This window comes from Elstera cyanobacteriorum (assembly GCF_002251735.1).
GTDB classification, from domain to species: Bacteria; Pseudomonadota; Alphaproteobacteria; order Elsterales; family Elsteraceae; genus Elstera; species Elstera cyanobacteriorum.
Genome location: NZ_NOXS01000014.1, coordinates 1 through 44,894, shown reverse-complemented (window position 1 = coordinate 44,894; position 44,894 = coordinate 1). Strand labels below are relative to the sequence as shown.

At 60.3% G+C, this 44,894-nt stretch carries 42 protein-coding genes; 12 read left to right on the top strand and 30 right to left on the bottom strand.

From position 1 onward, the window contains the following. Positions 1-293: 293 nt before the first annotated feature. Together CHR90_RS00615 and CHR90_RS00610 are read left to right on the top strand one after the other, a co-directional pair. Positions 294-545 carry an antitoxin gene (locus CHR90_RS00615; protein WP_094406676.1) on the top strand — a complete coding sequence of 84 codons (252 nt, stop codon included), beginning with the start codon at positions 294-296 and terminating at the stop codon, positions 543-545. Next, positions 542-853: a type II toxin-antitoxin system RelE/ParE family toxin gene (locus tag CHR90_RS00610; RefSeq protein WP_094406674.1), complete on the top strand. Its 312-nt coding sequence runs from the start codon at positions 542-544 to the stop codon at positions 851-853. The genes CHR90_RS00615 and CHR90_RS00610 overlap by 4 nt, the downstream gene beginning before the upstream one ends. 54 nt (positions 854-907) lie before the next feature. Here CHR90_RS00610 and CHR90_RS00605 read toward each other — a convergent pair whose 3' ends face one another. The 8 genes from CHR90_RS00605 to CHR90_RS00570 form a co-directional block, all read right to left on the bottom strand. After that, the gene (locus CHR90_RS00605) at positions 908-2,371 is read right to left on the bottom strand and encodes a GumC family protein (protein WP_094406672.1); all 1,464 of its coding nucleotides are present in this window, start codon (positions 2,369-2,371) and stop codon (positions 908-910) included. Further along, complete coding sequence (locus tag CHR90_RS00600) at positions 2,368-2,811, bottom strand: hypothetical protein (protein WP_094406670.1); 444 nt, start codon at positions 2,809-2,811, stop codon at positions 2,368-2,370. The genes CHR90_RS00605 and CHR90_RS00600 overlap by 4 nt, the downstream gene beginning before the upstream one ends. Positions 2,812-2,996: 185 nt before the next feature. After that, the gene (locus tag CHR90_RS00595) at positions 2,997-5,282 is read right to left on the bottom strand and encodes a hypothetical protein (protein ID WP_094406668.1); all 2,286 of its coding nucleotides are present in this window, start codon (positions 5,280-5,282) and stop codon (positions 2,997-2,999) included. Further along, the gene (locus CHR90_RS00590; RefSeq protein ID WP_094406666.1) at positions 5,279-6,433 is read right to left on the bottom strand and encodes a glycosyltransferase; all 1,155 of its coding nucleotides are present in this window, start codon (positions 6,431-6,433) and stop codon (positions 5,279-5,281) included. Before CHR90_RS00590 ends, CHR90_RS00595 begins: the two co-directional genes overlap by 4 nt. Beyond that, entirely contained in the window at positions 6,430-7,182 is a 753-nt protein-coding gene (locus CHR90_RS00585) for an acyltransferase (RefSeq protein ID WP_094406664.1), read from the bottom strand. The genes CHR90_RS00590 and CHR90_RS00585 overlap by 4 nt, the downstream gene beginning before the upstream one ends. A gap of 63 nt (positions 7,183-7,245) precedes the next feature. After that, positions 7,246-8,061: an O-antigen ligase family protein gene (locus tag CHR90_RS19885; RefSeq protein ID WP_420866589.1), complete on the bottom strand. Its 816-nt coding sequence runs from the start codon at positions 8,059-8,061 to the stop codon at positions 7,246-7,248. Positions 8,062-8,639: 578 nt separating this feature from the next. Continuing rightward, positions 8,640-10,067 (bottom strand): lipopolysaccharide biosynthesis protein, encoded by a 1,428-nt coding sequence (locus tag CHR90_RS00575; protein ID WP_094406660.1) that lies wholly within the window; start codon positions 10,065-10,067, stop codon positions 8,640-8,642. Continuing rightward, positions 10,064-11,278 carry a glycosyltransferase gene (locus CHR90_RS00570; protein WP_170941235.1) on the bottom strand — a complete coding sequence of 405 codons (1,215 nt, stop codon included), beginning with the start codon at positions 11,276-11,278 and terminating at the stop codon, positions 10,064-10,066. The genes CHR90_RS00575 and CHR90_RS00570 overlap by 4 nt, the downstream gene beginning before the upstream one ends. A gap of 196 nt (positions 11,279-11,474) precedes the next feature. Here CHR90_RS00570 and CHR90_RS00565 point away from each other — a divergent pair, with 196 nt between their 5' ends. Together CHR90_RS00565 and CHR90_RS00560 are read left to right on the top strand one after the other, a co-directional pair. Next, positions 11,475-12,374, top strand: a complete 900-nt coding sequence (locus CHR90_RS00565; RefSeq protein WP_170941234.1) for a glycosyltransferase family A protein — start codon at positions 11,475-11,477, stop codon at positions 12,372-12,374. Continuing rightward, the gene (locus CHR90_RS00560) at positions 12,374-13,897 is read left to right on the top strand and encodes a SpoIIE family protein phosphatase (protein ID WP_094406654.1); all 1,524 of its coding nucleotides are present in this window, start codon (positions 12,374-12,376) and stop codon (positions 13,895-13,897) included. The genes CHR90_RS00565 and CHR90_RS00560 overlap by 1 nt, the downstream gene beginning before the upstream one ends. A gap of 54 nt (positions 13,898-13,951) precedes the next feature. Here CHR90_RS00560 and CHR90_RS00555 read toward each other — a convergent pair whose 3' ends face one another. Beyond that, positions 13,952-14,959 (bottom strand): glycosyltransferase family 4 protein, encoded by a 1,008-nt coding sequence (locus tag CHR90_RS00555; protein WP_094406652.1) that lies wholly within the window; start codon positions 14,957-14,959, stop codon positions 13,952-13,954. 227 nt (positions 14,960-15,186) lie between these two features. Here CHR90_RS00555 and CHR90_RS00550 point away from each other — a divergent pair, with 227 nt between their 5' ends. Then, positions 15,187-16,125: an NAD-dependent epimerase/dehydratase family protein gene (locus CHR90_RS00550; RefSeq protein ID WP_094406650.1), complete on the top strand. Its 939-nt coding sequence runs from the start codon at positions 15,187-15,189 to the stop codon at positions 16,123-16,125. Between the two features lie 80 nt (positions 16,126-16,205). On the opposite strand, the gene CHR90_RS00545 is transcribed toward CHR90_RS00550, so the two are convergent. Further along, positions 16,206-17,462 (bottom strand): GGDEF domain-containing protein, encoded by a 1,257-nt coding sequence (locus tag CHR90_RS00545; protein ID WP_170941233.1) that lies wholly within the window; start codon positions 17,460-17,462, stop codon positions 16,206-16,208. A gap of 240 nt (positions 17,463-17,702) precedes the next feature. Between CHR90_RS00545 and CHR90_RS00540 the strand changes: the two genes are divergently transcribed. Then, a complete protein-coding gene (locus CHR90_RS00540; protein WP_094406646.1) occupies positions 17,703-18,056 on the top strand; it encodes a PilZ domain-containing protein in 354 nt (117 codons plus the stop codon). 18 nt (positions 18,057-18,074) lie between these two features. Here CHR90_RS00540 and CHR90_RS00535 read toward each other — a convergent pair whose 3' ends face one another. From CHR90_RS00535 to CHR90_RS00520, 4 genes are all read right to left on the bottom strand, one after another. Further along, positions 18,075-19,499, bottom strand: a complete 1,425-nt coding sequence (locus CHR90_RS00535; protein ID WP_094406644.1) for a sigma-54-dependent transcriptional regulator — start codon at positions 19,497-19,499, stop codon at positions 18,075-18,077. A gap of 67 nt (positions 19,500-19,566) precedes the next feature. After that, positions 19,567-20,265: a sugar transferase gene (locus tag CHR90_RS00530; RefSeq protein ID WP_094406642.1), complete on the bottom strand. Its 699-nt coding sequence runs from the start codon at positions 20,263-20,265 to the stop codon at positions 19,567-19,569. 7 nt (positions 20,266-20,272) lie between these two features. Further along, positions 20,273-21,466 carry a glycosyltransferase family 2 protein gene (locus CHR90_RS00525; RefSeq protein WP_094406640.1) on the bottom strand — a complete coding sequence of 398 codons (1,194 nt, stop codon included), beginning with the start codon at positions 21,464-21,466 and terminating at the stop codon, positions 20,273-20,275. Beyond that, the gene (locus tag CHR90_RS00520) at positions 21,466-22,581 is read right to left on the bottom strand and encodes a glycosyltransferase (protein ID WP_094406638.1); all 1,116 of its coding nucleotides are present in this window, start codon (positions 22,579-22,581) and stop codon (positions 21,466-21,468) included. Before CHR90_RS00520 ends, CHR90_RS00525 begins: the two co-directional genes overlap by 1 nt. Before the next feature lie 253 nt (positions 22,582-22,834). On the opposite strand from CHR90_RS00520, the gene CHR90_RS00515 reads away from it, so the two are divergent. Genes CHR90_RS00515 through CHR90_RS00500 form a run of 4 tightly spaced genes read left to right on the top strand, consistent with a single transcriptional unit; the run spans position 22,835 to position 26,316 of the window. After that, positions 22,835-23,125: an STAS domain-containing protein gene (locus CHR90_RS00515; RefSeq protein WP_094406636.1), complete on the top strand. Its 291-nt coding sequence runs from the start codon at positions 22,835-22,837 to the stop codon at positions 23,123-23,125. A gap of 7 nt (positions 23,126-23,132) precedes the next feature. Further along, positions 23,133-23,489 carry a hypothetical protein gene (locus CHR90_RS00510; protein ID WP_094406634.1) on the top strand — a complete coding sequence of 119 codons (357 nt, stop codon included), beginning with the start codon at positions 23,133-23,135 and terminating at the stop codon, positions 23,487-23,489. 11 nt (positions 23,490-23,500) lie between these two features. Then, a complete protein-coding gene (locus CHR90_RS00505; protein ID WP_094406632.1) occupies positions 23,501-25,609 on the top strand; it encodes an SLBB domain-containing protein in 2,109 nt (702 codons plus the stop codon). After that, positions 25,606-26,316 carry a P-loop NTPase family protein gene (locus CHR90_RS00500; RefSeq protein ID WP_094406630.1) on the top strand — a complete coding sequence of 237 codons (711 nt, stop codon included), beginning with the start codon at positions 25,606-25,608 and terminating at the stop codon, positions 26,314-26,316. Before CHR90_RS00505 ends, CHR90_RS00500 begins: the two co-directional genes overlap by 4 nt. Positions 26,317-26,628: 312 nt before the next feature. Here the strand turns inward: CHR90_RS00500 and CHR90_RS00495 are convergent, their stop codons facing one another. Continuing rightward, positions 26,629-27,417 carry an ABC transporter substrate-binding protein gene (locus CHR90_RS00495; RefSeq protein WP_229671614.1) on the bottom strand — a complete coding sequence of 263 codons (789 nt, stop codon included), beginning with the start codon at positions 27,415-27,417 and terminating at the stop codon, positions 26,629-26,631. Between the two features lie 84 nt (positions 27,418-27,501). Here CHR90_RS00495 and CHR90_RS00490 point away from each other — a divergent pair, with 84 nt between their 5' ends. Continuing rightward, a complete protein-coding gene (locus tag CHR90_RS00490) occupies positions 27,502-30,060 on the top strand; it encodes a hybrid sensor histidine kinase/response regulator (protein WP_170941232.1) in 2,559 nt (852 codons plus the stop codon). Positions 30,061-30,140: 80 nt separating this feature from the next. On the opposite strand, the gene CHR90_RS00485 is transcribed toward CHR90_RS00490, so the two are convergent. From CHR90_RS00485 to CHR90_RS00420, 15 genes are all read right to left on the bottom strand, one after another. Next, positions 30,141-30,953: a phosphodiesterase gene (locus tag CHR90_RS00485; protein ID WP_094406626.1), complete on the bottom strand. Its 813-nt coding sequence runs from the start codon at positions 30,951-30,953 to the stop codon at positions 30,141-30,143. Further along, positions 30,953-32,002, bottom strand: a complete 1,050-nt coding sequence (locus CHR90_RS00480; RefSeq protein ID WP_094406624.1) for an ABC transporter ATP-binding protein — start codon at positions 32,000-32,002, stop codon at positions 30,953-30,955. The genes CHR90_RS00485 and CHR90_RS00480 overlap by 1 nt, the downstream gene beginning before the upstream one ends. Beyond that, on the bottom strand, positions 31,999-32,787 hold the full coding sequence (locus CHR90_RS00475) for an ABC transporter permease (protein WP_094406622.1): 789 nt from the start codon (positions 32,785-32,787) through the stop codon (positions 31,999-32,001). The genes CHR90_RS00480 and CHR90_RS00475 overlap by 4 nt, the downstream gene beginning before the upstream one ends. Positions 32,788-32,791: 4 nt before the next feature. Next, positions 32,792-33,628: an ABC transporter permease gene (locus CHR90_RS00470; protein WP_094406620.1), complete on the bottom strand. Its 837-nt coding sequence runs from the start codon at positions 33,626-33,628 to the stop codon at positions 32,792-32,794. Between the two features lie 60 nt (positions 33,629-33,688). Beyond that, a complete protein-coding gene (locus CHR90_RS00465; protein WP_094406618.1) occupies positions 33,689-34,702 on the bottom strand; it encodes an extracellular solute-binding protein in 1,014 nt (337 codons plus the stop codon). Between the two features lie 14 nt (positions 34,703-34,716). Further along, positions 34,717-35,484, bottom strand: coding sequence for a DeoR/GlpR family DNA-binding transcription regulator (locus CHR90_RS00460; protein ID WP_094406616.1), 768 nt, complete (start codon positions 35,482-35,484; stop codon positions 34,717-34,719). Positions 35,485-35,988: 504 nt separating this feature from the next. Beyond that, complete coding sequence (locus CHR90_RS19060; protein WP_141210832.1) at positions 35,989-36,330, bottom strand: hypothetical protein; 342 nt, start codon at positions 36,328-36,330, stop codon at positions 35,989-35,991. Between the two features lie 111 nt (positions 36,331-36,441). Then, positions 36,442-37,533 (bottom strand): methanobactin export MATE transporter MbnM, encoded by a 1,092-nt coding sequence (locus CHR90_RS00450; protein WP_094406612.1) that lies wholly within the window; start codon positions 37,531-37,533, stop codon positions 36,442-36,444. A gap of 1 nt (position 37,534) precedes the next feature. After that, complete coding sequence (locus CHR90_RS00445; protein WP_094406610.1) at positions 37,535-38,437, bottom strand: MbnP family copper-binding protein; 903 nt, start codon at positions 38,435-38,437, stop codon at positions 37,535-37,537. Continuing rightward, positions 38,428-39,201, bottom strand: a complete 774-nt coding sequence (locus CHR90_RS00440) for an ABC transporter ATP-binding protein (protein ID WP_094406608.1) — start codon at positions 39,199-39,201, stop codon at positions 38,428-38,430. The genes CHR90_RS00445 and CHR90_RS00440 overlap by 10 nt, the downstream gene beginning before the upstream one ends. Continuing rightward, complete coding sequence (locus CHR90_RS00435) at positions 39,198-40,241, bottom strand: FecCD family ABC transporter permease (RefSeq protein WP_094406606.1); 1,044 nt, start codon at positions 40,239-40,241, stop codon at positions 39,198-39,200. Before CHR90_RS00435 ends, CHR90_RS00440 begins: the two co-directional genes overlap by 4 nt. A gap of 55 nt (positions 40,242-40,296) precedes the next feature. Next, the gene (locus CHR90_RS00430; protein WP_094406604.1) at positions 40,297-41,406 is read right to left on the bottom strand and encodes an ABC transporter substrate-binding protein; all 1,110 of its coding nucleotides are present in this window, start codon (positions 41,404-41,406) and stop codon (positions 40,297-40,299) included. A gap of 71 nt (positions 41,407-41,477) precedes the next feature. Next, positions 41,478-41,846, bottom strand: coding sequence for a hypothetical protein (locus tag CHR90_RS19055; RefSeq protein WP_141210831.1), 369 nt, complete (start codon positions 41,844-41,846; stop codon positions 41,478-41,480). Positions 41,847-42,118: 272 nt separating this feature from the next. Further along, a complete protein-coding gene (locus tag CHR90_RS00425) occupies positions 42,119-43,573 on the bottom strand; it encodes a TRAP transporter large permease (RefSeq protein WP_094406602.1) in 1,455 nt (484 codons plus the stop codon). A 36-nt stretch (positions 43,574-43,609) separates the two neighbouring features. After that, complete coding sequence (locus tag CHR90_RS00420; protein ID WP_229671615.1) at positions 43,610-44,065, bottom strand: TRAP transporter small permease subunit; 456 nt, start codon at positions 44,063-44,065, stop codon at positions 43,610-43,612. A 509-nt stretch (positions 44,066-44,574) separates the two neighbouring features. Here CHR90_RS00420 and CHR90_RS00415 point away from each other — a divergent pair. After that, entirely contained in the window at positions 44,575-44,874 is a 300-nt protein-coding gene (locus CHR90_RS00415) for a hypothetical protein (protein ID WP_229671617.1), read from the top strand. Positions 44,875-44,894 lie beyond the last annotated feature (20 nt).

The following is a 44,894-nucleotide window of genomic DNA, read 5'->3' as shown; positions in this document are numbered from 1 at the left end:
GCCGCTTTTCGTAGGCATCCCGCCGGTTTCCCATGTGAAAGGGGAGGAGATAACGCCTTGATTCTGCGTCACAGCGAGGAGCAGCGAACCCTAACAAAACGCCTCCAGTTTGTCCCGTTATGCTTTGATTTAAATAAATTTTTTCTCTCCACTTAACGTGGAATATGATGTTCACGTCCACCGCAAAACTGAACTGGGGCATTTGTCGTAGGATAGTCGGCTAGTCGCGGGCAATAGTCCAAAACCCGCATATGTGCTAATGTGGGGGTACGTGAATTGAGGGGAGGTATCCCGTGAGCCGTTTGACCATCGACATAACGGAACATCAACATAAAAGCCTGAAAGCTCTGGCGGCCTTACAGGGTAAAACAATCAAGCAATACGCTTTGGAACGCCTATTTCCCGGCGATACCGACGCCGATCAAGCCTGGCAGGACCTTAAAACCGTGCTCGAACGCCGTATCAACGCGGGCCTCACCGGAAGCCTGTCGGCCAAAAGTATCGGCGAAATTCTGGATGAAGAGCTGACCGAGCGCGGCGCGTGAGCGCCTACGTCCTTACAGCGGCGGCAGAAGCCGATCTCCGCGCGATTGTCCGCTATACGCGCTCTCACTGGGGTGCAGTTCAAGCACGCCGCTATATCGCAACCTTGGAACTGGGTATCGGGCGCCTCGCTGCCGGGCAGGGCGCTTTCAAGGACATGAGCGCGCTCTTTCCGGCCCTGCGGATGGCCCACTGCGAACATCATTACGTATTTTGCCTGCCGCGCGAGACTGGGCCTGCGCTGATCGTGGCCATCTTTCACGAGCGGATGGACGTCATGATGAGACTGGCAGGCAGGTTAGGCCCTTAATGTCCGCCGTTACCAGTCAACCAATTATCTAACGCGCCGCCTATTCTATAGTGGCTATTGGGGGGAAGTGAGGCGCGGTAAGCGGCTGAGGAGTGGCACCCCTAACCCAATTTCCACCTGTTCGCGCCGCCTTAGGCTGCTATCGGCCAGTTCTGCTAAGAAGGCCAGGGCCGCCCCGAGGCCGATCCCGCCAGCGATCCCAGCCAAAATGAATAGAATGGCGGGCGGGGTTGTTGGCGCCGAGGGCTCGGTCGGCGGATCGATCATTTTCACGCGCTCCGGCCCCTCAAAGCGGCCTAGGGCGCCGGTGATGCGGGCCATATCATAGCGCTTGGCGAGACTGTCATAGGTTTCGCGAGCGGCAAAGACAGCACGCTCTAACCGCTTTTGTTGAAGCTCGATGGCGCCATAATCCGCTACCGATTGCTTGGCGTCAGCAACCGACTGTTTTAGCCCTTCTACTTCGCGGGTAAGACTATCCCGCCGGGTTCGGGCGTCTTCAAGCCGCTGCATCTGGGATACCAGCAGCGGGGCAGCGGCCCGTCCCGATGCGGTCGCGTTTGACGCGACCTGATCAATCGCCCGCTCCACATCTTCTGGGCTGAGTTGTTGTGCGGCGGCGATGAGCGCCCGGCGCTCATCCTCTAACCGCCGAAGTTTGCGAAGTGCCGCCTGAACATCCGAATGATCGTCAGTGTAGCGTGCCCGCAAAAGCGCGACTTCGCCAGAGACTTGTACGATCTGTTCTTCCATCTTGGTGATAACCGGATTGGTACTGGCCAAGCGGGACCGAAGATCGTCAAACGCCGCCTGCGCTGCGCTTAGGTCAAACTGCTTTTCTTCGAGCGTGCGTTGGAGGCCCGTTAATCGTTGAACATTGGCGGTATAGAGTTCAGGGAGTTTGTCGGCGTTTTTTTGTTTGAAGGTCGCCAGCTCATCTTCGGCGCTGGACAGAAGCCGCCGCTTTTCGGCGATTTCCCGGTCGAGGAAGGTGACAGAGCCTTCAATGGACGAGCGTTCGGGGGCCAACAGCCTATCCACAAAACGGTCTGCAATGCTCGCCAGGATCCGGTCCAGCCCCTTGGGCGACTGTCCCTTCAATTTAAGTTCAATCAGGTCGCCACCGACAGTGCGGGCCGTAAGATTGCCCGAGAGCGTCCGAATAGCATCGTCCCGCACCCTTGGCGATGAATCTGGGGAGACAAGCTTCTGATCATCGACAACGGCGCCCAAGATATGCTCGCTATGCAGCAACGAGATCAGCCCCTCCTTGCGGTCCTTGAGGTTGGGGCCAATGGCAAGATCGTTCAAAAACGGATTTAGCTTCGCCGGCTCCTGCACCAGCATCACCATGCGCGCGTCATAGCTTTTCGGCAGCAACAGGCTGACGCCGCCCGCCAGCAGCGGCATCACCACGACCGGCACACATAAAAGATACCGGCGGTACCAGGCCGCCGAAACGATCAAGTGCAGAATATCCCCCACCGAGCGGCGGGGAAGGGCAAGGGGGGCCGTCATTCGTTGCTTCCCGTGCCCGCACTGATAACGGCACTATCCGGCGGGAGGGCCGGGCTATAGCGAAACTCTGTTCGGGCAATCAGATCGGCGGGCATTCGGCCCCGAAGATTGTTTTGACGTTGGACAATCAAGGCCATCGCACCGGGCGTTTTCGCGCCGCCAACCGGACCTAAAGCGATTGTCATCGGGCTAGGTTGCATCCGCAAGACCAGCAGCGCGCCTGCAAGCCGTTGGGCTTCTTCCTCGCGCAATGCAGGGGCGTTTTGTTCGAAACGCAGCGTGATTTTGCGGGGCGCTTGGGCTGGCGGGGCGCTTGGGGCCGCCGACGACGGCGCTTCCCCACGGGCCTTGGCGAGCATGGTTTCGACGCTGACAGGGCCACTCGGTTGATTAGTGCGATCCTCGTGCTGCAGCGTCGCCCGTACGCCGGGGGGGATCATCTCCACCGGACTCCGGCTTGCGCAGCCTGAAATGCAGATTGCAACGATCAGCAACGCCGCGCGCCCCAAAGGGGGCATGGGTATGTGCATTCTGCAATTCATCATGGCGCATCTCCCACAGCAGCCGAGCTTTCGCCACTCTCTCATCAAGCGGCGTGCCATTTAAGATTAGTGCGCCTGTCGTCTTAGGGCTTCAAGCTCTGCCGGGCTTGGTCGCGGAAACTCTCGAAAAATTGCGGCGTCGCGGTGGTGCGGGCAGCCCCCCAGCGGTCGCCCAAGTGATCGCGGACATCCGCCAGAATGCGCTGCGCGGTGGGCGTATCCGTCGCGGCCAAGGTAGCGATCCACCGGCTGTCCTGCACAGCTTCGGCAAGGTCGAGAAGCCGGGCATCGATGCCCGGTAGAGCCGGGCAGGCTGTTTGCCGGGGCAAGAGAAGCGTGAAATCGGCCTCCCGCCCGTCGGTGGGGTCGAAGGGATCGGCGGTCGGCATTTGGCCGTGCCACTGCAGATAGCCATCCGCCCCGGTCAGCCAGCGCCAAACGCCCGCCGCTAAGCGCGGATGGTCGGCGTTATAGATCCAAAGATGGGCATTCGGCCGGGTCAGCGCCGCGCGTGTCATGCGCAGGGTGGTACGGTCAAGGCCAAAACCCTGATTAACCAGCGCCATATCGAGTTTCGGTAAAAATGCCCGGTCGGCGGGTGCATTCAGATGTGCGGCCAGCCGAAGATCGGGGTAGGCCCCGCGCAGCGTTTCTGCTGCCGCAAGATCATCCACCCCATGCTGGGGGTTCGACGGTTCGTCGGCGACGCTCCAGAAAATCTCGTGCTGTAAGCCCTCGGCAATATACTCATCGAGCGCTTTGACGCGGCTTAGGCTCCCCTCGATCCCTTCTGCCGCCAGGGTCCGCTTCAACCCGGCATAGGCAAGCCAGGGGGGGGAACTAGCCGCCAGCAGGCGGGCGATCCGCTCGGGGCGCCGCAGATCGAGGGGCGGGGCGAGGGTAATCAGGCCTAAACGGCGCAGAAACTCTGCATCGCATTGGTACTGGGCGTCACTGGGATCCTCCCCCACCTCGGCCCGCCAGACCTGCAACGGTGCATCGTCAAGATATAGCCCAACCCGGGGTTCTGCTGCCCCAAGCTGGCCGGGCAGAATATGGAACGGCAGGACTTGGGTCGTTTGATCGACAAAACGCAGCCGAAGCGAATAGCGGCCCGGCGCAGCATCGGCTTTCGCCGTTAGCCACAAGGTAATCTCACGCGGGGGCCCGTCTATCCGGCCCTCTAGCGTACCGAGTGGCACCAGATTCCGGGCTGTAGGGATCAGCAGTTGGCTGGCCGCTTGCACCCGGTCCAAGGTCCAACGGGTTTCCCAAGCTTGAACCTCGGCGGCGGCGGGCGGTTCCACGGCAAGGGGAATACGGCCAGGCGGCAAGGTTAACCGCAGGCGCCGAGATTCGCCGCGCGCAAGCTGCGGGTCGGCCCAGGCGATAGCGGGAGCGGTTTGTGACCAGACGGGCCAGTCCGCATCAAAGGCCGCTGCCCGCTGCCGATCAAGCTGCGCACGGGCGGCCTGCCCCTCGGTGGTTGCGGGAACCAGGGTAAGCCCCGCAAGATAGACAGGGGTGGGCGCTTCGAAACTCACCGTCACCGGCTCTCCAGCCGTGGTGACGAACGCCTCAACAGGATCACCCCGCCGCGCCAGAAAAGCCTCCGAGGCCGAGGTAAGGGCGGGACTATCGCGCGCCCCAGGGGCGAGATAACGGCGTGAAATCCAATCCTCCAAACGCGCATTGCGCTGATCGGCGATTTCACCATTTACCGAGATGGTTCGGACCAAAACCCGGGGTAGGGTTTCCCACTCGCCCGGATCTTCCAGCCAGAGTTTTAGATGCCAGCGCCCCGGCGGCACGGGGAGGGTTAGGCGATCAATACCAACGATCCCATCGGCCAACAGGCGTTCGCTCCCTGCCCGCCGAACGGCAACCAAACGCGTTCCGGCAAGGCGGGTGTCGTCGGGGGCAAGACGCTCAAAACCCAAGGCTGGCGCCTGATCCGCCGGGCCAGCGTCAAGCGCTATTCCCCCGGCAAAGCGCGGTGGGGCAGGCACGAGCGCGATATCGGCATCGACGGCACCGGCTGGCTCTGTAAACAAAAACAGCCTTTGGGTTTGCCGGAGATCAAAGGGTTGGCCGTTGGAGCGCTTTATCGACCCCGCCGGAAGGCGCAGTGAAAAGGGCCCCGGGGGCAGCAGCCGTTCTTCATTGACCCGGCTACGGTAATTAACCGAGTCGGCGGCATCGAGCCTTAGAATAAGCGTGACCGGCTGGGGCGCGTGATTAACGCCGGTGATCAGCATATCCTGTGCGGCAGCGTCCACGGGGAAAGGCTGATCCCGATAGAGCGGCAACGGCGCCGCCACACTCGCGCCCGCCCAGGCCGCCAGCAGAAGTGACACGAGCGGTCTCATTGCAGGGCATCCAGGTAGGTGCGGATCATTGCGGCCCGGGCCGCCCAGCTTTCCCCTGCTACCCGGTGTTGCCGCGCCTGCGCCGCCCGCACCGCCTGATCCGCCGGAAGGTTTTGAAGGCCCCGCAGATAGGCCGCCGCGTCCGTCACGCTTCGGGCAATGTGCGCTTCCGGGGAATAGGCCCGGGCGGCAGGAAAGTCGGTGGCAATGCAGGGTGTCCCGGCCGAGAGGTACTCCCGCAGTTTTAAGGGATTGCAGGCTTGGATTTGCGCAGTGTCGCGGAAGGGCAAGAGGGCGGCGGTCCAGGCCTGGACATAGGCGGGTAGGGCCGCGTGGGGGCGCGGGCCGAGCAGACGCACATTCGGAAGCTTGGCGAGACGCGCCAGCGCCTGAGCGCTTTCGGGCTTCGCCGGGCCGATCAACTGCACCTCCCAGTCCGGCAAAAGGCGGGCAAGCGCACCCAGCCAATCCCAGTCGATCCAACCGGCGAGACTGCCGTAAAAACCGACCGTGGCCCGGTCGGTCGGAACATCGACCGGGCAGGGCTGTGGCGTTCCGAACATCTCGGTATCCGCCCCGTGCAAGACCACGCGGGTTTTCGCGTTGGGGAACTTCGCGGCAAGGTCGGGGCTGCTGACGAGAATAAGGTCGGCCCGATGGGCTAATTCTTCCTCATATGCCGTGACGGCGGCATGATCGACCCCCTCGAGCGCGCTAAAATCATCGCAGCAGTAGTAAACGGTGGCTGAAACCGAGAGATGATCGAGAACCGGGGTCGCGGTCGGGAGCGACGTCCAAAAAATCGGGCGGGCCGCCAGATTGCTCTCCAGCAAGGCGCGGCGGATTTGGCGGGCCAGCCAGCGGCCCGCGACAGCCCTCTCGAACCCGGGGCGCGGCACGGGCGGCGCGACCGGGGCCAGAATCCGGTGGGGGCGTGGCCCGGTCGAAACGGGCGCAGGCGCGCGGGCACGCGTTGCGGCGGCCAGTTTCGTCAGCAGGCGCCGCCCATCGCTCAGGCGGGGGCGGCGTAGCCCGAGGGAATTGACCCATAGGATACGGTCCCCACCCGCAAGAAGGGCCTTGGCAAGATGCTGGGTGCTGGACGGCAGCCCCCCCCAATCTTCGCCAAACATCAGCAGATCCCGGCTCATGATGCGGGCCGGTCGGCGGTAAGCGGACGGATGACCCGGGCCGGGACGCCCGCCGCCAGAACCCCAGGCGGCAGATCATGGGTTACAACGCTGCCCGCCGCAACGACGGTGCCGCGTCCGATCCGAACCCCCGCGCTGACCGTGACGCCGGTCGCAAGCCAGACCCCTCGTTCCAAGATGATATCGCCAACCTGATCTTCGGTATCGGGCAACCCCCGAGCCCGCGCGTCGGGATCGAGCGGATGACCGGGGTATCCCGCCAGAAAGTTCCGTCCCGCTAAGCGCACATCGTCGCCAATCACGATCTTGCGGCCAACGGCGAGGGTTGTTTGCCACCCGATGTCGACATTCCGCCCGACGATCAAATAGGGTGAAGGGGCCCCTGCCGGGCCGTGGGTGCGGCCTGTTATGGTGACTTGACCAGACAGTCGGCATTCTGGCCCCAATTTGACCCGGACCGGGCCGAGGACAAGCGGCAAACCGCCGTAGAGATAAAGATGGCGCCCGCTGCCCGCTTCAAGCCGTGCCCGAAACATCGGGGTCCACCAAAGAACCCGGGTGAGGGTGGTCAACAGTCCTCGACCGGCATGCCAAAGGGTCCAAAGACCGCGATGCACACCGGGGATGACCGGCAGATGCGCCGTTAGAACCGTTCGCCGAAGGGTGCGCACCAGTTTTGCGGCAGGATGGCCGGAATGCCGGGCCCAGGTGCGCAACGTGTGAGACGAGGAGACGAGGGGTGTTGTCATGGGGTCCTCCCTTATTCTGCTTTTGGTTGATGCAGCGGGCGGGCCAGAGTTATTGCTATGATTTTAAAGAGATTTTTCCGAGGAACCTTCTAGCTCTGTTGCATCTTGCGGGGCGGCCTTTGCAGTCTGCATCTCGGTATAGCGCGTCAAGGCCGCCGTCAGGGCGATCTGGATGTAAAACGGCCAAGTGAACCCTTGCGTGAGGAAGGTTCCCGAAACACAGCAGGCGGCCAGCCCTGCAACGAGTGCCCGGCCCATAGCGCGCGCGTCCGCCGGGGCGTTGGTGGCGTCTAGGCGCAAGGAGGATTTGGTCGCCGACCGTAAACTGGTTGCGATCATGCCAACAAAAACAATAAGGCCAGGGAACCCCGTTTCCCCCAAAACGCCAAACCAAGTGCTGTGCACCGCGTGGTTCAGGCCGTCCCAATGGCTGCTGTAGAAAAAATAATTGCTGAGGAAGTTATCGAGACCAACGCCCGTCAGCGGGCGCTCCACGGCCATATGAAAGGCGGCGCCCCAGGCGTAAATCCGGCCCATGGCCGACTCGTCAATCCCATCTTCGGCCGCGCCACCCGATGCCCGATCCGAGATCCCCGCAACGGCAAACAGAACCAACATTGCGAGCCCGCCAATGCTGATGAGCAGCGCTTTGGACTTGACGATCCGCAGCCCGAACAGACCAAAAACCGTCATGATCCCCAGCAAACCACCTCGCGACTGCGTGGCGATAATGGCTGAAACGATGGCGATAAGGGCGATGATCCCAAAGAACCGCCAAAACAGGCTAACGCCGCGCGTGGTGCCGAGCGAGACCGCGAAGGCCAGCGGAAACAGCAGCACCAGCGATAAATCGTTCGGGTCGCCCAACACCGATTGCATCTCGCGCCCAATTGTAACGCGCGTTCCTTCCACCAACCCAATGCCGTTTATTTTGTTGGATAGGGTAACATAGGAAACGGCGAGCCCAGCCAGAACCAAGATTCGAGAGGCACGCGCGAAATGAGTGGCTTCGGTCGTCATCCAAGCGATGGCGAGCGTCATAATGCCGATTTTAACGTAGGTTGCGGTCCAATAGGCCAATGCGATCGGTCGATTGCTGGCGACGACCACGCCGATCGTGACGAGGCCGAAGAACGCGGCGAACCAGGATAATTCGCGCGACCAATAGGGCTTCATTTGACGCGTTCCGATGATGTGCCACGCCAAGACGCCCAAGGTCGGAATAGCCAGCAGTTGCGGAATGCGAAACGGCATGAGAACCGGAAACGCTTCGTGTATCCGGAAAAAGGAGAAGACGACAAACCCAAGGCAGAGGAAGAAAGGAATGCGCGTCGCCAGAACCGCCGCAGGCAACAGAACGGCAAGCCCCAACATCACGGCAGGATGCGGCAGCGCTAGGAGCGGCGCTACGGCGAGAGCGCTCGCGAGAGTGGCAAGGGCAATCGGCGGCCAACGGGTCATGAACTCTCTCCCGGTGCCGAGACGGTCGGCAGAGTGGCGGTGGTGCTCCATCCCCAAGCGAGAAGCGCGCCAACCCCGGCGAGGGCCGAGAGGCTGAGGGCCGCGACCGCCCATCGAGCAATCCCCTCAAAGGCCAGACTATCGATAAGCACCAGAAGGAGGGTTGCCAGAGCAGCAAAACCAGCAACGCCAACCCAGGGATAGGGTATCGGCGCCGGGGTGCGGCCCACCCAAAGGAAAAGCCCGATCCGAACCCCGTGAGCCGCGAGGGTGGCACCGATGGCAATTGCTTCCGGGGCCAATCGATCCCCCAAAAACGGGATCAAACTATAGCCCGCCAAGGCGACCAACGCGCCGAGCCAATTGATCAGAAAGGGCTTGCCGCCGGTAACCCCCAGATAGCTACCAACATTCAGGAGGCTTGCCGCTTCGTGCAGGGCAAACGCCAGCGCCAGCGGTCCGACCCAGCGGGCGGCAGCGTGAAAGGCTGGGGGCGTGATCGCTTCGATCACCAACGGACCAAGAAGCATAGCCGCCGCCACGGCTAAGATGAGAAGAAGCAACCCGGCCCCGACGGCGGCAGCACTCCGGTCTCGGCCCCATGCCGTTTGGGCCAAACCGATCCGGCGCGGATACCACCAAAGGCCAAACGGCTGGGCCGCCAGGGCAACAACCAGGGCGATTTTTGCCGCAAGCGCATAATGGGCAAGGCTGGCCGCTGCAATTGCGCCAACCAGAAACCAACGATCACAGCTTCCCAGCACGAACCCCGCCCACCCTCCGGCGGCAACAGGTGTTCCATAGGCAAGGGCAGGGCGCCACGCCGTAATGGTAAAGTTTAGGCCATAGTGGCGCACGGTCATCGCGAGCAAAATCAGCGCGATCACACAATCCGTTATCAACGTCGCAACCGCCATTCCGACGATGCCATACCCGCCGTAAAGTGCCCCCAAAATCAACCCCGCCTGAAGCAGGGCGCGCCCTGCTATAATCAGCGCGACCGGACCGCTGCGACCCTGGAACTTCAGCGCCGCCAAAGGCACTTCGATGCAGGCGACCAGCGCCAACGACCCCGCAAGCGCTTGCAGGGCCGGGCGCGGCAAATCGAAAGGAAGGGTGGGCAGCAGCCAAATCACGCCCTGCCCCAGAAGCAACCAGACCGCCGCCGCTGTGATCGCAAGACCGAGAAGCGCCGCCGGGGTCTCTGGCTTTTGCGGCGAAAATCGGTAGAGGGCTTCTGCCAGTCCCAGGCCAAGGGCTAGCCCCGCCATGTCGGCCACTGTCGCGAGCAAATCCCAGCGGGCAAAGGCTTCGGGGGTTAAGTGCCGGGTTAGGATCGGCAGCAGCAAAAAGGCAATGCCTTTACTGACAGCGAGCGCCGCGCCGTAAGGGAGGATTTGGCGCAGAACCTCTCCCCGGCTCATGCGGCGTCCCCTTTTGCGGCGGTGCCCCAGTTAGGCCGCCGCTGGGGTAGATTTTCGATGACGGCGGAGAGCGCGCGGGCTTGGGCGGTATCGGTAAACAGCGCGAGTAAGCGCGCGCGGCCCGCCTGACCCAACCGATGCCGTTCCAGGGCGGGGAGGGCATCAAACGTCAGAATTGCCCCGGCCAATGCCGTAGGATCGCCAACCGGAACTAACACGCCGGTTTCCGGGGTGATCATTTCTTTGAATCCCATAAACCGGGTCGCGATAACCGGCAGACCCATTGCCATCGCTTCCTTTGCGACCACCGGGCCGCTGTCGCGTTCGCCATTGCGAGCGGGCTTGAAGGGACAGAGAAGCGCACGATAGGCGGGGGCTTCCGCCGCGATCCACTGGTTTGGCCGGGCGCCCAGGAAACGAACCTGCTCGGCGATACCCAAGCGCGCGGCCTCGTGCTCCAGCTCTTGTCGTAGCGGACCGTCGCCGATGATATCGACCGCGATGGTTTGCCGTTGAGCCATTTTTATCTGATGCAGGGCCTGAAAAAGATCGTCCAGTCCCTTGGCTTCAACCAAACGACCAATGAAAAGATAACGGCCATTGTCCTGCTGCTCGCCGGGCTGAAACCGGTTGGGATTGACCCCGCACGGGATCATCGAGACGGCGGCCGTCGGGGCAAGCCGCAGAAATTCTGCCGCCATATCATTACACACGGCAATGGCGGCATCGGTCGCCTGTAGCTTTTCCGGTAAATCCTCACGGATGGCATAAATATCGTGACCATGCCCCGTGAAGGAAACGGGGACGCCCATCCAGCGGGCGGCAACGATTGCATGCGCTGCCGCTGGCCCGGCGAAATGCCCGTGTAGGTGATCGCACCCGGTCGCGCGGGCCAGGGCGGCGATTCGCAAGCTGGTCCACAGCAAGCTGCGCCGGGGGGATTTGCATTGTGCAATCCAGAATGCAAGCCCGCGCACGGCAGTTAGGCTGGGCCGAAGCAGCGCCTGTAGCCCATCTTGATGCGGAAAGTCGGGCAGGTATAAGGCCCGCGCAACCAGCGGTTTGTCCGCGTCTTGTCCTGGAAAATCGTTTTTTGTCAGGACGATAGGCACGACCCGGTGCCCCTGTTGTTCCATCGCCCGCATTTCGGTGCCGATGAAGGTTTCAGAGAGAACGGGAAAGGCGGCCAGGACATATCCTATGGTTTTCATTGTCGGCTCCATCGCAGGATTGCTGGTCTCTGACTTGCAACAGGCGGTGCATATCCTGCGCGAGTAGGGGCGTTATCACGCCGCTTGGCTTTAGCAGGAGCAAACACAGTGCCAGTTTGGCAGGTATACTTCCGCTAAAGCGATGGAGGCCCTTATGAGAAAGAATATATCTGTAGAATTTGAGGTTTCTATCGTTATGCCGACGAAGAATTGTTTGGATTATTTAGCGCGCGCTATTGCGAGTATCGAAGCTCAGCAGCTTCAGAACGTCCAACTGATCGTTGTTAACGATGGGTCGACTGATGGGACGGACGATTGGTTACGGGCCTATCATGGTCCCTTAGCGCTATGTCAGATTAATGCGGACGTAAGCTCCCCCGCCCTGGCCCGCAATCTGGGGCTTGCGGAGGCATCGGCGCCGCTGGTGGCTTTCCTCGATGACGACGATATCTGGCGCCCAGGAAAGCTGGTGGCGCAGATCGAGGCGCATTGGAAAGACCCTGCGCTGGTGATGAGCTTTACTGACTATCGCCATGTCGGGATTCATGGCGATGATCGCGGCACCTGTTATGAATACTGGCGGATGAGGGCCCCCGCGAACGGCGCGTTCGCGCGGCTACCGTCGCCGGCCTCGACCCTGCTCGGGCGCAATATTGTGGGAACCTCGACCGTGATGGCTCGGCGCGATGCACTCTGGGCGGCGGGGGGGTTTGATCCTGATCTTCCTTCCAGCGAAGACTGGGATCTCTGGTTAACATTGGCCAAAGCCGGGCCCGTCGCGTGGAGCGGTTTGGTCGGGGCGGATTATCTTATGCGACCCGGCAGCCGAACCTCCGCCCGTCGGCACCGTTACGAGGCGTTGAAGATGATTGCCGACCGCCATTTGCCGCGTGTGAAGTGCCATTGGCGCGACCGGTTGCGCCTCGCGGCCCGGCTGCAGATCGGGCAAGCGGAGGCGCTGGCTCAGGAAGCCCGCCCGTGGGCTGCTGCCGCCCATCATGTGTGGGGGGGTATACTGGCGGGGGAACCGCGCGCCTTTCGCGATAGTTTGGCCAATGTGCTGACGTCCCGCACTCCGGCCGCACGGTCAGCCTGATGGACCTGCTCAATCAAACCTTTTCGGCTTCGCCCGTCACCGCCCGGGCCATTCGCGACGCCTTGAAGGAGGCCTGCGGTCGGCTGACGCTGCCGCCCGGGCCGATCCAGGATCTCGTGACCGCCGCGAGCGAGATTGTGAACAATATCGTCGAACATAGTGCCGCCCCCGCCGCGACCGAACTACGGGTGAGACTGACCCTGGTTGTTGATACCCTGACTCTTGAGCTTGAAGACAATGGCGCACCCTTTTTGGGCTTTGACGCCATTGCCAAAACCCCCGCCCTTAATCCCTTTGAGGATACGGTGGAGGAAGGCGGATACGGTCTCTTTCTGATCCGGCGGCTTTTCCCGGACCATCTCTATCAGCCCGGGCCGCCGAACCGCTTTCAACTGTCGCGCAATCTCGCCCGACGGCGTCTGCGGCTGCTGTTGGTCGAGGATGAGACGACGCTGCGGCGGCTCTACGAATCGATGCTCATCCCGTTCTATGATGTCGTGGGCTGCACGACGGCGGCGGAAGCACAGGCGCTGACCAAGCTGACCCGGCCCGATCTATTGCTCTGCGATATTAATCTTCCCGACCGCACCGGGCTGGATCTATTGGCGCAATTGGCGCGCGATCCTTCCAGCCCGCCGATCCCGATTATCGTTTTTTCGGGGGCGCGAACACCTGAGGTCGAAGAGCGCGCCGTACGGCTGGGGATCGACGATTTTCTTGAAAAGCCAGTATCGCGCAGCCTCTTGTTAAAGACGGTCGAGCGCGCCTTGGGCCGCGCCCGCCGTGATCGGGCACAGATGCTCGGGCATATGCAATCGCGCCTCACCCAATCGATTGCCCCGCAGGCCCCGACGGAAATCGGGGGTTTCCGCTGCGCTTTGGCGACCCGCCCGATTTCCGTCGGCGGGGGTGACATGGTCATGACCCTCAATCCCGCGTCGGGGCAGGAATGCCTTTTGGTCGGTGATGTCATGGGGCACGGGCTGCAAGCGAAACTGATGGCGCATGCGCTGGCGGGGTATATGCGCGGTCTGGTTCACGGCTTGGGGGAAAATCGACTGGCGCCGCCCGATCTTTTAGCGCGTCTTGCAACGACGGTGGCCGATGATCGGCTGCTTCAGGAATGTCTGATGACGGCGCTAATTCTCGAGCCGCTGGGGGCGGGGCGGCTTCAAATAACCAATGGCGGCCATCCCGATCCGATTCTTTTATCGCAAACGTCCCAGGTTCTCGATACTCAGCCGGGCCCATTGATTGGCCTGATCCGAGCGCCGCAGTATGAGTCTGTCGCGGTCGATCTTGCACCGGGTGACCGGTTGCTCGTCATCACCGATGGGGTGGTGCCGCTGGCGGCAGCAAAGGGGGATACCGACGATGCGCTTCAGGTGCTTGCCCCAGTTCTTGACGAGCTAAGACGATTGCCACTGGAGCATGCGGTTCGTCGCGCAACCGAGTTCCTTGAATCGCTCGACCTCAGCGATGATTGGACCCTGCTGCTGATGGAGCCGATTGCATCCGCCTAGAGTGTTTTCGCGCAAATGCGTCGTCGCGCGTGTTCCACCTGATCGGGAATTGCGCTAGCGCTGATAGAAGGGACGTAAGCGGGCGAGGCCCGCCGCGACCCCATAGTGGGCATGAACCCGCGCGTGGGCGGCCCTGGCAAGCCCCTGCCGCGCCGCCTCGGTCGCGTCTAACCAGGCGGCTAACTGGGCGGCCAAGGCGGGTTCATCGTCGGGGGGGGCGACCAGTCCCGCCCCTTCCCCCAGCAAGTCCGGTAGTCCGCCGAGGCCAAAAGCCAGCACAGGAATACCGGCGGCCATTGCTTCCAAGGCCGCCATCGGCAAGCCTTCATGCCGGGACGGCATACACAGAAGATCAAGCTGCGGCCAGACCGCCGCCATATCGGTGGCAAACCCGTGCAGGGTTAGATTGGATGGGGCGTCGCGGGCCACTTCGGCCGCAAGCGGGCCATCGCCGAACAGGGAAAAATCCGCTTGGGGAAATTGGGTGGCCAGTGTGCGGAACCGGTCCGGCCCTTTTTCCCACGCAAGCCGCCCCACAAAACCAATCCGGGGCCGGGGCCGGGCAGGGTGCGCGGGCATCTCGGCGGCGACGGGGACAAAGTTGGGATGAACCGCAACGGGCTGCGGAAGCTGCGCAGCAATGGCCGGGCTAACGGCGATCCGGGGCGCGAGGCGGCTGGTGAGCCGATCCAGCGCTTGATAGACCCGCACCCGCCCCACGCCAGGATCGCCCGCATGAAAGGTCGATACGACCGGAATTCCCGCCAATCGGGCCGATAGCCGCCCCTGAATCCCCGCGCGATACCCATGGGTATGCAGCACGCTGGGGTGCCGCCGCCGTAACGCGGTCAACAAAGCCATAGGGGAGTCTGGCAGAGCTTCCCAAGGGCAACCCGCCGCGTCCAACCGCTGCTTCAGCGGATGCGGTCCAAAATCACGCAGAAAAATCACGCGCGCCTGGGGGCCTTGCTGCGCGGCCAAACCCGTCGCCAGCACTTCCACATGGCGCTCGATGCCGCCCATCGCGCGGCTATCGAGGAGCAGCCAAATTTCCTGACCCATTGTCGGCCCCTTTACTGAGCTTTTGATTGGAAACAGCAAGCCTTATGCCAAGTTTTTCCGCGTCAATATTTGCCTGCGCTTGCCGATACTGAACGCCCTGCATCGCATTTTGCATTTCAGTTGCAGCTTGCACCGGTCATAGAATCCCATCTCATTGATTTTATTTATATAAATTCGGGCGGGTAATTTGCGTTGACGGTGGCACCACAGTTTAAGGGGATGCTATCATGGCGCATTATCTTGTTACCGGGGGCGCAGGCTTCATTGGTTCCCATCTCGTCGGTCGGTTGGTTGGACAAGGGCATCGGGTGACGGTTCTCGACGATCTCTCCTCGGGCCGGGTAGAGGTTCTGCCCAGGGGGGTGCGCCTGATCGTGGCCGATACCGCCGACGCGCAGGCCGTATCCGAAGCAATGGCGGGCGTCGATGGGTGCTTTCACTTGGCGGCCATCGCGTCCGTTCAACGGTCAGTCGAAGATTGGGCGGGAACCCATCGGGTGAACCTGACCGGGGCGATTACCGTTTTCGACGCCGCCCGGAAAAACCGGGTTCCGGTGGTCTACGCCTCCTCTGCTGCCATCTACGGCAATCAGGAGGTTCTGCCGATTGCCGAAACGGCCCTACCGGCCCCCCGCACCGCCTATGGCGCCGATAAGTTGGGGTGCGAGTTGCATGCGCGGGTCGCAGGCCTTGTTCATAGTGTGCCGTCGATGGGTTTCCGCTTTTTCAATGTTTATGGGCCGGGCCAAGACCCGTCGTCGCCCTATTCGGGGGTGATTTCGGTGTTTATCGACCGCATCCGGCGCGGGGAGCCGATTGTGCTGCATGGTGACGGCTATCAAACCCGCGATTTCATTTATGTCGGAGACGTCGTGCAGCATCTGATCGCTGGGATGGGGCAAGCCAGTGTGGAAGCCCCGGTGCTGAATGTTTGCACGGGGCAAGCCACCTCTATCCGCTCCGTCGCTACGCTACTGCGCGACATCGCGGGCAGCGCGGTCGATATTCGCTTTGCCCCCGAACGGCCCGGCGACATCCGCGCCTCCATCGGCAGTCCGCGCCGGGCGACGGACCGGCTGGCCGTCCGCGCAGACACCCCGCTTGCCATTGGCTTAACCCATACGTTCCAGGCCGTGCTCGCGGCGGAAAAGGCGGACGCCGCCTAGCAACATCAGAAAAACAGAACCGCCGCAGAGAGCGATCTCTGCGGCGGTTTCTTTTTCTCTTGGGGATAAGACCGAGGGGGTTAGTCGGGATCCTCCTCGATCAGAATGCGGTTCCTGCCGGTGTTCTTGGCCCGATAAAGGCAGTCGTCCGCCCGCTTGATATGGGTTTCGGCGGTTTCCCCGCGTCGGGCGGTTAACGAGACCAGACCGCCACTAAAGGAAATGGGCTGGGGAATCACATCTTCGCAGGCCGGGGCGCAGGCTTCCCGAACACTATCCAGCACCTGTTTTGCCTCATGCACATCCGCGCCGGGAAGAATGATGGCGAATTCCTCTCCCCCGATGCGCGCTAGGTAATCTTCCCGCCGCAGGGAGGTGCGCAGATAGCCTGCGACGCGCCGTAACACGCGATCTCCGGCCAGATGGCCATAGGTATCGTTGATCGATTTAAACCGGTCGATATCGATAACCGCCAAAGAATGGGGCCGCCCGGTTCGATTGACGCTGGCTTGCGCATGGTCAAACTCCAGCATAAAGGCGCGCCGGTTGGGCAGATCCGTCAGAAGATCGGAATGCGCGAGCTGATCGAGTTCCTCAAGGCGCGTAAGCGCCGCATCGACCCGCCCGAGCAGATCTTCGGCCCGGACGGGCTTGGTCACAAAACCATCGGCCCCGCAGCGCAGGGCCGCAATCTGGGCCGCGTGCGATGTTTCGCCCGACAGAAACAGAATTGGCAAGGTCATGAAGGCGGGAAACTGCCGGATGATCGTCGCGATTTCAGCGCCGGAAACATCGGGGAGATTGAGATCGAGCAACAGTAGCGCCGGGCGCAGGCTCGCTAAGGCTTCCAGCACTTGGGTCGGATTTTGAACGTGATGAACTTCATACCCATGGGGCAGCAGATAGCTTGCAACCAAACGGGCCATCGACCGATCGTCTTCCACCATCACAAGGCGGCGAGCGGTCCTGGTCGCGCCAGACCGCCGGGCACATTGTTTTAGCAGGCGGTCGATGTCGTCGGAGTGATAGGGCCGCGTCAATAGCCCCTGCCCGCCCGATCGAAGGGCGGCCAGACGGGCGGTGACCGTCTCTTCCGATGCCGTATAGAGAACCGGGCGCGGGAGGGGCGGTTTCGGAGAGGTATGGGCTTGCGTGGACAAATCCCGGAACTCGGCGAGACAGGCCGAGGCGTCTTCCGGCGCGGCCCCACTCGGCGCGCATTGATAGCCCATTTCCGATAGAACCTGACGCAACGGCGCATCGTGATCGGGCACGACCACCTGCGGCCGATTGAGGCTGGTTAACCAGGGAGCGCGGGCAAAATGGAGTGCTGGCATGATACGGCCCTTCAAATCCAATCGTCTGCCCCGCGTATCACCAAAACTTGTGCCAGTTCTGACGGCCATTTCTGGCCTTATTTTCCGCTTACTTCCGGCGTTATTCGTGTTTCACGATGCGAATTGCAAATCAGCTTGCGATAATGGGCGGCTCAGTACGCGAAACCAGGGCCTTTCTGTTGGCACGAGCTTTGAGATACCGAGGCTCATCTACCTACTTTTTTAGGAAAGGACCGTCTCATGGCATTCTCTCAGCGCGCGACCCGGCGATATGCCGGCACGGCCAATACCCCCTATAATCGTCACGACAAGCGTTACCGTGATCCGGTGCTGCGCCTCGATATCGGCGGGCGGCTCTATGATACGGAAGATTGGGGATTGGGCGGTTTCCGGGTGGCGGGCTTTCGGGCGCCGTTTACGGTGGGCGATCACATCGACGGAATCATACTCAACGACACGGGTAGCCCGGCAGGCCGCTTTACGGTCCAACTGGTGAGCACCGGCGGCGCCGACACGCCGGCCCGCTTTCGCTTTCATCAGCTAAGCGACGCCGCGTTCGAGCTTTTGCAGGGGTATGTCTTGCGTCCGCAATAAAGCCGTTGGTGGCGCGGCTTAATTTCCCCGCGCCACCATTTCATCCCAAGCTTGTTTTTTGCGGTAAATTGTGGAGGGGGCAACCTCAAGCAAGGCAGCGGCGCGAGGGATATTCCCATCGCATGCCGAAATCGCACGCTCGATTGCGTCCTTTTCAATGCGCCAAAGCGGGCCAAGCGAGGCGGGCGAGGTGCTATCCCCTACCATGGTTACCGTTGGTATCGGTGTAGAGGGGCGAATGGCAGGACGCAGGGCGCTTAGCCCCGGCGTCAGGGGCGGGGGGAGCATGTCGGGCATCACCTGCGCCCCCTCATTCAACACAACGACATTGCGGATCACATTCTGCAACTGCCGGACATTGCCGGGCCAGGGGTAGGCTTTGATGATCGCCTCCACATCCGGTGAAAACCCATCAAACGCGCGGCCCTCTTCCTTTGCATATTGCTGCAGAAGCGCGCGGGCAATTTCGATCACATCGTCGTCGCGGTCCCGCAAGGGGGGAAGATGAATGGGGATGACGTGCAGGCGATAATAGAGATCCTCCCGGAAGCGTCCTTCCTCCACCTCGACCTGTGGGTTGCGATTGGTCGCGCAGACGATGCGAATATCGACCTTCTCCACCTTGCTACCGCCGACGCGGGTAAAGCTACCGGTTTGCAAAAAGCGCAGCAGCTTGGTCTGAAGGTTCAGATCCATCTCGCACAGTTCATCTAAGAACAGGGTTCCGCCATCGGCCCGGCTGGCCGCCCCGTCGCGGTCAGCGGTTGCGCCAGTAAACGCCCCTTTCACATGGCCAAAAATCTCTGATTCGATCAGATCTCTCGGAATCGCCCCGCAATTGATTGCCACAAACGGCTTGGCGCGGCGCGGGCTGGCGCGATGGATCGCTTCGGCGCACACTTCCTTACCGGTGCCCGACTCCCCCGTGATGAAAACCGTCGCCTTGCTGGACGCGGCATTTTCGATAATCCGGTAGATCGGTTGCATGAGCGGGGACGAGCCGATGAAGCCATGAAACCGGCTGCGCCCCATATCGTCCTGAAAACGATTGACCAGCGTTCGCAGCCGTTGCCGCTCTAGCGCATTGCGGACAGTAACAATCAGCCGCTCGGCGGCGAATGGTTTGACGATGAAATCGGCCGCCCCGGCCTGCATCGCTTCTACCGCAGTATTGATTGACCCATGCGCCGTAATGACGACGGCGGCGGTCGGCAGATCCTCGCTTTGCAGCGTGCGCAGAATATCAAGCCCCGCCATATCCGGAAGCTGCAGATCAAGGATCACCAGCTTTGGCAGATGGGTACGGATATGGTTAAGCGCGTCGCTCCCCAGGCTGACATGGGTAACGTCAAACCCCGCTTTTTTTAGAAATTCCCGGTAAACATTCGCCAGAGACGGAACGTCTTCAACAAGCAGTAAATCGGTAGCATCGGCTTTGCTCATGCGGGACTGGCCTCGGTTGCGCGTCGAACCTTTGTGCCAGTATATCCCCGCGAGAGTAAAGCAGCCCCTAACGCCCGCGCGCGCCCAGCATCACAAAAACGGTGCGGATGGCAATGCTCGCATCGGTTGCAAGCCAACTGCTAAATTTTGTAAGGGCCAGCGCATAGGCATGGTCGTACCCGACCTTGCAGCGCGTATCTTCGACGGTTTCATCATAGTCCATAGATACTTGTGCAAGGCCGGTGATGCCAGGACGAACGCCGTAAACCCGCTCCGCATAGAAAGGGATGCTGTTTTCAAGGCGCGGGACGATGCCGGGACGTTCCGGCCGGGGCCCAATGATCGACATTTCGCCGCGCAGCACATTGATGAACTGCGGCAGTTCGTCGAGCCGGGTCTTGCGCAAGAAGCGGCCAACGCGCGTGACCCGGGGATCGTTCTTTTGGGCCCAGACGGCGCCCGTTTTGGCCTCGGCATTCACCCCCATGCTGCGGAACTTAATCATATGAAACAACCGCGTCTGCTTCGCCGTCGTCTCGCCCACCCGCAACTGCCGGTAAAAAACTGGGCCGGGGCTATCGAGTTTCACCGCGAGGGCGACGACGGCCATGATTGGGGCGCACACGAGCAAGCCCAATCCAGCCGCGGCCACATCAAAGCCGCGTTTGCCAATACGGACCGACCACGGGAGCGGGCTAGAGGCTTCGGGCCGGGTTTCCGCTTCCCAGTCAGCGGCTAAGGAGTTCAAGAGCGCATCGTCAGACATAGGGCACCTATTTGGAAGAGGGGGAGGGGAGGGAAACGCGCCGCCACGGGCGTCGATGCCGCCCCAGCAGAAAGCGCATTGCACCAATTAGGCCAGCCACATGGCCCTTGATCAGATAATGGATCGCGTTGGCGCCCTGGCCCAACCGCCCGCCCCCATCTGGGAGTTTGGCAAGGGCAGGCGCGGCGAGGCCGAGCGCATAGCCCGCCGTTTGGGCCACGGCGAGCAGAGCGAAGAACAGGCTGCCCTCGCTTGCCAAGACGGCCGCACCGAGAAGCGCGGTCAGCATAATCAACGGCATCAGCGGTCGGGACGCCTTGCCCGATAAGAATAGAAAGGCCAGCACCGGACGGCGCGGGTTCAAAAGCCCGCGCAATCGCACAAGCTGCTGCGCGTTGCCGGTCCCGATGCGGATTCGGCGGCGAAAGTCCTGCGCAATCGCCGTTGCTTCCAGTTCCAAACTGGTTATCTCGGGATCATAAACACCGCGCCCGCCCTTTAGGATGGCCGTCATCGCTAGTATAAAATCGTCATTTACCGTGTCGGCGGGTAACGTCGCGAGGCTTTGTCGGCGCACGGCAAACCCCGCCCCATGCGCCCCAATTGGCGCGGCGAGAAGCGATTCCCGGTAGAGTGTTTCGGTCTGCCCGCGCCACCAGCGACCCTCCCCCGCGCCGGGGTTTTCTAAGAGCTGATAGCTGCTGCTAACCAGGGAAACGCTGGGATCGTTAAACCACGCGGCAAGACGGTACAGCGCGTCGATCGATAGAAGCGCCGAGGTATCGCTGAACATGACGATCTCGCCCGTTAAGAGCGGCATAGCGCTGTTGAGCGCGGCAACTTTTCCGCGATTTTCAGGAAAGCGGATGAGCCGAAAACAGGATCGGGCCATCGCGGCCTGCTCGATCGCGGCGGCGGCATGCACGGCGGTTCGGTCGGGCGATCCATCGTCGAGAATGACGATTTCCAGCTTATCCGCCGGATAGAGAAGCGCATCGCAATTTGCGATTTTTGCCGCAATATGCGCTTCTTCGCAGTAAGCCGGAATAACAAGAGAGATTTTCGGGAACTCTGCGGGTGTTGGCGGCAAGTGATGGGTTTTTTGCCGGGTGAGAACCCGGAGCAAGCGTGCATATCCCGCATGGTGATAGGCAGTTAAGCCCGCTGCGGTCAGGGTTAGGGCTTCGAGGGCGAAAGACATTACACCGCCTCCCCAAGGGCAAGGCGGTCATAGGCCGCCCGGGTTTTTTCGAGGGAATAATGTTCGAGGACGAATAAGCGACCAATGCCCCCCATGCGGCGCTGGGCCACTGGGGGGAGGTCGTGTACCGCCTGCAGTGCCACCGCTAGCGCGGTCGGGTCTTCTGACGGAACGACGATCCCGGCGCCGGGGGGGAGCGCTGCGGGCACGCCGCCGACCGCCGTTGCGACGACGGGTAGGCTACAGGCCAAAGCCTCGAGCAGGGCAAGCGGCAGCCCCTCGGCCCGGGATGGCAGGCAGAAAACATCAAGCGCCTGCAAGACAACAGCCGGATCGTCTTGCAAGCCTAGGAAATGAACCCGCTCCGTAACTCCTAACTCTTCCGCCACCATCGCCAGGGTCATGCGTTGGGTGCCATCGCCGGCAAGGGCGAGATGGCAGTTGGCGGGCAAGTGGGTAAGTGCCTGAATAAGCAAATCATGGCCCTTCACCATTTCAAGCCGCCCGATTGCGCCGATAAGAATGGCATCGCGGGGTAACCCGAGCTGTGCCCGGCGCGCCAACCGCTCGTTCTGACCCGCTACGGGGCAGAAGCGGCGCGTATCGATCCCATTATAGACAACCGTCGGCGCCCGTCCTGTCCAAGCCCTCAGCGCGGTGCTGATGGCATCGGTCACGGCAACTTGGATCGGCTTTCCGGCCTCAAGACCGAAGCGATACAACCGCCGCATCGCGCTCGTTTCAAGGCTCCAGCTATCGTGATCAACGTGGATCCGGTGCGGAACGCCCGCCAACCGGGCGGCCGCAGCGCCGTAGACGAGCGGGCCAATTCCATGGGTAAAACAGGCGGTCGCCTTCATTCGGCGCAAGTGCCAAGCCAGCTTAAGGATGAGGCCCGGACGCAGCCCTGGCGGTTTCTCAAGGGCGATTAGCTGACCGCGGACGGTCGCCAGGCGCGGCCATTGTCGCACCAGAGCCTCGACGGACCCATCAAGACTGATAATCGTTGATTGATGGGCCGGTGTCGCCGTTAAGGCGAGAACCAGCGCCTCAATCCCGCCCGGCGCCAGATGTTGGACGATGTGAACAAGATGGGGACGGTGGGGGGCGGCCATGGGGAGGCTCCGAAAAAAACGTCGATGCTCTCGGATGGCAACCGCCGTGCCAGCCCATCGGGCGCACGCTCGCGGCCTTTCTGTGGCCGTGTGGACTGCAAAATGCAACGTCCCTTTCAGGCCGCAATTGCAGATTGCAAGTTGGCGCGGTACTTTAAGGGTAATTCGCTGGCCAGCGCCCAAAAACCGCCATTTGGCATAACGGCACGCCCTTTGCCGTTGTGAGACCGTCCCTCACACTGGAGATGTTCTCATGACCCACACTTATTTCCTGCGCGGCGCCTTTGATGCTGAAGCGGCGGCCAATCTGCGGTCGGACCTGGAAGCGCTGGCCAATGGCGATGTTCCCGTTGAACTGGATATGACCGAGGTGGATTTCCTCGACAGCTCGGGCGTGGGCGCCATCGTCTTTTTGTATAAGCGTCTTTTGGCCCGTAAACTCGGCCTGACCTTGGTCGGGGCCAACGGCCAGCCCGCGCGGCTGCTGGAGTTTTTGCGCGTGCCGCGCGTGATCCCGATGACCTCCGCCTCGATTAATCTTTGAGGCGGTCATGCAGTCCCAGGATTTCGCCGCCCCACTCGTCGTGATTGCGTGCGCCCTTCTTGGGGCCTGCGGCGGCCCGTCTTGGCCGCCGGAAGCGCGGGGCGGCGACATCGGTCATTACCGCCCTGCGCGGGCAACCGAGATTCCTGAAGCGCTGCAAAACGCACGTGCCCGAATGGCGGCGGTGCGGGAGGGGCATGCACGCCTTTTCGCGCCAGGCCGCCTGCGCCAGTCCGAAATCCTGTTGGCCCGGGCCGAACGGGAAGCCGCATCGGGCTTGCTGGACGATATGAATACGACTTTGGGACGCCTGCGGGGCGAGCTTGATACCCTGGACCAAGCTCTCGCCTCTGTCCCTCGCTGAGGATAACGCCAATGATCCGTTGCCTTGTGCTTGCCCTGGTTATGCTCTGCGCCATGCTACCGGCGCGCGCCCAAGAGGACGCGCTGCGGATCGGGGATATTCTAACGGTCTCGCTGCCGGGCGAAGCGGCGCTAAGCAAGGATTTCCAGATTGATCGCAAGGGCCGCGTTACCCTGCCCGAAGTCGGCGCGATTGCATTGGCCGGAAAAAGCCCCGCCGAGGCCGAACGGATTGTGCGCGAGCGGCTTGGCAAGGCCTTCCGCGATCTTGATCGTCTGACGGTGGTCCTGAAGGAGCGGCGCCTGCTGGTGTCTGTGCTTGGCTATGTCAAAACGCCGGGGCCGGTCGAACTGCCCGGCGAAGCGACGGTGCAGATGGCGATCAACGCCGCAGGCGGACTGAGTCAGGGGGCGCAGCTTGACCGAGTACAGGTTCGGCGCGGGAAGCAGTCGGTGAGTTTTGACTATAAGAAATATCTCGACAGTGGCGACCCCAGCCTGCTGCCCGAATTGCAGCCGCTCGATACGATCTTCGTGCCCGCCTCGCCGCTAACAGGCAATGTGCAGATCGATTTTGACGGTCGGACCCTGGCGGCGGCGGGGGACGGTGCCGAAGAACGGACGGCTGTGAAGGTCTTTGGCGAGGTAAATACCCCCGCTACTTTTGCCTTCAAGCCTGGGGTAAATGTCGTCGATATGCTGATGCGCTCGGGCGGTGTCACGCGCTACGCCGCCGTCGAACAGATCCGCATCATCAACCAAGGCAAGCCGGTTATTTTCAATCTTCAGGCCTATCTCGATTCGGGTGACCGTTCGACCTTGCCCGACGTTCAGCCCGGCGCGACGATTTTTGTGCCGAAGCAGATGGAGGAAATCCGCCGGGGGGCGCAGACGGTTTACGTCATGGGTGAAGTCGCCAAGCCGGGCGCCTTCGATGGGAAGCCGGGTGCGACCTTTATCGATATTCTTGCCAATTCGGGCGGGCCGACCCGCTTTGCCGATACCCGGCAGATCCGTTTGCTCCGCGCCGATGGGCGGGTCGATCTTGTCGATCTTGCTGCTTATACCGAAAACCCAGCCGCAGCGCCTTTACCGCCGGTACGCGGCGGGGATGCTATCTTCGTTCCCGAAAAAATGGACACCAACGAACCCTCGTGGCTGAAAATCGCCCCGGGGCGCGCGGTGCAGGTTCTGGGCGCCGTCTATAAGCCTGGGCGGTTTGAATGGTCGGATGAAATGAGTTTCTTCGATCTTCTGGGGCAGGCCGGAGGGCCAACCGCGCGCGCCGATATTGCCCATGTTCAGGTGGTGCGCACGCGCACCGGCAATGCTCAGCCCGAGATTTTTGATCTTGCCGCCTTCCTTGACCAAGGGGGTAATCTCGCCGCCGTGCCCCGTATCCAGGCCGGGACCGTGATCATGGTTCCCGAACTGCCGCAAGACCCGTCCGACAATAAAGCCCAATGGACGCGGCAAGCGTCCGACCGCTCAATCCACATCATGGGGCAGGTTGGCGCCCCCGGGCGATATGCCTTTAGCGAGAACTTTAGCTTTATGGATATTCTTTCTGCCGCGAACGGGCCGACCAGCGGGGCCGATCTGCGGAACATCCGCATTTCCCACCGCGATAGCCCGAAGGGGGCGGCGCGCATTACAAAACTCGATTTCTCGCGCTATCTTGAAACGGGCGACCCCAGCCTGCTACCGGTGGTAAAACCGGGCGACGTTATCTTCGTGCCCGACCGCAACGGCGATTGGCTGGACCAGAGCAAGGAAAACACCGTCCGCGTCATTGGCTCGGTCGGCAAACCGGGGCGCTATCGGTTTAACGACGAAATGACCCTGCTCGATTTGCTGGCCGAAGCGGGCGGGCCGCTCAGCGATGCCTATCAAGAAAAGATCGTCGTCGTAAATCTCGGGTGCTGCCAAGATCAAGCGCGGACCTTTGATCTCGTGGCCTTCGCCAAAACGGGCGATGTGACCAAGCTCCCCACCATTCGCCCGGGCGACACGGTTTATGTTCCCTCGATCGCCCAGTCCGATTGGAAAATTTTCATGGATGGCGTGCGCGATGCCGTGTCCGTTCTCTCGATCTTCGCGATTATTCGGGGGGGATTATGATTTCTCTCAGCCCGACCTATCAGGAGCTTGAGGCGATTTACGGGCGCACCATTGGGCGCGGGGCCCGCAGTGTTTCGGTTTCGGCGATTCGGCCTGGCGATGGGGCGACAACCCTCGCCCAGGCGCTTGCCGCACGGTCGGCGGCAGCGGGCTTGCGGACGATTTATCTCGACCTCAACCTGCATCGACCAATTATCCGCGCGCTTGATACATCGTGGCGGCCTGGGGATCGCTCCGTTGCCAATGTTTTGCAGCCCTCAGCCGATAATCGTGGCTTCGACCTGGTGCCGGCGCCCTCCTCGCCGGTTTCGGGGCGGGATACTTTGATTGATTTTCGCGAAGGACGGCAACTCTCCCGATTACTGAGAGAGGAATTGGCCGAGTATGAGGTCATCCTTGTCGATACGTCGCCGGCCAATCTGGTGAATGGCCGCAATATCCCAGCTGACCGCATCGCGGGCGCCTGCGACGCGGCCATTCTCATCGGCCTTAGTGCGGTAACGACCCAAGCTGAAGCTAAGGTAGCCTTAGAGCAGTTTCGGTTAGCCGGGGCCAATATCGCGGGCCTCGTACTGAATGACCGCGCGTTTCCAACCCTGGGGGAAGAGTTCGCTCGGGAAGCGCGGCGGTTGCGGCGGCTTTTTCCCGGTCTCGCCAACCGGTTAAGCGACTTTTTCTTGAGATCGGCGCTGTTACGGCGGCGTTAACGGTTAGCGGGTCAAGCGGCTCCCACTATTTTCGGCAATAATAACCTGCATTGGTTTGGGGGTTGCCGCCACGCACTCACGGACAGGCTGCTCATCAGCGCAATCTGCACCGGCTCGCGCTAAAATCCTCGGTATGCGTCTTCATCTCGCGGGTCTCCTGATCTATAAGCGCACATCGGCGATGTGTTGCGCCGCCGCAAAAGCCGACACAAATCCGCGCCTCACTAAGGCGCAAGTGCGTCTCGCTCAGGCCACCATGGAAAAGCCCCCACCGGTCACGGCGGGGGCGCATGGGATCGCGACCTGTGCAGCCTATTTCAGAATAACAATAGGCTCCATATCATTAGCCTTTGCAGCTTTCAACAACCGGCCATCCGCACGGGTTTTGCGGATGAAAGCATTCACATAAGCTAACCACTCCGGTTGGCCCTTCTTGACCGCAAACCCATAATCCACCGGGTTGACCGGCGACAGCGGCGGTACTACCCGCGCCCAATCGTGTTGAACCAGCATCCAACGAGAATAAGGATAATCGGTTAGGAATGCATCGGCACGGCCCGACAGAACCTCCTCCTCGCGCGTTGCGGGCGGGACGATAACGCGAATCTCAGCTTGCTTCGCATTTTGCAACATATAGGGCTCCATCACGGTACCCTTCTGGACGGCCAGAACCCGCCCACTTTTGTCGAGATCATCCCAGGATTGGATGGCAGAATTCGTCTTAGTCGTCACACCATACATCCCAGACCGCAAATGTGGTTCGGTCATGTCGACCCGTGCGCGTCGCGCTTCGGTCTGACCAATCGCAAACATAGCAATGTCGCATTTATCTGCATCCAAGTCGTCCATGAAACTTGGAAAAGAACTATCGATAAAGCTGACAGTAACCTTCATATCATCTGCTAGATATTTTGCCATATCGATGTCGATTCCCCGCAACTGGAAATCGCGATTGTTGCGAAACGTAATGCCATAATAGGCTGGCCATATGCAGACTCGCAATTTTTTCGCCGACGTTATTTTTTCCACCCGCCCATCATTGGCATAGACATTGCCGGGAGAAATCAGCAACGCCCCCATGACAAAAGCCGTCGCAGCCATCACGGCAGCCTTGCAGGGCGCCGGTCGGCAGTGGAAAGTATGATCTTGTGTGCGCATGACCGTTACCTTTCAACTTGGAGAAACATGGAACAAGCGCCACTGAAAGCGGCTCTCCCGATAGCCAACAGCACAGAGCGTGCCGACCCGTTAAGCGGCAGTCGGCGGCAGATTGTTCGGCTATCGCGCCTGTTCTGGTTTACCGCACCGATTATTCTGCTGTTGATCCTGCTGTTGGTGGCGGCAACGAGCTATCTCAGCCGGAAGCAAGCGCTGGATGAAACAACCCGCCTATCGGAGTCGCTGGCGCTTTTGCTGCGCGAGCAGATTGAGCAGACTTTTCAAAATATCTCAGTGATTACAAAGGGGGTAGCAACCGTTCTATCGGAAAAAAATGCAGAAAACACCCGCTCGGTGCAAGATAATATTCGCAGCAATGAGTTCATACGAGGCGTTACATACATTGATGCGAATGGTCTCATTGTCTCCAGCAGTATTGCCCAAAGTGATGTTGGTCTGAATATTGAGGGGCTCGACTTTTTTGAAACGTTGAAGAATGAGCCCTATCAAGATTGGGCGATAGGACTCCCCATTCCTCAACGATCGTTTGCGGCGGTCAGCAGTTCTGATAGCCACCAGACTTTTATCCCCTTTGCCTTTGCGAACCGCGGACCGACCCGCGAGTTGCGCGGCGTCACGGTCGCCATGATCAATAGCGATGCCTTACAGTTGCAATATTTTTCAATTCGACGCGAGTATGAGGTCAACATTCGTGTTTTTCGGTATGATGGTAAACCGCTTCTCCTGTTAAATGACGATAATAAACAGGTAGGAATACAAGTCTCCGCCCCGATTTTTTCTGATTTTCTGCCAAATCAGGAACGAGGTTTCTATCGGTTAGAGAGCGGTTCCGGCGATACGGCCTTTCTGACCAGCTTTCAAGTTACCCGCCGCTGGCCCATCGTCGTCACGGTCAGCTTTGACGAGCGCGAGGTACTGAAAAACTGGCGGCGCGATATGGTACTGATCGGTGGGGCCAGCGTTCTCGTTATCGCGGTTGTATTGCTGGCGGGAACTGTCATGGGGCGCAATCTGAAAGTCTTGCGGCGGCAGACCGACGCGCTGCGCAAAGCCCGGGAAGCAGCCGAAAATGCCAATCGGGCCAAATCGCAGTTCCTGGCCCAGATGAGCCACGAGATCCGAACCCCGATGAACGGCATTCTGGGCATGACCGGGCTGCTGGCCGATACCCTTCCCGATCCCGGGCACCGCCGAACCTTGGCGCTTATTCAGAATTCCGCCGAATCCCTGATGCGTTTGATCAATGATATTTTAGATTTCTCGCGCCTCGAAGCCGGCAAGCTTCAGATCGAAACCATCGCCTTTGATTTGACCGAGACAGTCGGCAGTGTTGTCGACCTGCTCTCGGCGGATGCGCACAAGAAGGGCCTGACGCTCCGGGTTGATATTGCCCCAGAAACGCCTGTCTGGCTTGCGGGTGACGAGGGGCGGTTGCGCCAAATCCTGTTCAATCTCGTCGGCAATGCGGTCAAATTTACCCTGACTGGGACCGTGACCATCGCGATTGCCCCCTTGCGCAATGGGTGGCTTAGCTTTTCGGTCACCGATACCGGTATTGGGATTCCGGCGGAAGCCCTAGGCCGTCTCTTTCAAGAATTCGAACAGGCGGAAACCCATACGCATCGTCAGTTCGGCGGGTCGGGCTTAGGGCTCGCGGTCTGTCGTCGTCTTGTAACGGCAATGGGCGGCACGATTGGGGTAGAGAGCGTGCAGGGCCAGGGCAGCAGCTTTAGCTTCCAACTGCCGCTGCCCGTCTCAACGGACGCTCGCCCCAACGTCAGCCTGCCCGCCGATCCTCCATCGGCCCAAACGGGGCTGCGGGTTCTGGTCGCTGACGATAATCAGACTAATCTTAAAGTCCTGCGCGGGGTTCTTGAAAAACAGGGTCATAGTTGCGACACGGTAATGGATGGGACCGAAGTAATCGAGACCCTATCGCGAAAATCCTATGACCTCATCCTAATGGATATTCAGATGCCGGAGATGGACGGGGTCACGGCCACCCGGCATATCCGTGCTTCGGGCATGGCCTTTGCCGAAACGCCGATCATCGCGGTTACGGCCAATGCTTTGCCCGGTGATGCCGAAACCTACCTGGGCGCGGGCATGAACGCCGTCCTCTCGAAGCCGCTTCGGCCCCAGCAGCTTGCACAATGTTTGGCGAGCTTCACCGCCCGCTTTCCCCCGCCAGAACCCGCACCAACCGAAATTCTGGCAGTGGACCGCGCGATCCTGGCCGACCTCATTGAGAATGTCGGCCAGGACCTGCTGCTATCGATTTGGCAGGATTTCGAGATTGACGTCGAAACCCGCCTCATCAGCCTTGAAACGGCGCTGGCACAAGAAAATCCTGCGGGCATGGCGCAAGCCGTTCACGCGCTGGCCAGCCTGTTCGGTAGCTTCGGCTTAAGCCAGCTTGCGCACCTGTGCCGAGAAGGGGAAGCGGCGTACCGCGACGCCGCTATCGACAAGCAGCGGGCGCTTGCCACCGAAGTCGCTTCGCTCGGCCGCCCCGGCCTTGATCAAATCCGTGCAGTGGTTAGCGAACTCACCAGGGTCTCTTAACAAAGTTTCCCCTGCCTAACCGCACCTTTTGCATCGACCTTGGCACAACATCGCCTTCGACGGCCACAGGGGGAACCGGTCTAATCGATCAGAACCCCGGAGGGATCGAAGAAAGGAAACGGGCCAGGGAATGCGCCGATGGCGGCGCGATGGGATAAGAACCCTCCCCCGGTCCAGCGATGCAACTCAAAGCCGGGCGGCTCCAACGTAAAGCAGCTCTCGGCATCAGGGTTGAGGTCAAGGGTGACCTGATGGGCCGGGCTAGAGCAGGTCGACACGACTGCACGCCCGATCAACGTTGTGATGGGGCGGTGCAGATGGCCACAGACCACCCGGCAGACGTGCGGAAAACGCGCCAGTAACCCCGCAAAAGCGTCGGCCCCCGTTAGTCCAATCCGGTCCATATGACCAATACCGGTCTCAAACGGCGGGTGGTGCATAGCAATCAGCGTTGGCCGGTCGCTTGCAGAAAGGGTTGCCTCCAACCAAGCCAGCCGCTCCGCGCAGAGTTCGCCACGGCTCTCCCCTGGCACGAGGGTATCCAGCCCGATCAGGCGGACGGGATAATCGTCCACCACCCACTGCAAAAAGCCGCTTTCTGGTAAATAGCCGTGGTCGGGGAACGCCGCGCGCAGCGTATCGCGGCCATCATGATTCCCAGGCACCAAATAGATCGGCATCGGCAGCCGGTCTAAGAACGTGCGTAGGTGTCGATATTCCTCCGGATCGCCGAAATCCACAAGATCGCCCGTGGCTAAGATCACATCTGGTATGGCTTTCAGGGCCAGCAGACTTTCGATGCAGTCAGCCATGAACCGAGCGGTATCGACCCGGCCATAGGCAAGCTTGCCGGGAATTTTAACGTGAAGGTCGGTGATTTGCGCGATCAGCATCAGGCGGTTTCCGGCAAGGCGAAGAGATGTTCGGGGGCGATCGTGAAGCATAGCTTATCACCGGCCTCACTCTCGTTATGGGCGGGGGCATCAAGTGCGATTGGGCGCTGACCCGGCACGTCGAACAGCAGACGCACGCGATCGCCCACGAAAAAGCGGGTAGCGACGGTCGCGGTCAAGGGGCCGGTGGGGTCAAGCCGAACCGCTTCGGGCCGGAACAGCGCCTCCCCCTGCTGCGGGGCAGCAGGCCAGGGGAGGGTGCCGAGCGGCGTTTCCCAGAGCGTGCCGGATTTCCGTCCGGGGAGGATGTTAAGCGTCCCGATGAAGTCGGCCACAAAACGCGAGGCCGGAGCGGCATAAATCTCACGCGGGCTGCCAATCTGGGCAATCTTGCCGGCCGACATGACGACAATCCGGTCGCCGAGGGCCATCGCTTCGGCCTGATCGTGCGTAACGAAAACCGCAGTAACGCGCACCTGCCGCAACAGCGCTGCAATCTCGGTCCGCAGCGTATCGCGCAGCTTGGCGTCCAGTGCTGTCAGCGGCTCATCGAGCAGCAGGACGGCAGGATCGACAGCAAGGGCGCGGGCAAGGGCAACGCGCTGCCGCTGTCCCCCGGAAAGTTGATCAATGCGCCGGTCTGCGAGGGGCGTGAGGCGCATCATCGCGAGCATCTCATCCGTTTTTTCGCAGCGTTTCGTGAGAGTATCGCCACGCACGCGCAGGCCATAGTCGATATTACCGCGCACGCTCATATTGGGGAACAGCGCGTAGGATTGAAACACCATCCCTACCTGGCGCTTTTCGATGGGCAGGGCAGTGACGTCGCGCCCACCGAACTGAATGCGCCCGCCCGCGTCGGGACTCTCCAACCCCGCAATCAGGCGCAGCAAGGTTGTTTTACCGCAGCCGGAGGGGCCGAGCAGCACCAGGGTTTCACCCGGGTGAATGTCAAGATCGAGTGGGGTTAACGCCTGGGTACCATCGGGGAAATGTTTGCCGCAGTGCGTCAGGTGGATGCCGAGAGGCGCAGGGGCGATGCGGGTCATGGGCGGGACTCCAGGCGCTTAGCCGCCCACTGCAATCCCAGTAGCAACGGCATAATGAGCATAAGAAACAGCAACGTATAAGCGCTCGCGATCTCAAGCCGCAGCGAGGCATAGGCATCGGCCAAGCCGACCGGCAGGGTTTTGGTGAAGGGTGTATGCAGGAGCCACGTCATATTGAATTCGCCGACCGACAGGGTGACGACCATGAGGGAGCCCGCCAGAATCCCGCCCCGCGCATTGGGCAGGGCGATGGTGGTGAAGCGCTGCCAAGGCCCGGCGCCCAGGCTGGCAGCCCCTTCCTCCAGCGTTTTAAGATCAATGGCGGTCAAGACCGCCAACACCGCGCGCACCATGAACGGCAGCGTGAACAGCACATGCCCGATCAGGATAAACAGGCTCGATGTGCGCAAACCGCCCCAGGTGCCATAGGCCGAAATCAGGGCGAGTGCCGTGGCTAGGCCGGGAATGGCGACGGGCAGCATCAGCAGTTCTTCTACCCAGCGCGTCCAGCGTTGGCCGCTACGTGCCAAAGCATAGGCGAGGGGGACGCCGATCACCAACGTTACGCCGAGGCAGGCAACGGCAAGGCCGACGGAGCGCAGAATCGTGCCGCCATACTCCAGCATGACTTTCTCAACCCAGCGCAGCGTAAGACCGCTGGTAAGGCCGATACGGTAATCCTCGGTCACACCCGCCGCGAGCGAGAGCAGAATCGGTACGGTCACGAAAGCGCAAGCGAATAGCGTGGCTGCCAGTTGTACCCAGAATAAAGAACGGCGCTTCATCGCCTTAGGCTCCCGCTGCCACACTGTCCCCGGTGGCCGTACGCGCGAGGGCAAGGATGCCCCAGGTAACGAGCCCGAGGATAAGGCTAAGCGCGGCGGCAAGCGCCATATTCGCCTGTAAAGTAAATTCGGTATAAATCACCATCGGCAGCACATTGATCCGCGTGGCAAGAGTAAAGGCGGTCCCGAAGGCGCCCATAGCAGTCGCAAAACACAGCGCGCCGGAGGAGATGAGGGCCGGTTTCAGCCCTGGCATCAGCACATCCCACGTAACACGGGCCGTCCCCGCCCCCAAGGAGCGGGCGGCTTCTTCCAGCTTGGGATCGAGTTTTTCAGCGGCAGCCATGACGGTCAGCAGTGTCCGCGGGAGGGAGAAATAGACGTACCCCATCAGCAGGCCGGCCATTGAATAGGCAAAAACCAGCTTCTCACCGGTCATCCAAAGGCTCACCTGGCCGATCAGCCCCTGTCGGCCCGCCAGCATGATCACCATAAAGCCGACGACAACACCGGGAAAAGCCAGCGGGAACGTTAAAAGCGCCAGGAGCAGCCCGCGCCCAGCGAATCGATTGCGCTGCAAGAACACTCCGACAACCCCAGCGATTAGCAGCGTCATCAGTGTGGTTACGGCGGAGACCAGCATAGTTTGCCCGAGACTTCCCAGATAAGCGCGCTCGCTCAAAATGGCCGCATATGTGGCAAGGCCCTTCGGCCCGCTTGCCCCGACGAGCAATAAATGCCCGAGCGGCAGAAGAAAAAACGCGCCGAGCACGGTCAGCGCCGGGGCAGTAAAGCCCAGTAGCACCAAGCGATGGTGCAGCAGCAAGCGGGGAAGGGCCATCCGGGCGTCTCCGAAAACAGCGCAGATCGGCGGGCACAATTTGTGCCCGCCGGCCGTGGATTAGTTCACGTCGCTTTTGTAACGTTCGACGATGCTCTTTTGGGCAAGGCCAAGCTTACCGAGATCGACGGGCTTAGCGCGGGCGTAATCGGCTGCAGGGAGGAATTTTGCGGCGGCTTCCGCCGAAAGTTTTTCCGTAAAAACGGGCCGCAAAAAGGCATTGCCCCATTGCGCCTGGCTTTCATCCGAAAGCACGAAATCGAGGATTTTGCGGCCATTGGCGGGGTTCGGCCCGTTCTTGGCGAGACCCATAATGTAAGGAAAGGTTATGCTTCCTTCGGACGGGATAACAAAAGTGACCGGGGCTTTATCCGAATATTTGCCGCGATAGGCGTTAAAGTCGTAATCGATAAGAATGGGAATTTCGCCGGAGATCACGCGGGCATAAGAAGTTTGCTTCGGAACAATCGGGTCGTTCTTCTGCAGATCCTTAAAAAAACCGATCCCCTTGTCGATCGTCTCGTAGCTACCACCGAGAGCAAGGTTCACAGCCATAACGCCTAATTGCCCAACTGCGGCGCTGGTCGGATCGAGATAGCCGACCATGCCCTTATAGATCGGGTTTTTAAGGTCCGCCCAGCTTTGCGGCACCGGCTTACCGCCGAGAGCGGCGGTATTTACGAAAAGCCCGAGCGTGCCCGAGTGAATGGTAAACCAGCGGCCTTCGGGATCTTTGAGATCGGCGGGGATTTTATCCCACTGCGCGGGCTTATAGGCAGCAATGATGTCGGCATCAATGGCCTGCCCGGCGGCAATGCCACCGAGATAGACGACATCGGCGACGGGTTTGGCCTTTTCAGCGATCATCGCGGCAATGGCTTGCCCGGAATTCTTATTGTCCGGCGGTACGGTAATCCCAAGACGCGCCTGGATCATTTTCAACTGCGTCCCCCAATCAGCCCATTCCGGCGGGCAATTGTAGCAAACGGCCTGTTCGGCGGCCTGCACAGGGGCGGTGAGGAGCGGCAGAAGCAGCAGCGTACCGAAGGCGCGGCGGGAGAGAAAAGAGGTCATAGCAGTCTCCAAGTTCAGGGGGCGAGCGTCAGAGCGACATCGCTCGCCACAAGCAGGTCGGCGATGGCGGGAGGAGGGGGGGCATCGGTAAAAACGGCGGAAACATCCGCGATTTGACCGCCGCGCACGCTGGCGTTGCGGCCGAACTTGCTATGGTCAAGCACTAGAAAGCTGCGGCGGCAGTTGGCGCGCATGCGCAGTCGCGTTTGGACTTCGTCGGCAGAGAAATCAAGCAGGCTACCGTCGGCGTCAACGCCGCCAACGCCAAAAATGGCAATGTCGACCTTAAATTTATCGAAGAACTGCGCAGCGTCTGGCCCAACGACATCAAGATCGTGGGGGCGGATGGTGCCGCTTGCAATCGACACACTGGCCGAACCGCTCCGCGCCAGAACCAGCGCCACATTCAGATTGTTGGTCATGACCGTTAGCCCCGTTCGCCCGAGCAGCGCGTGGGCGACCTGTTCGGGCGTCGTGCCGATGCCGAGAAACAGCGAAGCCCCGTCCGGAATGGCGTCCGCTACCCGGGCGGCGATCCGGCGCTTAGCGTCTAGGTTTAGAATCTGTCGGTCTTCGTACAGAAGGTTCGGATTGGCGCGCGGCGGTACATCAACGCCACCATGGCGGCGGAGCAACAGCCCATCTTCACAGAGCGCGTTGACGTCGCGGCGGATGGTCTGGCTGCTAACGCCAAAGAGCGCCGCCAAGGTTTCAATAGGCTGAAACCCTTCCGTGCGGACTTTTTCAAGAATGGCTTGGCTGCGCGGTTCGAGGCTGAGCATCCGGTTTCCTTTCGAATGAAAGGGTAACTCGGGCGTGTTTCAGGTTTTTTACGATCAAATGAACATTCTTGCCGGATAAAAATCGTTCATTTGAAAACATTGGAGATACAATAGGCCCCAGCCAGCGAGACACCGATCCCCATAGCGCCTTTTTTTCTCAGGACTATCGCCGTTCTGGCTTAGGCTTTGACTTCAAGAGATCCCGCCCACCGGGGAGAGCGGGCGCGCCTGAAACAATGGACCGCCCTTTAAATACGGATGCGGCCGGTTTTATTCAACGCCATAGAGACTCTATCTTCTCAAAAGCATAAAATTATTTCCCCTTTTTGATAAAATTGTCCCGCATCAAAATGCTGATCGCCAGAAAGCTTATACAGACATTTAACCAAGCACGGGCGCACATTACAATACAACATCAGCCAAATTTATTAATGAATAATTCGTCGCCAGACATTGTATTTTTAATTATATTAAAGACAATTATCCGAAAAAATCCATCCTATGCTATCCCAAGATAGACATTTTTTCTTTCTTTATAAGATTTTTCGATCTGAGCGTTATTTCTAAAATATACGACTCAATTAGCTCTAGCGTCTTTTCAGCGTGGCTCTTGGGTGAAGCGTAGATTGTAAACCGCTCATACTCAATATCCGATTCATCACCCGCTAAATGCCTAAAATAAATTCCCGTTTCGTCAAGCTCGACATAAAACTCGCCCATTGTCAGAACAATCTGGTCGTTTTCCGGAAATGCCCTCGGACAATAACCAAAGCACCTTACCCAAGGTCTCTCGGCGAGATCTATTAGCAACTGTTTTTCTTCGGCGGTTGCGGAAATGTCAATCACGTCTAGGGCCGTCAGTGGTGCAAATAGCCAAGGGGAGTCGGTTAAGCCGTTGGGGCGCCTTGAGGCAAAGGAGGGGCCTTCCCTGCGGGCCCTTCAAGCAGGTATTGCTCGTCAGCCGCCAGGAGGTCCATAGGCCGGGTTGGTCAGCAGCCGCTGATCGGTCAAGCTGCGCAGAAAGGCTATGAGGTCGGCCCTCTCCTGTTTTGAGAGGGCAAAACCAACGATCAATTGATCGGTCTGGGCGCTTCTCGCCCGCCCGCCGCGCGCGTAATGATCGAGGGCGGTATTGAGGGTGGGGATGCTGCCGTCGTGCATATAAGGCGCGGTCACGGCGACATTACGCAGGCTGGGGGTCCGAAAACGCCCCATGTCCTCGGGCTGGCCCGTCACCTCGACCGCACCCGGATTATTGGCGGGATAACTGCCCTTGCCGTCGATATTGTATAGCCCGGTCTGATGAAAACCGGCTTCGACGAAGGCCATGCGCTCATGAGTGACGGCGTTGGAGAAGGTAATCCCGCCGTGACAATGGAAACACTCCAGCCGTTCGGAAAAAAAGAGCGCCTCTCCCCGTTTGGCAGCGGGCGAAATGGCCGACGCTTCACCGCCATAGCGATAGCGATCATAGGGGCTGCTAAACGACGTGATGCTCCGCTGGAAACTCGCCAACGCCTGGGTGATCGAGCGCAGGCTGATGGCCCCATCCTGGGCCGGAAACGCGGCCTTGAAGAGCGGCGGATAGCGGGGATCGGCGGTAAGGCGTGCAAAGAGGGCTTCTTCTTGCCCGGCCAGCCCAAGTTCCACCGGATGTTCCCCAAACATCGGTACAAGGGCTTGCTGTTCGAGCGAATGCAGCAGCGGATTGGCCCAGGTTAGCACGGGAACATAGGCAACATTGGCGAGGCCCATGCTATTGCGAACATGCTTTTCGCCAGTCACGCCGATGCCGACCGGGCGCCCATCGGTGAATGCCTTCGCTTGGATATGGCAGGTGGCGCAGGCCCCTGTTCCGTTGATTGAAAGCTGCGTGTCGTAGAAAAGCTGCCGCCCTAGGGCGACTTTTTCCACGGTCATCGGATTGTCAGCGGGCACGCGCGGGCGTGGAACCCAGGCGGGAAGATCCCAAACCCAGGGCGTCTCCGCCGCTGCTGTCCCCGTGAGAACCAGTACGGCTATGGCCGCGGCGCGTGCCCACTTCCCCATGCTATGAAGCCTTGAAGAAGCGCTGGGGGACCGTCTGCCCACCAACCGGCAGGCCCAAGGCGCGGAAAATGCCGGGGCAGTCGCCATCGCTCGGCGCCGACATGCAGCCAAGGGCGCTTTCCGGCTGGTTCACATCGATATTGGTTTCCGATAACAGCGCTTTGAGGTCGGCAAGGATCACCTGTTTGGCCGGATCGAAGCCCGGTAGAACAACCCGGGCGCGATTGGGGTTGGCGCAGGATTGCGCGGGCTGCATCGCCGCGCCGCTCGGCGTGCCATGTCCCCCGGCGGTGCCCATGGGCATCCCGCCGCCGTGCGCCCCGGCGGGTTGGCAGGCGGTAGAGCCGAGGTGAATGACGAAGCCGCGATCTTTACCGGCCTGAGCACCGCCGGACGTATCCATATCGATGCGCAGGAATTTATACCCGCCGAGCCAATTCCAAAACAGTGTGGAGAGATTAAGCGGCGAGGCGCCCAGGGTCGCGTCGGCATGGTTTAGGGCAAAGGGCACGCCGAGGGTAAAGGCCACGCCGGTATAGGCGCCTGCCGGGGCCGACCCGACCACCTTTGCATTGGTATCGGCGGTACCATTGCTGCACGGGCCGGTTTTATCCTCGAAATCCAGGAGCGCGACGGTTTGATACTGCCACTTCTGGTCCTGGGTCAGCGCTACCGGCTGTTCGGTGCCGTCGGCGCGGATCAACGCGACATCGGAGACATAAAAGCGGAAGTCCGACGGCGTGACGGTCGATTTCGTCGTGCCGATATCGGCATAAGCGCCGCCACACCGGAAGGGCTCGCCGCCAATCTGGGCCGCGAAAGTTAGGATGACCGGGGTTTCCTGCGCGGCAGCGCTGAGGGCGAGGCCGGTCGCGAGCAAAAGCGACGCAAGGGTTATGCGCATGGGGAATTCCTTTCAAGGGTTTGGGCGCGCAGGGGCACGACAACCTGATACCCGGCGCTATCGGTTAGAATTTCTGTTTCGATGCCATAGAGCATGGCGAGGCTTGCCGGGGTCAAAACCTCGGCGGGCGGGCCAATCTGCCAGAGCCGCCCCTCTTTCAGCAGCGCCGTACGGTCGCCGAAGCGGGCGGCAGCGGTTAGATCGTGCAGCACAATCACCGTCACGAGGCCCTGGGCGCGGGTAATGCGGCGCACTGTGTCGAGGACAGTCAGTTGATGCCGCAGATCAAGCGCGCTCGTCGGCTCGTCGAGCAGCAGAATCTGCGGCTGCTTAATGAGGGTTTGCGCCAGAAACACCAATTGGCGCTGACCGCCGCTGAGCCCGCCAACCGGGCGGTCGGCCAAGGCCAAAAGACCAAGCTGGTCAAGGGCGGCTTCGGCGGCAGCAAGATCATCGGGTGTGATGCGCGCCCCGAGCCGCCCGAGCCGCCCCAGCAGCACGATTTCCAAGACGGTCAACCCGCTGAACGGGCCGCTATCCTGCGGCATATAACCGAGCGCGCCGGATGGGATTGGTACCCCCTGAAGGGCCACCCGCCCCGCGGCCGGGATAACCCCCGCGAGGGCCTTCAACAGGGTCGATTTGCCCGAGCCGTTCGGGCCAAGAATCGTTAGAATCTCCCCCGCCCCAGCGGTTAAATCCGGTAGATCGACTGTTAGGCGTTTTCCGTAGAAGACGCGCAGATTTTTGGCCGTCAGGCTCATGCGCCCCTCCCGCGAAACCGCAAAATAAGGGCGAGGAAAAACGGCACGCCGATGAGGGCGGTGACAATGCCGATCGGAAAGACCGCTCCAGGAATGACGATCTTGCTGGCGACCGAGGCGAGGGAGAGCAGTAACGCCCCAAATAAGGCCGAGGCTGGTAGAAAGCCGCGCTGATCTTCCCCCACCAACATCCGCGCAATATGGGGGGCGACCAACCCAACGAAACCAATGGTTCCAACGAAAGCGACCGATGCCCCGGTCAGCACTGAAATGAGGGCGAAGGCGCGCAGCCGCACCCGCCCGACCTTTACCCCCAAGGCCTCAGCGCGCGCATCGCCCAAGGTCATCGCCATCAACCGCCAAACATCGCGAGCGATAAGCGGCAGGCAGAGGACGAAGGCGGCGGCGACGATCCCAGTTTTTGGCCAAGTCGCCTTCTGCAAACTCCCGAACAGCCAGAAGACGATCTGCTGCAAGGCTTCGGGCGCCGCCAGAAATTGCAGCAGCGACAGAAGGGCTTGAAAGAGAAATAAGAGCGCGATTCCCGCCAGCACGAGAATCTCGGCAGCGCCCCCCTTCATCCGTCCAATCATGAAGACCGCATGGCAGGCCACACCCGCAAACAGAAAAGCGGTCAGCGGAATGGCATAGGCCTCGGGTACCGGCAGCAGTAGGCCGAGCAGAATCGCCAACGCCGCCCCGAACCCTGCCCCTGCCGATATCCCCAGCGTGTAGCAGGAGGCCAGCGGGTTATTCAGGATCGTTTGCATGATCCCGCCCGATAGCCCTAAGCCAGCCCCAACGAGCACCGCCATAACGGCGGCAGGCAGGCGGATACGCCAAACGATGGCATCGACGGTGCGGTCTTCCGTCAGGCGTAAGATAGCCTCGGCGACCGCGCGAACGGGCAACAACGCTGGGCCAGTGACACAATCGAGGATAAGGCTGAGCAGCAAGGCCGCGCTGCCCAGCCCCAGCACAAGGCCGCGCCGGGCCGACAAGCGCCGATAGGTTGCCGCAACCGAAAGAGCAGCGGTCATGGCGTTTCTCCCCCAAGGGAAGGCCCCGGCAGCGAGCACTGCCGGGGCGACAGCGTTACGGGGTTACGCGGGCCATCCAGGTGCCGCTATAGGCTACCGGTAGATATTTCGCGTGATAGGCCCGAAAGGCTTCCGCCGGGTCGACATCAGCGAATTCCTGGGGATAGAGCTGCTTTGCGATATACTGCATGGCGACATAATCGAACAGCGTGCGGCACAGGCCATGCTCGATGGCATGGACTTGGCTGGCCTTTACCGCTTTCAACCCATCCCAACCGGGGCGTCCGAGATATTGTTTCAGACTGTCCTGGGTGGTTTCAACAGGGGTATCATAGCCCGTGCGCACCGCTTTCGGACGCCCGACCCAGGACGATCCGGCCATGAAAATCACATCGGGATTTTCGGCAATCACCGCTTCGGCGGCCAGCGGCCCCCAAGGGCCGGGGATTTTGCCGGTAGCGATATTTTCCGCTCCCAGCGTGGTCAGAATCTTCCCCCACATCGTGCCATTATAGGTATTGCCGATGGTTTCCGCCCCGGCTTGGCCGAGCTCGACATAGACCTTCGGTTTCGGCCCTTTGGCGCGGGCAACGCGGGCCAAAATATCTTCATACTGGGTCTTATAGAGGGAGGCGAGTTCTTGGGCGCGCGCTTCGGTTCCCATCACCTTGCCGATGGCGAGCGTGGAGGCGACGTGCCGATCCAGAAGCTGGGCGTTATAGTCGATCACGACGATGGGAATACCCGCCGCCTCGATCTGGTCGCGGGCCGTTTTTTGGGTCTGATAGGCCCATTCGGCCATGATCAGCACATCAGGGCGCAGGGAAATGATCTTCTCGGCGCTGAATGTCCCATCGTCGGAATGGCCAATATCGGGCATCGCGGCGAGATTGGGGATGACGGCGCTATAGCGGGCGAAAATCACCGGGCGCCAGCCTTCCCACGGCGCGCGGGAAATACCGACGACCTTCTGCCAGCCCTCTTTCCCCGCGATGGCGGTAAATTCTTCAAAGTTAAAGTTAAGGGCGACCCGTTCGACCGGTTTAGGGAGGGTCACACTGCGCCCAAGCGCATCGGTCAGGGTAATCGGCTCGGCCAGAGCCGGGAAGGACAGGGCAAGCGTCGCGGCAGCCAGCAGGCCAGCGAACGAACGGCGGTTCAACATGGAAAATTCCTGAAACGAGACGGAAAAGCCACCCTGCAAGGGCTGGGAGGCGTGAAACCCAAGTCTTCGTATCAGGCGGCGGGTGGTCCGCGCGGCGTGTGATTCGAGGCAGGCCGGACGCGGGGGGCCGCAACTGCAACCGCAGGCGCGTCGGCCCTTTCGGCAAAGCGAATAATTCCGACATGGAGCGCCGCCGAGAGCGGTGTACCCCCCGTTAGATCGAGCCGACAGTGCAGGAGGCAGCAGCTTCGATCGTGCGGCACAGCCGACCCGTCGGGATGATCTTGTACCCCGCTAGGCGTACACAGAACAGCCAGCGCGGCATCAAGACTGGTTCCGCCCGTCGGTGGTGCCGACAAAGCCCCACCTGCCAAAGCCTGAACCAGGATGGTCAGGCTGAGGAGCAGCGGCGTTAAACGCGCAAGTAGGGGGCGGACCAATGACATCTCTTCGTGGGTATCAAACCTCCTGGAGGGGAGCAAGCCTCGTCTGGGGCCCATCGGATTCGTGACGGATTTATTGTCCCTCTATCACTGTGCCGATTTGACGACGGACACTCTGTGGCGGGTTGCGCGATGTTTTGGCCTATTGGGGGGCGGGGTTGGGACTGACGCTGATGGCAATCGTCCTTGGCGCCCCTCAAGGTTTACTCGCGCTGCTTTCCGAAAGAAAAGCCCGCCCCAAACGTCGGTAGGGGCGGGCGGAGGAAGACCTATTTGAACTCAATAGGCGGCGGATCGGTGTAGTCCATTTGCGGCACATCGATCTGAATTGTACTCGGGTCGAACTTCGTGGTCCCTTGTATATTGCTCAGGACCAATTCAGGCCAGAACGCGACGACAAAAACCATGATCGCCTGAAGAATAATGAAGGCGATAGCACCACGATAGATTTGAGCCGTTGTGATAGGCGCGATGCGTCGTTTGGTTACGGGGTCCGTATATTCGTTATTCACCGCAACGGAACGCAGGTAAAACAGGGCGAAACCGAAGGGTGGGGTTAGGAACGAGGTTTGAAGGTTCATGCTTAACATGACACCAAACCACACCAAATCGATCCCCATTTTCTCGGCGACCGGGGCTACGAGCGGTACCAAGATGAAGGCGATCTCGAAGAAGTCCAGAAAGAAGCCCAGTGCGAAAAACAGCAAATTCACGGCAAACAAGAAACCAATCGGCCCCCCTGGAAGACTGGTCAGCAAATGTTCAACCCAGATATCCCCATCCACCGCGCGGAAGACCAGCCCGAAAATCGTAGAGCCGATCAGGATAAACATAACGAAGGTTGAAAGTTTCGCCGATTTATCCATCGCTTCGCGTAAGAGCGAGAGGCTCAGTTTGCGCTTCATCAGTGCGAGAAGGAGCGCCCCTGCGGCTCCCATGCCGCCGCCCTCTGTGGGCGTTGCGATACCCATAAAGATTGTACCGAGAACCAGGAAGATCAGCACAAGCGGCGGCATGAGGGACAGAAGCACCCGCTTCAGCAAATCAGCCCCGCGCAGGGTTCGGGCCTCGGGTGGAAGCGCCGGTGCCGCTTTAGGGTTGATCAAAGTGATCAGAAACACATAACCCGCATAAGCCGGGACGAGCAGAAGGCCTGGAAACAGCGCGCCTTCATACATATCGCCCACCGAGCGACCCAATTGGTCCGCCATCACAATCAAGACGAGGGACGGCGGAATTATTTGAGCCAGCGTGCCAGAAGCCGCAATAACGCCAGTAGCAAGGCTACGGTTGTAGCCATACCGCAGCATGATCGGCAACGAGATAAGCCCCATGGAGATCACCGAGGCGGCAACGACGCCGGTGGTGGCGGCCAGCAGCGCCCCAACAAAGATCACGGCATAGGCTAACCCGCCCCGGATCGTGCCAAAGAGCTGCCCAATCGTGTCGAGAAGATCTTCGGCCATTCCAGATCGCTCCAGAATCAAGCCCATAAACGTGAAGAAGGGAATGGCGAGGAGCGTGTCATTGGTCATGATTCCAAAGATACGCTCGGGCATCGCCTGAAGCAGTTGCGGGGGGATCATCCCCAATTCGATAGCCAGGAAGCCAAATAATAACCCGTTTGCGCCTAAGGCAAAGGCAACTGGATATCCGAGTAGCAAAAATAGAACCAACCCCCCGAACATGAGGGGAGCTAGGTTATCGATGATAAGCTGAGTCATAATCGCGCGCGCTCCGTATCAACGGTTGGGGAAGGGCTAGGTGTGGGCCTGCCGTTCCCCCTGATCCGGGTGCAATCCTTGTAGAAAGGCCGCGCGCTTGATGAGTTCAGAGATTCCCTGCAAAGACAGAAGCAAGAAACCAATCGGGATCATAATTTTTACCGGCCAGCGCAGCAGGCCACCGGCATTGCTCGACATTTCGCTGTTGACGATCGACTCCCACACCATGGGCAAAGAGAGCCAAAAAACGATGAGCGTAACCGGCAGGAGAAAAATGAGAGTTCCAAAAATATCGATCCACGCCCGCACCCGGGGGCCGAACCGACCGGAGATCGCATCAATACGGACATGCTCATTGCGGAGCAACGTATAGCCCGCAGCAGGCAAAAACACGCTGGAGAACAAATACCATTGCAGCTCCAACCAAGCGTTTGAGCTCATGTCCAAGCTATATCGGACGAGGGCATTGACCGTACAAACAATAACGGCCATCAATAAAAGCCAATATACGGCCTTTCCGATACGCTCATTTAGCCCATCAATGCAGCGGCTTAGAAAAATTATACCCGACATACCCTCCCTACTCTTTTTTAGACTCAGACCATTTTGGCTCTGTGTCGATTCTCGATTTAACAACGGTGTGGACGGGCAAGCCCGCCCCGCTGTGAGATCGCACCTGTATGATGTACGAGCATCAATATATTTATATTCCAAGATTATCTTTAAATATCGGCGTTAAAAAACTTTTGTACTGGTTCACAGGTAATCCCCCTTTGACCGCAGGGGAGTGTGGGTAGAATTTTCCCGGTCGTTCGAACGAGGATATTCGAATGAGGAAGAGCCGTTTTACGAAGATTATGGCGCATCCTGCGCCCGGCAGAGGGTGGGGTTCCAGTTGAACTGAACGCGGTCTGGTGGTGTTGCCGGGAACAGGTCAAAAATCTTGATCTTGCAGGCGCCGCACACTCTGTCGGATGCGCGGACGGAGTTTATGATCCGGGATGAGTTGGCGGCAGTTTCTGGGGTTTTTGCTGGGAGATTGCACGCCGGATGAAAATACCATCCGGCATTTTCACAATCGGCTGCCGGAAACGGGCACGCTCAAGCGGGGGGTAAAGGCCTTCGATTGGCAGTTGCAGAAGAAGGGCTATATCCCGATGGCGGGGCAAAACATCGATGACTCGCTGGTCCCAGCTCCCAAACAGCGCAATAGCGAAGGCGGCGCAGAAGGATACGGAGGCACGCTGGACGCTGAAGATCGGCGGCAAAACATCCGCTCAATGGCGTTTCGCTTGCGGTAAAGGGCTGGTGAGAAACAGTT

Coding starts and splice junctions, on each gene's coding strand:
- CHR90_RS00425 (WP_094406602.1), bottom strand. CDS start 43,573: ATGACTCAGCTTATCATCGATAACCTAGCTCCCCTCATGTTCGGGGGG.
- CHR90_RS00470 (WP_094406620.1), bottom strand. CDS start 33,628: ATGGCCCTTCCCCGCTTGCTGCTGCACCATCGCTTGGTGCTACTGGGC.
- CHR90_RS00420 (WP_229671615.1), bottom strand. CDS start 44,065: ATGGCCGTTATTGTTTGTACGGTCAATGCCCTCGTCCGATATAGCTTG.
- CHR90_RS00520 (WP_094406638.1), bottom strand. CDS start 22,581: ATGGCCGCCCCCCACCGTCCCCATCTTGTTCACATCGTCCAACATCTG.
- CHR90_RS00510 (WP_094406634.1), top strand. CDS start 23,133: ATGCAGTCCCAGGATTTCGCCGCCCCACTCGTCGTGATTGCGTGCGCC.
- CHR90_RS00545 (WP_170941233.1), bottom strand. CDS start 17,462: ATGCCAGCACTCCATTTTGCCCGCGCTCCCTGGTTAACCAGCCTCAAT.
- CHR90_RS00440 (WP_094406608.1), bottom strand. CDS start 39,201: ATGAGCCTGACGGCCAAAAATCTGCGCGTCTTCTACGGAAAACGCCTA.
- CHR90_RS00540 (WP_094406646.1), top strand. CDS start 17,703: ATGGCATTCTCTCAGCGCGCGACCCGGCGATATGCCGGCACGGCCAAT.
- CHR90_RS00570 (WP_170941235.1), bottom strand. CDS start 11,278: ATGAAAACCATAGGATATGTCCTGGCCGCCTTTCCCGTTCTCTCTGAA.
- CHR90_RS00415 (WP_229671617.1), top strand. CDS start 44,575: ATGAGTTGGCGGCAGTTTCTGGGGTTTTTGCTGGGAGATTGCACGCCG.
- CHR90_RS00525 (WP_094406640.1), bottom strand. CDS start 21,466: ATGTCTTTCGCCCTCGAAGCCCTAACCCTGACCGCAGCGGGCTTAACT.
- CHR90_RS00435 (WP_094406606.1), bottom strand. CDS start 40,241: ATGACCGCTGCTCTTTCGGTTGCGGCAACCTATCGGCGCTTGTCGGCC.
- CHR90_RS00535 (WP_094406644.1), bottom strand. CDS start 19,499: ATGAGCAAAGCCGATGCTACCGATTTACTGCTTGTTGAAGACGTTCCG.
- CHR90_RS00595 (WP_094406668.1), bottom strand. CDS start 5,282: ATGAGACCGCTCGTGTCACTTCTGCTGGCGGCCTGGGCGGGCGCGAGT.
- CHR90_RS00475 (WP_094406622.1), bottom strand. CDS start 32,787: ATGAAGCGCCGTTCTTTATTCTGGGTACAACTGGCAGCCACGCTATTC.
- CHR90_RS00515 (WP_094406636.1), top strand. CDS start 22,835: ATGACCCACACTTATTTCCTGCGCGGCGCCTTTGATGCTGAAGCGGCG.
- CHR90_RS00445 (WP_094406610.1), bottom strand. CDS start 38,437: ATGCGCATAACCCTTGCGTCGCTTTTGCTCGCGACCGGCCTCGCCCTC.
- CHR90_RS00500 (WP_094406630.1), top strand. CDS start 25,606: ATGATTTCTCTCAGCCCGACCTATCAGGAGCTTGAGGCGATTTACGGG.
- CHR90_RS00585 (WP_094406664.1), bottom strand. CDS start 7,182: ATGACAACACCCCTCGTCTCCTCGTCTCACACGTTGCGCACCTGGGCC.
- CHR90_RS00560 (WP_094406654.1), top strand. CDS start 12,374: ATGGACCTGCTCAATCAAACCTTTTCGGCTTCGCCCGTCACCGCCCGG.
- CHR90_RS00590 (WP_094406666.1), bottom strand. CDS start 6,433: ATGAGCCGGGATCTGCTGATGTTTGGCGAAGATTGGGGGGGGCTGCCG.
- CHR90_RS19885 (WP_420866589.1), bottom strand. CDS start 8,061: ATGCAATCGGTGTTGGGCGACCCGAACGATTTATCGCTGGTGCTGCTG.
- CHR90_RS00465 (WP_094406618.1), bottom strand. CDS start 34,702: ATGACCTCTTTTCTCTCCCGCCGCGCCTTCGGTACGCTGCTGCTTCTG.
- CHR90_RS00575 (WP_094406660.1), bottom strand. CDS start 10,067: ATGAGCCGGGGAGAGGTTCTGCGCCAAATCCTCCCTTACGGCGCGGCG.
- CHR90_RS00430 (WP_094406604.1), bottom strand. CDS start 41,406: ATGTTGAACCGCCGTTCGTTCGCTGGCCTGCTGGCTGCCGCGACGCTT.
- CHR90_RS00550 (WP_094406650.1), top strand. CDS start 15,187: ATGGCGCATTATCTTGTTACCGGGGGCGCAGGCTTCATTGGTTCCCAT.
- CHR90_RS00490 (WP_170941232.1), top strand. CDS start 27,502: ATGGAACAAGCGCCACTGAAAGCGGCTCTCCCGATAGCCAACAGCACA.
- CHR90_RS00495 (WP_229671614.1), bottom strand. CDS start 27,417: ATGGCTGCGACGGCTTTTGTCATGGGGGCGTTGCTGATTTCTCCCGGC.
- CHR90_RS00605 (WP_094406672.1), bottom strand. CDS start 2,371: ATGACGGCCCCCCTTGCCCTTCCCCGCCGCTCGGTGGGGGATATTCTG.
- CHR90_RS00450 (WP_094406612.1), bottom strand. CDS start 37,533: ATGGGGAAGTGGGCACGCGCCGCGGCCATAGCCGTACTGGTTCTCACG.
- CHR90_RS00600 (WP_094406670.1), bottom strand. CDS start 2,811: ATGATCCCCCCCGGCGTACGGGCGACGCTGCAGCACGAGGATCGCACT.
- CHR90_RS00460 (WP_094406616.1), bottom strand. CDS start 35,484: ATGCTCAGCCTCGAACCGCGCAGCCAAGCCATTCTTGAAAAAGTCCGC.
- CHR90_RS00485 (WP_094406626.1), bottom strand. CDS start 30,953: ATGCTGATCGCGCAAATCACCGACCTTCACGTTAAAATTCCCGGCAAG.
- CHR90_RS00530 (WP_094406642.1), bottom strand. CDS start 20,265: ATGTCTGACGATGCGCTCTTGAACTCCTTAGCCGCTGACTGGGAAGCG.
- CHR90_RS00555 (WP_094406652.1), bottom strand. CDS start 14,959: ATGGGTCAGGAAATTTGGCTGCTCCTCGATAGCCGCGCGATGGGCGGC.
- CHR90_RS00565 (WP_170941234.1), top strand. CDS start 11,475: ATGCCGACGAAGAATTGTTTGGATTATTTAGCGCGCGCTATTGCGAGT.
- CHR90_RS00505 (WP_094406632.1), top strand. CDS start 23,501: ATGATCCGTTGCCTTGTGCTTGCCCTGGTTATGCTCTGCGCCATGCTA.
- CHR90_RS00480 (WP_094406624.1), bottom strand. CDS start 32,002: ATGACCCGCATCGCCCCTGCGCCTCTCGGCATCCACCTGACGCACTGC.